The 57,671-nt window shown below is 35.1% G+C and carries 58 protein-coding genes, 1 pseudogene, 1 riboswitch and 2 other annotated features (2 of these 62 only partly in view); of the genes and pseudogenes, 24 read left to right on the forward strand and 35 right to left on the reverse strand.

Translation table 11 applies throughout. From position 1 onward, the window contains the following. On the forward strand, positions 1 to 514 hold the 3' portion of the coding sequence (locus ACYVEC_RS00670) for a YitT family protein (protein WP_000530035.1). Its footprint begins 380 nt before the window's first position; 514 of the gene's 894 nt are visible here — the last part of the coding sequence; its start codon lies off the left edge, out of view; its stop codon occupies positions 512 to 514. 110 nt (positions 515 to 624) lie between these two features. Here ACYVEC_RS00670 and ACYVEC_RS00675 read toward each other — a convergent pair whose 3' ends face one another. Next, positions 625 to 1,146 carry a GNAT family N-acetyltransferase gene (locus tag ACYVEC_RS00675; RefSeq protein WP_000406910.1) on the reverse strand — a complete coding sequence of 174 codons (522 nt, stop codon included), beginning with the start codon at positions 1,144 to 1,146 and terminating at the stop codon, positions 625 to 627. 457 nt (positions 1,147 to 1,603) lie between these two features. Between ACYVEC_RS00675 and ACYVEC_RS00680 the strand changes: the two genes are divergently transcribed. Continuing rightward, positions 1,604 to 1,990, forward strand: coding sequence for a DUF3938 domain-containing protein (locus ACYVEC_RS00680; protein ID WP_063222165.1), 387 nt, complete (start codon positions 1,604 to 1,606; stop codon positions 1,988 to 1,990). A 412-nt stretch (positions 1,991 to 2,402) separates the two neighbouring features. Here the strand turns inward: ACYVEC_RS00680 and ACYVEC_RS00685 are convergent, their stop codons facing one another. The 4 genes from ACYVEC_RS00685 to ACYVEC_RS00700 all read right to left on the reverse strand — a co-directional run bounded on the left by ACYVEC_RS00685 (position 2,403) and on the right by ACYVEC_RS00700 (position 4,653). Further along, entirely contained in the window at positions 2,403 to 2,543 is a 141-nt protein-coding gene (locus ACYVEC_RS00685) for a DUF3985 family protein (RefSeq protein WP_000404784.1), read from the reverse strand. A 96-nt stretch (positions 2,544 to 2,639) separates the two neighbouring features. After that, on the reverse strand, positions 2,640 to 3,692 hold the full coding sequence (locus tag ACYVEC_RS00690; protein ID WP_063222192.1) for a site-2 protease family protein: 1,053 nt from the start codon (positions 3,690 to 3,692) through the stop codon (positions 2,640 to 2,642). Positions 3,693 to 3,734: 42 nt separating this feature from the next. Further along, complete coding sequence (locus ACYVEC_RS00695) at positions 3,735 to 4,442, reverse strand: DUF3169 family protein (RefSeq protein ID WP_063222166.1); 708 nt, start codon at positions 4,440 to 4,442, stop codon at positions 3,735 to 3,737. Beyond that, the gene (locus ACYVEC_RS00700; protein ID WP_063222167.1) at positions 4,432 to 4,653 is read right to left on the reverse strand and encodes a helix-turn-helix transcriptional regulator; all 222 of its coding nucleotides are present in this window, start codon (positions 4,651 to 4,653) and stop codon (positions 4,432 to 4,434) included. Before ACYVEC_RS00700 ends, ACYVEC_RS00695 begins: the two co-directional genes overlap by 11 nt. Positions 4,654 to 4,817: 164 nt before the next feature. Here ACYVEC_RS00700 and ACYVEC_RS00705 point away from each other — a divergent pair, with 164 nt between their 5' ends. Continuing rightward, the gene (locus tag ACYVEC_RS00705; RefSeq protein WP_063222168.1) at positions 4,818 to 5,609 is read left to right on the forward strand and encodes a hypothetical protein; all 792 of its coding nucleotides are present in this window, start codon (positions 4,818 to 4,820) and stop codon (positions 5,607 to 5,609) included. Positions 5,610 to 5,665: 56 nt separating this feature from the next. On the opposite strand, the gene ACYVEC_RS00710 is transcribed toward ACYVEC_RS00705, so the two are convergent. Next, complete coding sequence (locus ACYVEC_RS00710; RefSeq protein WP_063222169.1) at positions 5,666 to 6,280, reverse strand: DedA family protein; 615 nt, start codon at positions 6,278 to 6,280, stop codon at positions 5,666 to 5,668. 414 nt (positions 6,281 to 6,694) lie between these two features. On the opposite strand from ACYVEC_RS00710, the gene ACYVEC_RS00715 reads away from it, so the two are divergent. The 5 genes from ACYVEC_RS00715 (at position 6,695) to ACYVEC_RS00735 (ending at position 11,122) form a co-directional block, all read left to right on the forward strand. Continuing rightward, positions 6,695 to 7,138, forward strand: coding sequence for a DUF3978 domain-containing protein (locus ACYVEC_RS00715; protein WP_063222170.1), 444 nt, complete (start codon positions 6,695 to 6,697; stop codon positions 7,136 to 7,138). A 30-nt stretch (positions 7,139 to 7,168) separates the two neighbouring features. Then, the gene (locus ACYVEC_RS00720; RefSeq protein WP_000735052.1) at positions 7,169 to 7,630 is read left to right on the forward strand and encodes a L,D-transpeptidase; all 462 of its coding nucleotides are present in this window, start codon (positions 7,169 to 7,171) and stop codon (positions 7,628 to 7,630) included. 364 nt (positions 7,631 to 7,994) lie between these two features. Then, complete coding sequence (locus ACYVEC_RS00725; protein ID WP_000148833.1) at positions 7,995 to 8,660, forward strand: response regulator transcription factor; 666 nt, start codon at positions 7,995 to 7,997, stop codon at positions 8,658 to 8,660. Continuing rightward, on the forward strand, positions 8,638 to 10,080 hold the full coding sequence (locus tag ACYVEC_RS00730) for a sensor histidine kinase (protein ID WP_063222171.1): 1,443 nt from the start codon (positions 8,638 to 8,640) through the stop codon (positions 10,078 to 10,080). Before ACYVEC_RS00725 ends, ACYVEC_RS00730 begins: the two co-directional genes overlap by 23 nt. Positions 10,081 to 10,219: 139 nt before the next feature. Further along, positions 10,220 to 11,122 carry an EamA family transporter gene (locus tag ACYVEC_RS00735; RefSeq protein WP_063222172.1) on the forward strand — a complete coding sequence of 301 codons (903 nt, stop codon included), beginning with the start codon at positions 10,220 to 10,222 and terminating at the stop codon, positions 11,120 to 11,122. Positions 11,123 to 11,163: 41 nt separating this feature from the next. On the opposite strand, the gene metG is transcribed toward ACYVEC_RS00735, so the two are convergent. Then, positions 11,164 to 12,798 (reverse strand): methionine--tRNA ligase, encoded by a 1,635-nt coding sequence (gene metG / locus ACYVEC_RS00740; RefSeq protein WP_063222173.1) that lies wholly within the window; start codon positions 12,796 to 12,798, stop codon positions 11,164 to 11,166. 50 nt (positions 12,799 to 12,848) lie between these two features. Further along, positions 12,849 to 13,119, reverse strand: a binding site (T-box leader). Positions 13,120 to 13,233: 114 nt separating this feature from the next. On the opposite strand from metG, the gene ACYVEC_RS00745 reads away from it, so the two are divergent. From ACYVEC_RS00745 to ACYVEC_RS00760, 4 genes are all read left to right on the forward strand, one after another. Then, positions 13,234 to 14,052, forward strand: coding sequence for a class I SAM-dependent methyltransferase (locus tag ACYVEC_RS00745; protein WP_063222174.1), 819 nt, complete (start codon positions 13,234 to 13,236; stop codon positions 14,050 to 14,052). Between the two features lie 413 nt (positions 14,053 to 14,465). Further along, on the forward strand, positions 14,466 to 16,160 hold the full coding sequence (locus ACYVEC_RS00750; RefSeq protein WP_063222175.1) for a methyl-accepting chemotaxis protein: 1,695 nt from the start codon (positions 14,466 to 14,468) through the stop codon (positions 16,158 to 16,160). Between the two features lie 223 nt (positions 16,161 to 16,383). Further along, positions 16,384 to 18,075 carry a methyl-accepting chemotaxis protein gene (locus ACYVEC_RS00755; RefSeq protein WP_063222176.1) on the forward strand — a complete coding sequence of 564 codons (1,692 nt, stop codon included), beginning with the start codon at positions 16,384 to 16,386 and terminating at the stop codon, positions 18,073 to 18,075. Between the two features lie 116 nt (positions 18,076 to 18,191). Then, a complete protein-coding gene (locus tag ACYVEC_RS00760; protein ID WP_000076427.1) occupies positions 18,192 to 18,509 on the forward strand; it encodes a metal-sulfur cluster assembly factor in 318 nt (105 codons plus the stop codon). Between the two features lie 77 nt (positions 18,510 to 18,586). Here ACYVEC_RS00760 and nprB read toward each other — a convergent pair whose 3' ends face one another. The 7 genes from nprB to ACYVEC_RS00795 form a co-directional block, all read right to left on the reverse strand. Next, positions 18,587 to 20,236 carry a neutral protease NprB gene (gene nprB, locus ACYVEC_RS00765; protein ID WP_063222177.1) on the reverse strand — a complete coding sequence of 550 codons (1,650 nt, stop codon included), beginning with the start codon at positions 20,234 to 20,236 and terminating at the stop codon, positions 18,587 to 18,589. A gap of 159 nt (positions 20,237 to 20,395) precedes the next feature. Next, a complete protein-coding gene (locus ACYVEC_RS00770; protein WP_063222178.1) occupies positions 20,396 to 21,091 on the reverse strand; it encodes a pirin family protein in 696 nt (231 codons plus the stop codon). 50 nt (positions 21,092 to 21,141) lie between these two features. Further along, entirely contained in the window at positions 21,142 to 21,552 is a 411-nt protein-coding gene (locus tag ACYVEC_RS00775; protein WP_048528236.1) for a MarR family winged helix-turn-helix transcriptional regulator, read from the reverse strand. A gap of 111 nt (positions 21,553 to 21,663) precedes the next feature. Then, positions 21,664 to 22,098, reverse strand: a complete 435-nt coding sequence (locus ACYVEC_RS00780) for a DUF3920 family protein (protein ID WP_063222179.1) — start codon at positions 22,096 to 22,098, stop codon at positions 21,664 to 21,666. A 137-nt stretch (positions 22,099 to 22,235) separates the two neighbouring features. Next, complete coding sequence (uptA, locus tag ACYVEC_RS00785) at positions 22,236 to 22,829, reverse strand: undecaprenyl phosphate transporter UptA (protein WP_063222180.1); 594 nt, start codon at positions 22,827 to 22,829, stop codon at positions 22,236 to 22,238. 81 nt (positions 22,830 to 22,910) lie between these two features. Beyond that, complete coding sequence (locus tag ACYVEC_RS00790) at positions 22,911 to 24,110, reverse strand: cation:proton antiporter (RefSeq protein WP_063222181.1); 1,200 nt, start codon at positions 24,108 to 24,110, stop codon at positions 22,911 to 22,913. Next, entirely contained in the window at positions 24,111 to 24,608 is a 498-nt protein-coding gene (locus tag ACYVEC_RS00795; protein ID WP_460505347.1) for a cation:proton antiporter regulatory subunit, read from the reverse strand. A gap of 410 nt (positions 24,609 to 25,018) precedes the next feature. On the opposite strand from ACYVEC_RS00795, the gene ACYVEC_RS00800 reads away from it, so the two are divergent. From ACYVEC_RS00800 to ACYVEC_RS00810, 3 genes are all read left to right on the forward strand, one after another. Next, a complete protein-coding gene (locus tag ACYVEC_RS00800) occupies positions 25,019 to 26,452 on the forward strand; it encodes an alanine/glycine:cation symporter family protein (RefSeq protein ID WP_063222182.1) in 1,434 nt (477 codons plus the stop codon). Positions 26,453 to 26,645: 193 nt separating this feature from the next. Further along, a complete protein-coding gene (locus tag ACYVEC_RS00805) occupies positions 26,646 to 27,086 on the forward strand; it encodes a Dps family protein (protein WP_001041891.1) in 441 nt (146 codons plus the stop codon). A gap of 337 nt (positions 27,087 to 27,423) precedes the next feature. Beyond that, the gene (locus tag ACYVEC_RS00810) at positions 27,424 to 27,621 is read left to right on the forward strand and encodes a hypothetical protein (protein WP_063222183.1); all 198 of its coding nucleotides are present in this window, start codon (positions 27,424 to 27,426) and stop codon (positions 27,619 to 27,621) included. A 17-nt stretch (positions 27,622 to 27,638) separates the two neighbouring features. On the opposite strand, the pseudogene ACYVEC_RS00815 reads toward ACYVEC_RS00810, so the two are convergent. After that, a pseudogene (locus tag ACYVEC_RS00815) lies at positions 27,639 to 27,920 on the reverse strand (hypothetical protein). 117 nt (positions 27,921 to 28,037) lie between these two features. Continuing rightward, positions 28,038 to 28,616 carry an LOG family protein gene (locus tag ACYVEC_RS00820; RefSeq protein ID WP_063222184.1) on the reverse strand — a complete coding sequence of 193 codons (579 nt, stop codon included), beginning with the start codon at positions 28,614 to 28,616 and terminating at the stop codon, positions 28,038 to 28,040. Between the two features lie 73 nt (positions 28,617 to 28,689). On the opposite strand from ACYVEC_RS00820, the gene ACYVEC_RS00825 reads away from it, so the two are divergent. Together ACYVEC_RS00825 and ACYVEC_RS00830 are read left to right on the forward strand one after the other, a co-directional pair. Next, complete coding sequence (locus ACYVEC_RS00825; RefSeq protein ID WP_063222185.1) at positions 28,690 to 29,013, forward strand: MazG nucleotide pyrophosphohydrolase domain-containing protein; 324 nt, start codon at positions 28,690 to 28,692, stop codon at positions 29,011 to 29,013. A gap of 53 nt (positions 29,014 to 29,066) precedes the next feature. After that, complete coding sequence (locus ACYVEC_RS00830; protein ID WP_063222186.1) at positions 29,067 to 29,573, forward strand: ferritin; 507 nt, start codon at positions 29,067 to 29,069, stop codon at positions 29,571 to 29,573. A 25-nt stretch (positions 29,574 to 29,598) separates the two neighbouring features. Here the strand turns inward: ACYVEC_RS00830 and ACYVEC_RS00835 are convergent, their stop codons facing one another. The 5 genes from ACYVEC_RS00835 to ACYVEC_RS00855 all read right to left on the reverse strand — a co-directional run bounded on the left by ACYVEC_RS00835 (position 29,599) and on the right by ACYVEC_RS00855 (position 36,096). After that, the gene (locus ACYVEC_RS00835; RefSeq protein ID WP_063222187.1) at positions 29,599 to 29,832 is read right to left on the reverse strand and encodes a hypothetical protein; all 234 of its coding nucleotides are present in this window, start codon (positions 29,830 to 29,832) and stop codon (positions 29,599 to 29,601) included. A 94-nt stretch (positions 29,833 to 29,926) separates the two neighbouring features. Further along, on the reverse strand, positions 29,927 to 31,108 hold the full coding sequence (locus tag ACYVEC_RS00840; protein ID WP_063222188.1) for a NupC/NupG family nucleoside CNT transporter: 1,182 nt from the start codon (positions 31,106 to 31,108) through the stop codon (positions 29,927 to 29,929). Positions 31,109 to 31,458: 350 nt separating this feature from the next. After that, entirely contained in the window at positions 31,459 to 32,640 is a 1,182-nt protein-coding gene (locus ACYVEC_RS00845) for a NupC/NupG family nucleoside CNT transporter (protein WP_000673852.1), read from the reverse strand. Positions 32,641 to 32,971: 331 nt separating this feature from the next. Then, entirely contained in the window at positions 32,972 to 34,411 is a 1,440-nt protein-coding gene (locus tag ACYVEC_RS00850) for an alanine/glycine:cation symporter family protein (protein ID WP_063222189.1), read from the reverse strand. A gap of 254 nt (positions 34,412 to 34,665) precedes the next feature. Next, entirely contained in the window at positions 34,666 to 36,096 is a 1,431-nt protein-coding gene (locus ACYVEC_RS00855) for an alanine/glycine:cation symporter family protein (RefSeq protein ID WP_001022921.1), read from the reverse strand. A 300-nt stretch (positions 36,097 to 36,396) separates the two neighbouring features. Here ACYVEC_RS00855 and ACYVEC_RS00860 point away from each other — a divergent pair, with 300 nt between their 5' ends. Then, complete coding sequence (locus ACYVEC_RS00860) at positions 36,397 to 37,035, forward strand: NAD(P)-dependent oxidoreductase (protein WP_063222190.1); 639 nt, start codon at positions 36,397 to 36,399, stop codon at positions 37,033 to 37,035. Between the two features lie 44 nt (positions 37,036 to 37,079). On the opposite strand, the gene ACYVEC_RS00865 is transcribed toward ACYVEC_RS00860, so the two are convergent. The 4 genes from ACYVEC_RS00865 to ACYVEC_RS00880 form a co-directional block, all read right to left on the reverse strand. After that, positions 37,080 to 40,268 (reverse strand): putative mucin/carbohydrate-binding domain-containing protein, encoded by a 3,189-nt coding sequence (locus tag ACYVEC_RS00865; protein ID WP_460505355.1) that lies wholly within the window; start codon positions 40,266 to 40,268, stop codon positions 37,080 to 37,082. A 570-nt stretch (positions 40,269 to 40,838) separates the two neighbouring features. Then, complete coding sequence (locus ACYVEC_RS00870; RefSeq protein WP_063221745.1) at positions 40,839 to 41,759, reverse strand: thioester domain-containing protein; 921 nt, start codon at positions 41,757 to 41,759, stop codon at positions 40,839 to 40,841. A 113-nt stretch (positions 41,760 to 41,872) separates the two neighbouring features. After that, complete coding sequence (locus ACYVEC_RS00875) at positions 41,873 to 42,712, reverse strand: aldo/keto reductase (protein ID WP_063221746.1); 840 nt, start codon at positions 42,710 to 42,712, stop codon at positions 41,873 to 41,875. Between the two features lie 16 nt (positions 42,713 to 42,728). After that, positions 42,729 to 43,892, reverse strand: coding sequence for an MFS transporter (locus ACYVEC_RS00880; protein WP_162840200.1), 1,164 nt, complete (start codon positions 43,890 to 43,892; stop codon positions 42,729 to 42,731). Positions 43,893 to 44,258: 366 nt separating this feature from the next. Here ACYVEC_RS00880 and ACYVEC_RS00885 point away from each other — a divergent pair, with 366 nt between their 5' ends. The 3 genes from ACYVEC_RS00885 to ACYVEC_RS00895 all read left to right on the forward strand — a co-directional run bounded on the left by ACYVEC_RS00885 (position 44,259) and on the right by ACYVEC_RS00895 (position 46,702). Further along, entirely contained in the window at positions 44,259 to 44,603 is a 345-nt protein-coding gene (locus ACYVEC_RS00885) for a winged helix-turn-helix transcriptional regulator (RefSeq protein ID WP_063221748.1), read from the forward strand. Positions 44,604 to 45,038: 435 nt separating this feature from the next. Beyond that, positions 45,039 to 45,479 carry a DUF1641 domain-containing protein gene (locus ACYVEC_RS00890; RefSeq protein WP_001115309.1) on the forward strand — a complete coding sequence of 147 codons (441 nt, stop codon included), beginning with the start codon at positions 45,039 to 45,041 and terminating at the stop codon, positions 45,477 to 45,479. Between the two features lie 44 nt (positions 45,480 to 45,523). Further along, positions 45,524 to 46,702: an NAD(P)/FAD-dependent oxidoreductase gene (locus ACYVEC_RS00895; protein WP_000043194.1), complete on the forward strand. Its 1,179-nt coding sequence runs from the start codon at positions 45,524 to 45,526 to the stop codon at positions 46,700 to 46,702. 190 nt (positions 46,703 to 46,892) lie between these two features. Here ACYVEC_RS00895 and tyrS read toward each other — a convergent pair whose 3' ends face one another. The 5 genes from tyrS to ACYVEC_RS00920 all read right to left on the reverse strand — a co-directional run bounded on the left by tyrS (position 46,893) and on the right by ACYVEC_RS00920 (position 53,005). Then, the gene (gene tyrS, locus ACYVEC_RS00900) at positions 46,893 to 48,155 is read right to left on the reverse strand and encodes a tyrosine--tRNA ligase (protein ID WP_063221749.1); all 1,263 of its coding nucleotides are present in this window, start codon (positions 48,153 to 48,155) and stop codon (positions 46,893 to 46,895) included. Positions 48,156 to 48,206: 51 nt separating this feature from the next. Beyond that, positions 48,207 to 48,422, reverse strand: a binding site (T-box leader). Between the two features lie 100 nt (positions 48,423 to 48,522). Further along, positions 48,523 to 49,437 carry a UDP-N-acetylmuramate dehydrogenase gene (gene murB, locus ACYVEC_RS00905; RefSeq protein ID WP_063221750.1) on the reverse strand — a complete coding sequence of 305 codons (915 nt, stop codon included), beginning with the start codon at positions 49,435 to 49,437 and terminating at the stop codon, positions 48,523 to 48,525. Between the two features lie 388 nt (positions 49,438 to 49,825). After that, positions 49,826 to 50,221, reverse strand: coding sequence for an SET domain-containing protein (locus tag ACYVEC_RS00910; RefSeq protein WP_000573650.1), 396 nt, complete (start codon positions 50,219 to 50,221; stop codon positions 49,826 to 49,828). A gap of 196 nt (positions 50,222 to 50,417) precedes the next feature. Then, positions 50,418 to 51,920: a DUF4077 domain-containing protein gene (locus ACYVEC_RS00915; protein WP_063221751.1), complete on the reverse strand. Its 1,503-nt coding sequence runs from the start codon at positions 51,918 to 51,920 to the stop codon at positions 50,418 to 50,420. Positions 51,921 to 51,943: 23 nt separating this feature from the next. Beyond that, entirely contained in the window at positions 51,944 to 53,005 is a 1,062-nt protein-coding gene (locus ACYVEC_RS00920) for an endonuclease/exonuclease/phosphatase family protein (protein WP_098555408.1), read from the reverse strand. Positions 53,006 to 53,223: 218 nt separating this feature from the next. Then, positions 53,224 to 53,283: riboswitch (Fluoride riboswitch) on the forward strand. A 55-nt stretch (positions 53,284 to 53,338) separates the two neighbouring features. Between ACYVEC_RS00920 and crcB (ACYVEC_RS00925) the strand changes: the two genes are divergently transcribed. Together crcB (ACYVEC_RS00925) and crcB (ACYVEC_RS00930) are read left to right on the forward strand one after the other, a co-directional pair. Continuing rightward, positions 53,339 to 53,743 (forward strand): fluoride efflux transporter CrcB, encoded by a 405-nt coding sequence (crcB, locus tag ACYVEC_RS00925; RefSeq protein WP_063221753.1) that lies wholly within the window; start codon positions 53,339 to 53,341, stop codon positions 53,741 to 53,743. Continuing rightward, positions 53,740 to 54,096 (forward strand): fluoride efflux transporter CrcB, encoded by a 357-nt coding sequence (gene crcB / locus ACYVEC_RS00930; protein ID WP_063221754.1) that lies wholly within the window; start codon positions 53,740 to 53,742, stop codon positions 54,094 to 54,096. The genes crcB (ACYVEC_RS00925) and crcB (ACYVEC_RS00930) overlap by 4 nt, the downstream gene beginning before the upstream one ends. 33 nt (positions 54,097 to 54,129) lie before the next feature. Here the strand turns inward: crcB (ACYVEC_RS00930) and ACYVEC_RS00935 are convergent, their stop codons facing one another. From ACYVEC_RS00935 to ACYVEC_RS00955, 5 genes are all read right to left on the reverse strand, one after another. Next, positions 54,130 to 54,369, reverse strand: a complete 240-nt coding sequence (locus ACYVEC_RS00935) for a DUF3947 family protein (protein ID WP_063221755.1) — start codon at positions 54,367 to 54,369, stop codon at positions 54,130 to 54,132. Positions 54,370 to 54,450: 81 nt separating this feature from the next. Further along, the gene (locus ACYVEC_RS00940) at positions 54,451 to 54,687 is read right to left on the reverse strand and encodes a DUF3955 domain-containing protein (protein WP_003295667.1); all 237 of its coding nucleotides are present in this window, start codon (positions 54,685 to 54,687) and stop codon (positions 54,451 to 54,453) included. Between the two features lie 136 nt (positions 54,688 to 54,823). Next, entirely contained in the window at positions 54,824 to 55,339 is a 516-nt protein-coding gene (gene speG / locus ACYVEC_RS00945) for a spermidine N1-acetyltransferase (RefSeq protein WP_063221756.1), read from the reverse strand. A 142-nt stretch (positions 55,340 to 55,481) separates the two neighbouring features. Then, positions 55,482 to 55,886, reverse strand: coding sequence for a phosphate-starvation-inducible protein PsiE (gene psiE / locus ACYVEC_RS00950; protein ID WP_000834704.1), 405 nt, complete (start codon positions 55,884 to 55,886; stop codon positions 55,482 to 55,484). A gap of 49 nt (positions 55,887 to 55,935) precedes the next feature. Then, positions 55,936 to 56,898 (reverse strand): nuclease-related domain-containing protein, encoded by a 963-nt coding sequence (locus ACYVEC_RS00955; protein ID WP_063221757.1) that lies wholly within the window; start codon positions 56,896 to 56,898, stop codon positions 55,936 to 55,938. A 441-nt stretch (positions 56,899 to 57,339) separates the two neighbouring features. Here ACYVEC_RS00955 and ACYVEC_RS00960 point away from each other — a divergent pair, with 441 nt between their 5' ends. Further along, positions 57,340 to 57,671, forward strand: the 5' portion of a protein-coding gene (locus ACYVEC_RS00960) for a DUF4822 domain-containing protein (RefSeq protein ID WP_063221758.1). 634 nt of this gene lie beyond the right edge of the window; the window shows 332 of its 966 coding nt (coding positions 1-332); it begins with the start codon at positions 57,340 to 57,342; its stop codon lies off the right edge, out of view.

Here is a 57,671-nt window from a genome sequence, read left to right on the forward strand (position 1 = left end):
TTCTTCTGTATTCGGTGGTGTCATCTGCGGAGCAGCTTCAGGAATTATATTCCGATTTGCTTCGTCAACAGGTGGTTTTGATGTCGTTGGATTGATTGTAGCAAAACATCGAGATATTTCGATTGGAGCAATCATCTTTGGATTCAACTTAATCTTACTTGTTGCAGCAGGATTTATTTTCGGATGGGATATTACGCTTTATACGTTAATTAGCCGGTTTGTAGTCAGCAAAGTAATTGATGCCGTGCATACAAAACATATTAAATTAACGATAATGACAGTTACAGAAAAAGGTGAGGAAATAAAAAGCGCACTATTACATCACGGCATACGCGGGGTGACAATGGTAGACGCTGTCGGCGGCTATACAAACCATAAGAAAAAAATGATTTACACTGTCGTGACTCGATATGAGTTAGGCGAAATGAAACGTATTATCCGTCAAGTGGATAACAAAGCATTTATGAACATTACTGAAACAGTTGAAATTGTCGGCCGTTTCAAACGCATATAAAAAAGGTTAATACATTAAAGGGCATAACATATTAGTCATATATAATATGTTATGCCCTTTGTTATTCAACTAACGCACCCTTTAGCATAATAAAATCACGAAGTTTATTACTACAAATCGGAGGATAGCATTCCATATACAAAACTATCTGTCCATTCATTTTTATTCCAAAAATCTTGTATGAAATGGGCTTCCTTTCTCATGCCTATTCGTTCACACAATTTTTTTGAAGCTGTATTACGTGCATCAAGATTAGCTTGTATACGATGTACATTACATTCATTAAATAATTTAAATACCAAACTACTTACTGCTTCTGTTGCCAAACCTCTCCCAGCTACTTCATTTGAAAAACTATAACCAATCTCAACAGTATCTTTCATATTTGTGTACCATACGGATAAATCACCAACTACTTTAGTCTTGTATATAACTGCCAAACTTAATATTGATTCTTCAGTAAGTACATTGTTTGCTAGCTTCTTATTAAATCTTTTCTGCATGTCTTCATGAGTCCACTTATTATGTAATAGGAACTTACATGTATCATCATTATTATAAATAGCAAATACATCCTGTAAATCAGTACTCTTAAAAGGTCTAATTATTAATCTTTCTGTTGTGATCTCCAAGTTAGCTCTCCTCCCTTACATTCATGCTACAAAACATTTTTTATAGTATTTAAGCCTCCTTCTTAGATCTCACCTTGATTACATATTTCATCATAATAAATTAAAATCCTTCTTCCACTAAACTGCATTGTTAGTGGTATTTCCTTGCGATTTTTATTTTTTACACTTATTACAAAATCAGATAATTCTATTATTGTGGCCCTAAATGTGTTATAATGAAAGCAGACTCACAAAAAAAGTATATAGACTTGGAAGTTTCTCATATTTTCCAAACAAAAAGAAACGAGAAGTCGGGTATATTTCAATCACCATACACGTAACGGTTTAAAAGCCGATCATCTTAGTTATTCTTCACTGATCTTTTTATAAAAAGATCCTTACAACTAAAATTCACTTCAATATACTATACCTACCTTTTTGACTTCCAAATCATCTTATTACATAAGGAGATGAACATATGAATCAATATATAAGATACACAATAGCTGTCCTGTTTGCTATTATCGGCGGAACAATCTGCTTCTGGACAAACACTCAGCTTGGAGAGAATATCATTTTTAATGGAATGGAAACCCTTGTAAGCGCTTCGATTTTAGGCGGATATATTTACTTCCTCTTCAATCCAGAAGAGAATGCGCAAAAAACAATGTTATTAACAATGATCGGAATCGTTGGTGGATGTATTTCCTACTCAATGACAAACTATACATTACCACTTCAATTAAGCTCAGCTTTCTTCCACGGTCTATGGACTTGGTTCATTGCCTTCTGCCTAGCAGACGTATTCAACCTATTACAAGACAATGAAGAAGAAAACGGTCGCCAAATTGAAAGTAACTCGTAAGCTGGAAGATATTCTTCCAGCTTTTTTTATTTTGTTTTGCAGATCCGGTCACCACAATAAAAAGAAGCTACCCCCGTGGCAACCCCTTCCCCATATACCCCACTTAGTATCCACCGAAATATATCAGCGATTTTTTCATTATATCGACGGTTCGACACAACATATCGACTTACCGACATTCTTCGACAACCTATTCATCCTCTATACCCCGGCACCACAATAAAAAGAAGCTACCCTCAGGGCAACTCCTTTTCCATATCCCCCATCCAGTATCCACTTAAATATATCAGCGATTTTTCAAATTTATCGATGATTTCTCCACTTATATCGGCGATTTTTTCATTATATCGACGGTTCGACATAGGATATCGACTTACCGACATTCTTCGACACTCAAAACGCACAACATACCCTATCCCCCAAGCAATTTACTGCCGAACTCTACGATTAAAAAGATAATTAATAAGATCGCGAGTATTTTTAATGCTACATATGCCACTTTAAAAACAACATAAATGAGCAAGACTATTAAAATAATCGTTAAAATTTCCATGTAGAATTCCTCCAAGCTTTGCTCTTCATATCTTATTTTACTCGCCCCAGACTTTTTATGGAACGGCATAAGACGACATAGAAAAAAGAGGATACCTCACCCATCGTAAGATACCCTCTCTTTTAGCTGCTCAAACCATTCTCTCTCTAATTGTAAATATCCCATTTCACTCTTCTCGGCGCTCTTTAATTCTTTATCGGCTTTCCTCATATAAGTACGGGACGCTTCCATATCGCCCTCTAAATATTTAATAATTCCTTGTGTGCGATAATATCCATGTAAGTCTATTTTTGTAATGGCCTTCCCATGTTTCTTCGCTTCTTGCAAAGAAAGACTATCCATCTGATAAAGAGCTTTATATAAAAGATACCAACTATGAAAACTACTAACGAAAAATTTATTTTCCTTCGTTACAGGTATTCGAACAATTTGTTCTATATACGGTATCGCTCTTTCCATTCCCTTTTGATCAGCTCTGGCACAAAAGACGAGCATAAGTCCGCTCATTATCTCTCTTATTTCTTTATCCTCTTTTATTTTTTCCTCACTAAGTTCTATTAATCTCTCATCCCAGTCTTTCGGTCTTTTATAACTAAATAACTCACTCGATACTTGAATATTATATAAATGCTGCTTCGCCTTTTCATCATCTTTAATTAAAATAAGAAATTGCATACCATCACTCAAAAACGTTCCTTTTATCGGTACGATTGTAGCTGCAAAAATCACAAAGTGTAAAACAGAAAAATATAAAAGATATTGATAATAACTCACCATGTATATGTAACCGAAAGTAATACCAAATAGTAAACTCGTAATCGGTCCACCTAAAGTGAGCCACGCCCATTTTTTCGAAAGATTCGGTGTCTCTATAGAAGGTGGTACTAGTGTTGCAACGCCTCCAAAGTACGCCCATAATTTATTTTCTCGAATGCGTAATTTTCCTTTTTCTTTTTGAATAGTAATGGGTCCTACTGTCATAAATTTAAATGTCAAACCACCTATTACACCAAATACTACATGTCCTAGCTCATGAATGGCTAACACTAACAATGAAATTCCAACTATTGCCCATAGGTTCAAAATTACTTCTAATTTCTCAGTTCGGATTACTCCATATAAAATGGACAAAACTAACGCCGCCGTCATAGAACCAGCTGGCCTTCTTAAAATATCCACTTTTTTCTCCCCTTAATAAATCATTTTTCTATGCATTTCGTACATGAACTTTCCGAGATGCAATATCCAAATAAATGAGATTAAGCCGATTAATACAAAATCAATATCGCTAACCGCTGTATAAATAACGGCAGCCCACCATACATATGCCAATACTTTATTCGTAAATTCATACGCTTTATATCCAGCTTCATGCACAATGTGCTTTAATCCTTCATCTGCGTTTTTCGTCCACATTTTCATCGATTCTATATACGTTACACCTTGTTCAGGATATAGCTTGTTATAATGATTTTTTGTTATAATCCCGATAACCACTACAATCGTTAAACAAACAATAGAAGCTACTAAATTCCACACTGCAAATGAAACATTTGTATCCTGCAACAGTGCACGTCTACATGTAATAACTGCATATACAAACCACGCCTGCGTAACTATATCACCTACACGTAAATATATACTTATAATGCCTAATTTCCTGCCTTGTACGCTCTCTTCTTCATCGCGTACCTCCGCTAACATACGTGTATTCTTCCAAGTGTAATACATCATTATCATTCCAAAAATAGTACATACACCTATTAATATATTGGGTGATAATTTTCTCGGTTCATCCGAGAGTAAATCTAAAGCTATATAAGAGGCAAAAAATCCACCTACCATACTTAATATGAGTTTGCAAAAACTAAAAAATTGTTCCCCTCGTTTACTCTTCATCGTCCTCTTCCCCCTCGATTAGTGTGAATATTTCCTCCACCGGTACATTGAATATGTGTGCGATTTTTAACGACAATACAATAGATGGTGCATAATCCCCGCGCTCAATTAAACTGATTGTTTGCCTTGATGAGCCAATCGCTTTCCCTAAATCCCCTTGTGATAAACGATGCTTTGCTCGCAATTCCCTCACTCGATTTTGCAGCTTCATGTCTTCCCTCTTTTTCATTTATTTAATTAAAATTGTAAATAATATCCTTATTTTTGTCAATTATAATTGTCATTTTGACGTTAATAATTGACAAAAATAAGGATGTATTATGATGGAAATAACCTATATAATGAATGTGAAATATTAAACAAAGGAAGTGACATATGAATAAAACGTCTACTTTATCCTATATTCTTACTAAGCTTACAGCGACTTTCTTTTTATTATTACTTATTAGCACGCTTCTCTTAACAACTAGTCAACCAACATTATATAGTTTCTTAGCTGGATTACGAGAACTACTATATGTTCCCTTCGTTCCTATCCTTGCGGTATATGCAATTTTTTGTTCTATTTGCATCGATAAATTGAAATTAAAAACACATACAAAACTGAAAACATTATTACTTTATATTTTTTGCGGCTATTTATTTTTTCTTCCCTTCTTAATATTTAAAGAAGCTAGTCTAATACAGTTCTTTTTCCTTGGATCAATTGGAGCAGTATGTTCTCTTTCTTTCTATTTATGTACAGTCATAGCAACAAAATTTAAGTGGGTACAATATTTCGTACCAAGCATTATGTTTATTATATTTATCACAATTAACTTAGTAGATCTAGAAAAGTTTGGAACATCAAAAGAACAATGGGTCGAAACAAAAACAGATAACTCTTTCGAAGCATCTTTTCAACATTTTAGTGGTGAACATAAAGTCCCAATTGAACTAAAACGAGGGGACATATTAGAATTCACTATTGAATCACGAACTGATAATTCGAATGGCTATATAGGGGACATAAAAATGGCTAGTGAATTTCAAGAGGAAGAAAATTATTTAGCTCCAGCTGGCCCTAATACGTACCATTTCGCAGCAATTAAGACCGGCACTTATTACATTATAGTTAGCGGAAATCAATTAAAAGGAAAGTTGAAAATCGATTGGAACGTAAAATAAAAAAGGCAGTGCGTCTGCACTGCCTCCCTAAATTCTGACATAGAATGGATTCCATATTAACTTGCGTTTTGTAAGAATACTTGTTTTAACTGTTTGCGGAAACGAACGCCTAACGTAACTGCTACGATAACGATAACTCCAAAAATGATCTTACCAATGTGACCTTCTAGCGCTCCAAAAATATCATGTAAGTTGCCACCTAACCAGTAACCCCCGATTAGGAAGAATGATACCCAAAATAGAGCACCTGAGTAAATTGTAATTGCAAAGCGACGGAATGGTAAGTTAATAATTCCTGCAAAGTACCCTGTAAAATGACGTACACCAGGAATAAAGAAACCGATAAAGATTAGGAAATATCCATACTTATCAAACCACATTCTTGTTAAGTCGATTTTTCTTTGTGTTAAAAATACGTATTTCCCATACTTTTGAATAAAGGGCATACCTAATTTATTTCCTAAAAAGTATTGAATCGTCATTCCTACACTTGTCCCAATAAAGGATAGAATGATTAAAATCGGTAAGCTTAAATCACCCTTATGTGCTAAAAATCCCGCATATGCTAATGTTGGCTCTCCCGGAAACGGAAGTGCAATATATTCTAACAGCAAACCAACAAGTACAACATAGTACCCGTATTGCTGAAATAATTCATGAATCCATTCCATGTCATCTCTCCTTTCAATCACGTACAACTTCTTACTATTATTGTATAAAAAAATTGTCGAAATAACTATCACAATAGCTTACATTTTTATTACATTTTTGTAAGGCTCACACTAAAACTTTCTGTTCTTTATTTCCTTCTATTTACTTTCATTCAAAAACAATTCAACAAATATATACCGTACGAAACTGAGGGCTTAACATGCAGTTTTTATCCATTTTTTAACACTTAAAAATCGTTATATTTTGTTCTTAATAAAAAACCACTACAAACTCATACTAACTTCATATTAGCTTCATATACGTATTGTAAGATTATATCGGAATTTGTTGAAAAATTTAACCAATAAATGACTAAGCATTAATTTGAATAAATATGAATAGCTTTTCGAAATTGAAAAAAGGGTGAATAAGAAATGGAAGCTTATAAAATGCACGATTTTATTAATACAAATGTTGAATCTCATCAAAATGAAACCGTTTTTAATTTACACATATGTGAAACAAATGAATTTGACGTAAGTTTAACAAAATCTACTACACTATCTTTTATCGTTTCAAAAAAGAACATTAAAATTGTCACGAAAAAATGGATTAATTCAAATCAAGAAAGCATGATTGGCAAAAGCTATATCATTCCAACGAAAGCTTTTCACTACTTCTTACCAATTATTTCTGAAACTGAAGATGAATTAAATATTCAAGTTCAAAGCTTTGGACTACATGGGGAACTTTTATTAAATGAAAGATTACTTATTGATAAAAACAACAAATACAATGCCAAAATTACTACTTTCTTTGAAACATTAGATGAAAATGTAAATAAAGTATTACGAGGATTGCAAATTCATTGTATGTAATACTACTACAATAGTAAAAAGGAGAATATAATGAAAAAACTATTATTAAGCGCACTATTATCATTAGGATTTTTAACTATTCCATTCACAAATGCTGAGGCAGCTACAACAAATGATCAGCTTATCGTGAATACACAGTTAAATAAAATGGATTATTATCAAAACGGAAAATTCATAAAGAGTTTTACTGTCGCTACTGGAAAAGCAGCTACTCCTACACCTAAAGGTACTTTTCAAATCGTAAATAAAATTAAAAATCGTCCTTATTATACAGGCAAAATTAAAGGCGGCGATCCACGTAATCCACTTGGTGACCGTTGGCTCGGACTAAACATGGCAGGAACTTACGGAACAACTTATGCGATTCATGGTACGAACAATAATCAGGCAATTGGTAAGTGGACAACACTAGGTTGTATTCGTATGTATAACAATGATATACACTGGTTATTTGAGCGTATTCCCCAGCAAGCTACTGTCACTGTAAAATAACCTCAAAGCGCGATTTACATGTAGCCAAGAATTTTATGTCTTGGCTTATTTTATTTCTTCATTTACAGTAGCAAAACAACTGTATTTACATATATAATAGGAATAGATTGTGTTAAATAACATCCAAACATTGATAAACATGGATATTAAAATTATACAGTTATAATATTTTATAAATTTTACAATACATACTATAATAGAATTACTGTAATTCTTAAATATTCAGTTTCACTAAACAACTCCCCTTGCTACTTTCATGATTATTTTATGGCGGGGGCTTATTATATGTATAAACAATCTGAGTCATCGGAAAAATGATGAATTCGAATATTGCAGTTAAAAGCGTTATTTAGGAGGTGTTACTATGACGCATATACTGGTGATTGAAGACAACCCAGATATACAAGAACTGATTCGTGAATTTCTAATGGCACAAAACTTTACCGTTGATGTTGTTGGCGCTGGAACAGAAGGTATACTTCTTTTCCAAAAAAATTCATACGATCTTGTCCTCCTTGATGTGATGTTACCAGATATAGATGGCTATAGTATTTGTAAAATTATGCGAGGACAATCTGATGTACCAATCATTATGTTAACAGGCTTACATAATGAAGAAAGTGAAATTAAAGGATTTGAGTTAGGTATTGATGACTATATTACGAAACCGTTCCATTACACCGTATTTATTAAACGTGTAGAAGCCGTATTAAGAAGGGCAGCAACGAAGGAAGCCGAAGCTGCAACTATACTACAATTCCATGAATTGATGTTAAATTCTACAGCATATGCCGCTTATGTTCATGGTAATCAAATTGAATTGACAACAAAAGAATTTGAAATTATTTATACTTTACTGCAAAATCGAGGAAAAGTATTATCAAGAAGTGATTTGTTGAATAAGGTATGGGGCTATGAACATTATGGTGATGTAAGAGTTATAGATACACATATTAAAAACTTACGAAAAAAATTAGGAATTCCTTATATTAAAACGGTGAAAGGCATTGGCTACAAAATCGAATCGTAGCAAAGACAACATCACCAAAAATATTTTCATCAAAACCTTATTATTTTGTATTCTTTTATCACTTTGTCTTTATCAAATTATTTACTTCTTAGCTTCAGACTACGATAAAGAACGTTTTGCGAAAGAAACTGGAATGCTGACTACAGAACAAGCGGATTCAGATAAACAAAACGACCAAAGTAAAACGAATCAAAATAAAGCTGTATCACAGGGAGACATTTTTAATTTCCAATCTTCTATTATAGATTATAAATCACTCTCTACAGCTATCAATCACCTTTTGCAGCCTAGCCAAACTGCAAAAGCAAAAGAACATACTCAAAATATTTCGGGGAAAAATAGCGCTTCTGCTCCACTTACAGAAATGGAAAAGCAAGTCGCTACTAATGATGCCTTACATAAACAAAATGCAGCAAGTAAAGCAAATGATGCACAAGATAATCCAAAATTAACAGATGTACTGCAGCAATTAGCTCCACATATTGGGGCAACAATGCTTGCACTCTCTCTGCTCGGATCTTTAATTTATGCAAAACTAATTGCTAGACCTTTTCAATATATGAGTGATGCTCTAAAAGATATTATGAATCTTGATTTTTCAGATAAAAAGCTACTTAACAAAAATACTGATCAAACAGACTTTAATTTGCAAGTAGCTGCTTCACAAGTACCAAATATTGTGAAGAATTTACATGCAAGCAATCAAGATTTAAGAAATGAACTCAAAAAGGAACAACAATTAGAACAATCTCGTAAAGAATTTATGTCTATGGTTTCCCATGAATTAAAAACACCAATCGCAGCCGTTATGGGACAACTAGATGGCATGATTCACGGAATTGGAGCTTATAAAGATAGAGATAAATATTTAAAACGTTCCTATGAAATGATGCAAGACATTAACATATTAACGGAAAAAATGTCGGAATTATCCAAAATACAAAACCCTCAATTTAAACCTAATTTAAAAGTTATCTCATTAACTAATATTATTGAGGATGTTATGAAGAAAGTAGATTATTTCGTATCTGTAAAGCAGTTAAATGTGCAATCTAACATTAAACAAGATGTACAAGTTTTAGCTGATCCTAAATTTATTCAAACTGCTATTTTTAACATTATTTCAAATGCAATTCATTATACAATTGACCATCAGCATGTATATATAAAGCTTTATGAAAAACCAAACGGTTACGCATTAGAAGTATTAAATACAGGTTCACAAATAGATGAAGATAAACTTGCCCATTTATTTGAACCATTCTATCGCGCAAACCCTGACAAACATGGCTTAGTACAAGGTAGTGGTCTTGGGTTATACATTGTAAAACAAATACTAGATAAGCATCAGTTTCCTTATGGGATACAAAACACACCTCAAGGTGTAAAATGTTCTATTGTATTCCCAAAAGCAATGTAAAAACCTACTACAATTTCATACCCCAAATTCATACTTCGTATGAGTGGCGGAATTTTGTAGAGTATCTTACTCTGTTTCGTTCGCCCGTTATCCTTATTTGGATAGCGGGCGTTTTTTATTATTTAAAAGGAGGATTTTCATGGAGAAATTTAAGTATTCATTACTCGTTTTATTCGGAGCTTGTAGCTACGGTGTACTTTCAACTATTTTCAAACTCGGATTTATTGATGGGTTTTCAGCACATCAACTATTAGGAGGACAATATGTCTTCGGATGGATTGGGCTTCTTCTGCTCGTTCTTTTCGTTTCACGTCATAAAGTAACAAAAAAACAATTCTTCTCCTTACTAACAGTTGGCACAACAATGAGTATGACTGGTATTTTCTACGCTATTTCTGTAGAAGAACTACCAGCATCTACCGCTGTCGTCCTACTTTTCCAGTTCACATGGATTGGTGTAGTTATTGAAGCAATTGCCAATCGAACATTTCCAAGCCGTGAAAAAGTTATATCTATCATTATTTTATTTACTGGTACATTGTTTGCAGGCGGTGTCTTTGAAGGTCTTGGACAAAACTTTTCCATGAAAGGTATTATCTTTGGTCTATTAGCCGCTGCCTCTTTTTCATTCTATGTTTTTGCAAGTGGGCGCGTTGCTACAGAAGTTCCGCCTTATACAAAAAGCTTTCTTATGACAACAAGCGCTACTCTTATCGTATGCCTATTCTTCCCGCCAACCTTTTTAACAGACGGTGCCCTGCAAGCCGGTCTTTGGAAATACGCTTTCTTCCTCGGATTATTCGGTGTTGTCGTACCTGTCATTTGTTTTTCAATTGGCGTACCGAAAGTAGGAACAGGACTTAGTACAATACTAGGAGCAGCTGAATTACCAACGGCCATTATCGCTTCTATTACACTTGTACATGAAGTCGTAACATTCATGCAGTGGATTGGGATAATCTTTATACTACTTGGGATTTTCACTCCTCAGCTACTTACGGCTAGGAAAGGGAAGGAACGGAATAGTATACATACTGCATAACAAAAGACCTTTCATTCACTTGAAAGGTCTTTTTCTCTATCTCACTTTACCGCTCCATATAGTTTCTCTATCTCACACTCAATTTGTTTTACATCGATTCTTTCAAATAATGGCTGCACACTATTAATTTGATTCGGTAACGTATTTTGAGGTTCCCAATTCTTTTTAACAATCGATAATGTGTTTCTAACTCTTTCACTTGAAAATGGTAAAAACGGTTCAAGGAGATTTGCAAAATTAGCGATGAGATACACACAGTTATAAATCGTCTCTTCGCATGAAACTGGATCATCTTCTCGTTGTTTCCACGGTTGTCTCTCATCAAAATATTTATTTGCAAAACGTACTGCATCAAATATTGATTCTAGCGCTACCTTAAATTTAGTTTGCTCAATCGCCTCTCCTACATTTTTATATAATCCTTCTACTTTATCTTTCAGCTCTACATCAATACTTCCCTTTGGTACAATGCCATCATAATATTTTTCAATAAACTTTAATGTCCGGTTTACAAAGTTCCCGTATGCACCTAACAATTCACTATTATGACTGTAAATAAATTCTCGCCATGAAAAATCAGTATCGCGATTTTCTGGTGCATTGACTGTTAAAAAGTAACGAATAGAATCTGGATTATAGCGTTCTAATATGTCAGGTACCCATACTGCCCAGTTTTTACTTGTCGATAATTTTCTTTTTTCAACTGTTAAATATTCATTCGAAACGATATGACGAGGAATTGCCCCTTCTCCTATTCCAAGCAATACCGCTGGCCAAATGATAGAATGAAACGGAATATTATCCTTTCCGTGCACATAATATGTTTTCGCTTCTCTATCCCAAAACTCTTGATCATCTTTCCCTGTTCCTTCAGCCCAATGTTTACTCGCTGAATAATAGCCTGTCACCGCTTCAATCCATACGTAAATTTTTTTATCTTCGTATCCCGATACCGGAATTGGAACTCCGATTGGTAAATCACGTGACACTGCCCTATCTTGTAACCCTTCTTTTACATATCTTTCTGTTAGCTGAATTGCATTGTCACGCCATGTTCCTTTTTGTTTTGCAATTTCTACAGACTCTTTAATTTGGTGCTGAAATGTATGCAATGCGAAATAGAAATGTTCTGTTTCCTGTACTGATGGCGTACTACCACATAACTTACATTTCTTGTCTAACAAATCAAGTGGATCTAAAATAGCAGAACATGCATCACATTGATCTCCTCTCGCTGCTTCATGACAATGTGGACAAATGCCTTCTACATAACGATCAGGTAAAAACTGCGTACACGTTTCGCAATATGCTTGTTCCACTGTTTTTTTATAAATGTAGCCTTCTTCTAATAAACGTAAAAAAACTTTTTGAACCGTTTCATGATGGTGCTCACTATCTGTACGTGTATAGCAATCATACGTAAAACCTAAATCCTGAAAACATCGCTCAAATTCTTCATGATACTTATCAGCAATTTTCTTCGCCGTCACTCCTTCTTGTTTTGCCCTAATTGCAATCGGTGTTCCATTACAATCACTTCCCGAAACATACAACACATTCTCACCTTTTGCCCGGTAATAACGTGCTAAAATATCTCCAGGTAACAAGCTCGCAATATGTCCAAGATGTAACGAACCATTTGCATACGGCCAAGCGCCTCCAATAAAAATACTCATCTTATATTCCTCCTTTAAAATACAAAAAGCCCCGCCCTTATCTTAAAAAAGATAAGGGCGGGGCTGTATAAACAGTCGCGGTACCACCTTATTTCGCCAATTACTCACATAATTAGCCTTAACAAGTACGGAGCTATATGCTCTTATACTGTGGTTTTGATAACGAGTACCAACTCTCGTCGCCGCCTACTATTATCATTTGATAAGTTCAGGACGAAGCTCAAAGGCCATTGTTCAAATGAATATTCTTGCTTCTTCTCAGCTACCGAAGCTCTCTGGAAAGAATGTGTTCATCCTACTTTTCCTTTTCAACGCTTTTACGTATAACATGTATTGTACGACTTAATCACAGAAAAATCAAACTTTTATCCAGAAAGAAAAGGAAATCCCATCCCCCTGCCGAATACCTATACGTTCACAAAAGGAGTGATACGATTGAATCAAAAACAACTAAGCACACGTAATGAAAAAAGCTGGAATGCAGCTGCTTATGAAGCTTGGACGAATCGCCACGGGGCGCCAGCTGATTATGCGAAAAAGCTCATAGAAAATCCTATGCGCGAGGTAGATCACTATTTACCTTACATACAATCTCCAAAAGGAAAACGTATTATTAATTTACTCGGGTCAAAAGGAAATAAAGCCGTCTCTCTTGCTCTTTTAGGGGCTGACGTAACGGTTGTTGATATTTCAGCAAGTAATGCAAAATATGCAAATGAACTTGCTGAAGCAGCCGGTGTCTCTATCCAGTATATCGTTTCTGATGTATTAAATGTCCAACTCTCCGAATCATTTGATATCGTATTGCTGGAACTTGGTGTACTCCATTACTTTCTAGATTTAAAACCGCTCTTCCAAAAAATTGCTACCTTACTTAAGCGAGATGGAATGCTTATTCTTCGTGACTATCATCCTGTTTACACTAAATTATTAGGAGTAGACCATCCCTCATTTCAGGCCAATGGGAATTATTTCGATGAAGAATTAATTGAAGATGATGTTGCTTATAGCATCCTTCTTACAGAAGCGCAGAAAGAATCGTTACCTAAAACAACCATCCGTCGTTGGACGCTAGGAGAAATTATTACAACACTTGCAGAAGAACATTTTAAAATTGAAAAACTAGTTGAAGAACACGGTTCGCATCAAAGATGGGTCTTTCCTTCTACTGCACCGGAAGGAATTGAAGAACGAATACCCGGTCTATATACATTAATTGCGACAGCATGCAAAAAAGGATCCCTTCACGGATAGGATCCTTTTTGCATGCTCACGCATATAAGTTGAGGTTGGAGATTACCATAATTCTGTAGAATAGGACACAAGATATTTCAACATTTCGTCTCTGACTTACGTCGTCAAAAAGGGGTATGACCAACATAACGAAGAGTAATGTTCATAGTTGATACTGATAATCGTTATCAACTAATTAGAAGTATACATGATGTTATTTCAAATTACAATAGTATTTCTAATTTTTATTTATGAACTTTTTGATATACAAATGTATACATTTTAAGAACATTTACTCATATCAATCTGCCATCTTCCATTATCTGCTATAATTTTCATTGAACAGATTAATAACTTCATAATGATGTTTTTATTAATTCTGCTCTTAATATTTATAAATTATAATAAATAGTTTTTAAAAGGCAGGGGTAACGATGAAATATGTTAGTATTCGAAAAAAACTACTCTTCACACTCTTAAGTATTTCTTCTTTATTTAGCATCGCTCTTATTGTTATTCTTTCATTCGCCATGAGCCAAGCAAGTGAAATTGAAACGTTAAAAAATGATGTATCCAAAAGAGCAACAATTTTAAAAGAACGTGGTGATTGGTTCCAAGCACAAGTTGCTGGTTTACAAGAATATTTACTGTCACATGATCAAAAAGGATTAGATAAATTCAACCGAGAAGGAAAAAAACTAGCTGATACTAGAGAAAAAGTAACAAGTGATAAAAAACTTCCAGAAGGAATGAAAGAAGCCATTTTAATGGGAGGAAAATGGCGCAGCGTCATAGATAATGAAGTCCTCCCTCTCGCTCGCGAAGGAAAATGGGAAGAAGCATCCAAAATCGCTTTAGCTCAAACCGATTATGTAAATGACCTTTTAGGTCGTTTTACGAAATATGCAAATGAAGAAAATGATAAACGTGACGCATTAATTACTGACGTAGAGTCTTCTTCATCTCTTATTCAATATATTATTTTCTTCTCACTCATTACATGTACAATAACTTCTATCTTATTAGCATGGTGGTTCTCTGGTAAACTCGTTAAACCGATACGACAAATTGATGAGAAATTAAAAGAATTAGCTTCTCAAGATGGCGATTTAACTGCTAGATTGCACGTAACGAGTAAAGATGAAATTGGTGATATCGCCAATTCCTTTAATCAAATGCTTGCTAACTTACAACGTATAATAAAACAAGTGCAACAAACATCAACAAGTGTAAAAGAAGCGTCTGAAAATGTGTTTATCGAAACAACTTCTTCTATGGAAAACACAGCAAAAACGCAAGAAACTATGAATGCCCTTGAACATAATATTCGTTCACAAGTCTCCAGCATCGAGGAAAGTTCAACTGCAATGGATGATATGACAACGAGTGTTCAGCGTATTGCAGAATCTGCCTCTTCTGTTGCTAGCCTAGCTGTTACAACTTCAGAAAAAGCAGATAGTGGTAATAAAGTCATTGAGAAATCTATTACACAAATGCATACCATTAACGAAGCTGTTAACGCTACATCACAAGTAGTAGCGCGACTCATTACACATACGAATCATATTGATACTGCACTTCAATCCATTTCTAATATCGCGGAACAAACGAATTTGCTCGCTTTAAATGCTTCCATTGAAGCGGCCCGTGCTGGTGAACATGGAAAAGGATTCGCTGTTGTTGCTGATGAAGTTCGAAAACTTGCTGAACAATCCCAGCTAGCAGCAACCGATATTAACCATTTACTTCATCAAATTCAAGCAGATACAAAAATAGCAAATGAAATGATGGCGCAAGGTCAGTCAGAGGCTTCTGAAGGCATTACAGTCATTCGTACCGCTGGATCTTCATTCTCAGAAATTGTTAACCACATTAATAAAGTCTCTACACAAATGCAAGAAATGTCTGCAACTGCTGAAGAGATGGCCGCAAGTTCTGAAGAAATGAACGCTTCACTTAATAACATCGCTTCTATTTCAAATGAAGTTGCCGCCGAAACATCACAAACAGCAACTTCAGCTGGTAACCAAGTAAACAAAATGAGTGTCGTTGCTAAAAAAGCTTCTGAAATGAAAACGACCGTACAAGAACTTGAAGTTCTCGTTTCCCATTTCAAAACAAACATTTAAAGCGAAATTTTCATTTATACTTCTATGATTTCCAAATTATTAAAAAGAGAGATTTACAGTCTCTCTTTTTTCACCTTAAAATATCTCTTTCTATCTCCCATTCCGTCTGCTATAATTCCTAAAGGAAAGAAGGAAGCTTTATTCCAAACGGAGTAAAGCTTTATTTCAATTTTTACATTAATTAATTCTAATACTATGATTTCACAAAGGAGGCTTTTATCATATGAGTTTTATTAGCATTCGAAAAAAACTAATGTTTATGATGGGAACGATTTGCGCTTTATTTGGCATCGCCTTAGCTTTTATTCTATTTTCTGCTATTGATCAATCTCGTCAAGCTGAAGCATTACAAAAAGAAATTTCCCCTCTGGCAACACAATTAAAAGAGCGCGGGGATGCTTATCAAGTACAGCTCTCTGCTTTAAGAGGTTATTTATTACAACATGATCAGGTCGAATTAGACAAATTTAATTCGATGAGTAAACTTCTTGAAGATAAGAAAGAGCAACTTCTTTCAAATCCTAACCTTTCTCAATCTGTGAAGGATACAATGGAATCAGGATCAACTTGGAGAAAATTTATTGAAGAGAAAGTTTTCACTCTTGCAAAAGAACAAAAGTGGGAAGAGGCTTTACAAGTAGCTTATGCAGAAAATGGTACTGTCTATAAAGTAATTGGTGACTTCACAAATTACAGTAATGAACAAGCCAAGTTACGTGACGAATCTATCAAAAAAATTGATCAATCTTCACTACAAATTGAATATGTTATCTTCTTATCACTTGTTATTTGTATTATCGTAGCTATCATTCTTGCATGGTGGTTCTCTGGTAAACTTGTACAACCAATTCAACAAATTGATAGTAAGCTAAAAGAATTATCATCTCAAGAAGGTGACTTAACAGCTCGCCTACAAGTAAATAGTAATGATGAAATTGGTACGATCGCAACATCATTTAATAAAATGTTAGAAAACCTACAACATATCATTAATCGTGTTCAAAAAACATCGGTGGAAGTACAAAACGCTTCTGAAAATATGCTAGAAAAGACGAATATATCACGCGAGGCAACAATAAAAGTTCAAAGCTCGATGTCCAACTTAAATGCGAGTATTCAATCTCAAGCCTCTAGCATGGAAGAAAGCTCAACGGCAATGGACGATATGGCAGTAAGTGTTCAGCGCATTGCTGAATCTGCTTCATCTGTAACTGAGCTTGCTGTAGTTACATCTGAACAAGCTAACGACGGAAGTACTGTTATTCAAAAATCCGTTTCACAAATGACAACGATACACGACGCGGTAAATGCTACGTCAGAGGTGGTCGAACGTCTAATCACTCACACGAAATATATTGATACAGCTGTACAATCTATTTCTAATATCGCAGAGCAAACAAACTTACTTGCTTTAAATGCATCTATCGAAGCAGCTCGTGCTGGCGAACAAGGAAAAGGCTTCGCTGTCGTAGCTGACGAAGTTCGAAAACTTGCTGAACAATCTAAAACAGCGGCAACAGATATTAACCAATTACTACATCAAATTCAACAAGACACTGAAACTGCAAGCTCTATGATGTCACAAGGTCGTTCTGAGGCATTTGAAGGCATTCACGTCATTCGTGAAGCTGGCAATTCTTTCACAACGATTGTGGAACAAGTAAATAAAGTATCTACTCAAATGCAAGACATCTCAGCAACTGCTGAAGAAATGGCTGCAAGCGCTGAAGAAATGAACGCTTCACTGAATAACATCGCTTCTATTTCAACTGAAGTATCTAGTGAAACAGCAGCAACAGCACAATCTGCTGAGCAAAAGGTCATTACTATGAATGAGATGACTGTAACTGCTAGACAAATGAAACAAACAGTTGAAGAATTAGATCAACTCGTATCTCATTTCAAAACTGAATAGCTCAAAAAAATATCCCTCTTCCAAAAGGGATATTTTTTTGAGCTCATTTCCTGCACATTATACACATTTCCGTTATAATGAGAATCGATATCATAAATGTGTAGGAGGTGCTATTTATGTCTCAAGAAGCATTTGAAAATAAATTATATGCCAATTTAGAAGCTGTTATTGATCCTGAACTAGGCGTTGACATTGTGAACCTTGGATTAGTTTATGACGTTACAGCAGATGAAAATAATAATGCTGTCATTACGATGACGATGACTTCTATCGGTTGTCCAATGGCTGGGCAAATTGTATCAGACGTAAAAAAAGTATTATCAACGAACGTACCTGAAGTCAATGAAATAGAAGTAAATGTCGTTTGGAATCCACCATGGTCTAAAGAGCGCATGTCTCGTATGGCGAAAATTGCATTAGGCATTCGCGACTAAATCAGTGGAACTTTAATCATTCGCAAATAGCTGGATAAAGAAAAGACCTGACATTCTAGTCAGGTCTTTTTCTCTTATTATTTTACGCCTACTGCATCATAAGCTTTCGCTACAGCTTGTACAGCTTTAGAATCTTTACCATATAAATCTTCAGCTGATTGAAGAGCAGCTTGACGCATCATCTTAAAGTCAGAGTTTGCAGTTAAATATTTCGTAAGAGCACGGTAATAAATTTTTTCTGTCGCTTCACGGCCTACTCCAGTTACTTTCACGCCGTAATGCTCTCCGCCATCAGATACTAAATAGGCAGCTTTATTGTTAATACTACTGTTAATATGAACGCCACCATTATCAGCTGTTCCAGTGTAGCGTTTATTGTAATGATCTGGGTAACCTTCACCTGGTTTTAATGGATTTGGAATAGATGCTGGATCTTTCAGAGAACGAAGTGCATCACCAGGTTTTCCAGGTGTATAAATGTCAGCACCTAAATCCCAGCTCTTCTTCTCAACCATGACACCCATAATATCAGATAACGATTCATTTAACGCACCTGACTCATTTTTATAAACAAGATTTGCTGTATGTTCCGTTACAGCATGCGTTAATTCATGACCGATAACATCTAGTCCAGCAGATAATGGAATGAATGTTTTTCCATCGCCATCACCATACATCATTTGTACACCATTCCAAGCTGCGTTATTCCAGCTTTCTCCAACGTGAACAGTCGAAATAAGCTTCGCGCCTTTATCATCGAAAGAATTACGATTAAATGTCTTTTTGTAGTAATCATACACTTTTCCTGCATTTACATGTGCATCAACTGCCGCTTTATCTTCGAAGAACTTAGATTTACTTTCAACTTCTTCTCCTGTATATCCAAGAATTTGTGAGAATAAATTAAACAAGTTTTCATCCATATTTTCTGCATCAAATGTATGAACACCTTGTCCTCGTTTCCCATCAAATAAGTTGAATGCTCCTGTTTTCTCATCTTGAGCAATTTCAAATGATTGTCTAGCGCCTAATACTCCATAACCGAACCCTGTAATATGATCTACAGCATTATATTTCTCAATTACATTTCCATTTGTTGCATCAACAAAATAATGCCAATATCCTGGAGCTGGCTTTGAAATCGATGCTTTCACTAAATATGCAAGATAGTAATTCCCATCTTTTTCATACACATATAAATCTTTTTTCACACCGTCATAATTCTTTACTTTACCAATTTCTTTCTCAATGCCTGCCTTTGCAATCGTTTCTGCTTGTTCCGCACTAATGCTTGCAAACGCAGGAATATTTTTATCCTCTAAATTCGGAATAACTTGTCCGAAGAATGCTTTTACATTATTTTCTTTATCAAGTGTAACAGTTTGATCTGAACCATACACAGGAATGTTATTATGTTTCTCAACTAACTTCACGTGTGTTGTGCCCGATTCAGCATCTTTTTCTTCCCCAACGACATTGAAATGTTTATCAATATTTCCTGCTAATTTAAACATATCTTTCTTACTCTCTAAATACTGAAAGACTGTCTCTTTTTTATCTAGTCCTTCCGGTGCTTTCCATTCTTCACCTATGTATGCAGGCGTTTTAAATTCTTGATGATATTGAATTTTTTGTTCTTCCGCTTTCGTTGTCGTTGCTCCAAATGTTCCAAATCCCCCGGCGATAACAGTTAAGGCTAATGCTGATGAAATGACTTGCTTTTTCACTATAACATTCCCCATTCCCTAAAGATTTTTGACACTTTTATACAATTCTTATTTTTTAAGCTAATACCTTTTTCCAAAATTTGAGAAAGATTTTTCTGACAATTCCACTCAAAAAAAGAGGACATCCTATTAGGTGTCCTCTTTTCTATAAACGTTTTATTATTTTTTCAATTCAATTGCTAAATAGTGTGATTGTTCTTTCGCTGCAATATGAATATCTTCTTCTACCGCTTCTGCCGCATCACGCATAACAAGTGTCTCACCATTGATTGCACTACTTCCTTCAATTTGAACAAGGTACAACTGACGACCTTCTTTCACTGGAAAATGAATTTCTTTTCCAGCTTCTAACGATAAAGAATATAAATTCGCATCTTGGTGAATTTGAATTGGTGCCTCTCCTTCTAATGGAGATACCATATGGAACCACTCGTTTTCACGCTTACTCCAATCAAATTTAAACTCACCATAGTTTGGCTTATGATCTGCACGGTCTGGTAAAATCCAAATTTGTAATAAACGCAATGTCTCATTTCCTAAATTATGCTCACTATGAAATACACCTGTGCCAGCACTCATATATTGAACATGTCCACGCTCAATTGTTCCGCGGTTCCCCATGCTATCTTCATGTGTTAAAGCACCATCTACAACGTACGAAATGATTTCCATATCGCGGTGTGGATGCATATCAAAACCAGTTTGTGCCGCTACTAAATCATCATTAATAACACGTAATGCTCCAAAGCTCATGTTATTTGGATTATAGTAATTAGCAAAGGAAAAATGAAAATGTGTATTTAACCAACCGTGATTCGCTCTTCCCATATTTTTATGATCAACTTTTCTAAACATATCCTTCACCTCATATTATCTCGAATTCAAGATTTATTTTAAAAATTTTTTCACTGTAATTTTTTTAGTAATTGTAATAATTGATTTTGTTCTTCTATATTTAAATTATGAAACTGCTCCGCTTGGAACGTTTCTTGAGGCGGGACAATTTCCTCATATAAAGCTCTTCCCTTTTCTGTTAATGAAATATATTTCGTAGTACCTTCTTGTTCACGACGAATCCACTCCATTTGCTCCATTTTATTTAAAAGCTGAGTGATATTTCCTTTCGTAACAAATAGCTTATTTCCAAGCTCTTGCTGTGTTAAACGATCATGCCCTCCAACTTGAGCTAGTACATCAAACTGAGCAGCAGATACATTCCATTTTTTCAAATGCTGATTCGTCTCACGAATACTTTTGTTATAAAAACGTGATAAACGAAACCATAATAATAATCCGAGCCTATCTTCAGTTTTCATTCTATCACCTCGCTCGTTTCATACCATTAGTTTAGAACTAAACTTTATGAAAGTCAATTACTTATTTTTAGTAAGAAACAAAGAAAGCACAGCGCTATTTCTCACTATGCTTTACATTAACTTTCTATTTTTATATTCATCGAATTTCCTCTCCGCGAACTTCCTCGCATCTTTTTCAATCCATCTCTCTTCGTACACTTCACTTCCGACATACAACACTTCCCTCTTATGCTGCATCGCATGGCGAAATTCATGCAGTAGTGTTTTGAGCACTTGCTCATACTCTTCCCACATACAAACAAAAATTAATTGTTTTTCTTTATGATAAAAACCGCCTATTGGGAATAGAAACTCTTCCTCTTCTTCTCCTAATGATAGAAGTACATGATTTGCATCACACGTATCACAAAAAATAACTGGCGTTTTACATACTTCAATAAGTGAAAACAAATCATCTCTCAGCCTTTTGACATCCCAAGGAAGCTCCGAATCCAACACATACCAATTCTCCACCTGTTGATATACATTTTGAAACTGGAGTTCCATTTTTCTATAATCCCCTTTCCAAACTCCCTTTTCCTATATGTATGCCACAATATGTAAAATATTAAACCTGCTCTTTCTCCTTTTGAAAAATGACAATAAAAAAAGAATCTATGTCAGCATAGATTCTTTTTACGTAATTACTTTTTTTTCATCACTTTTTTTAATACAAAGTAACCAACTGCACAAACAATAGCAGCAAGTGCAAAATATTTCACATAAGGCCCAGCTACTTTATTAATACTTTCCCACTCTGTTCCTAATTTAAAACCTAGATATACAAATACAATTGACCATGGAATAACAGCTAATGTAGTTAGCGTAATAAACTTAGCATGTGACATTTTTGCAATACCCGCTGGTATAGAAATAGCATGCCGTACAACAGGAATAAAGCGAGCTGTAAAAATAACACCAGTTCCGTAACGATTAAACCAATCTTCAGCATAATCAATATGCTTCTTCTGAATTAAAATATATTTTCCATATCGCTCAAGAACAGGTCTTCCCCCGTATCGACCAATCCAATAAATAAATAGTTGTGCGATTACACCGCCAATTGTCCCGAACGCGACAGCACCCCAAAACGTAATGCTTCCTGTTGATACTAAATAACCTGCATAAGACAATACGATTTCACTCGGAATAACCTCTAACATCAATCCAAGCATAATTCCCCAATAACCAAGTCCTTCTAGAAACACTAAAACTGAATGAATCAACTCTCCTAACATCATGTACCTCTCTTTACTGTTTTCATTGCAAAAAATAAAAGTACAAGTAGGAACTATCTTGTACTTTTATTTTTTAAAAATTTAGCTAGTTTTCGTATCCCACTTAAAGATTTTATTTAAAAATTTATATACATTCTTTGACTCTTTCGTCAGAAGTGGACCTAAGATGGATAGTATAAGCACGTATAGCGCTGAGAATGGTTTCAGTACTGACATTAAACCACCGGCGATACCGATATTGGCCATAATGATGGAGAATTCTCCCCTTGAAACGATTGTTAATCCAATATTTGTTGATGCTTTATGAGATAATCCAGCTTGTCGCCCTGCAATCATCCCAGCTACAAAGTTTCCGATGATTGTAAGAAGGACAGCACCTAACGTTAACCATATCGCTCCGCCTAATGAAAACGGATCAATACTTAATCCGAAACTGAAGAAGAAAATAGCTCCGAAAAAGTCTCTAAATGGAACGACGAGATGTTCAATTCTGTCACTATGCTCTGTCTCAGAGAAAACTAATCCTAAAAGAAGTGCTCCAATTGCTTCGGCAACGTGAATTGTTTCTGAAAAACCAGCAATGAAGAACAGTGAAGCAAATACTACAATAATAAAGATTTCATCTGAGCTAATATTGAGCAATTTATTTAATAACGGCGTCGCCTTTCTAGCTACAATAAAGAATAGAAGCATGTATCCTAAAGCAATTCCAATTGAAGTAAGGGCGCCTAAGAAGGAAGCATGATCCCCTAAAACTAAACCAGAAACAACTGATAAATATACAGCAAGGAATATATCTTCAAACATAATGATTCCTAAAATTAATTCGGTCTCATTATTACCAGTTCTTCTTAAATCCACTAACACTTTAGCAACGATAGCACTAGAAGAAATCGTAATAATACCCGCAATAATTAAGATTTCTAGTAAAGGGAATCCCATTATAAATCCGTATAATAATCCAAGTGAAAAGTTAATTAAAATATAGATCGTTCCGCCGATCGCAATAGAACGTCCAGATTTAATTAGTTTTTTCATCGAGAATTCTAACCCTAGATAGAACAGAAGAAACAGAACGCCGATCCGTCCAAGGAAGGAAATTACATTTGCACTTTCAATAAACTTGAAATCGATCACACCTATTGTCGGCGCATGCGGCCCCACTAACATCCCAAGAACAATTAGAAACGGAATTACTGAGAATTTAAACTTTCCAGCAATTACTGCCGCAATTGCAACTAATACTAACGCTGTACCAACTTCAAAAATTAAAGTATCCATCTAGTCAGTCCCCCTATTCGAAAGTAACTCATTAATAATTTTTTTAATTTCTTCTCTCTCACCAGAAACTACAAGCATATCGCCTTCTTCAATTACCGTTTCTGGCCCTGGATTAAATAGCTTTTTCATATTCTTCTTCATAACTGCAATGATCGTTACGCTATAGTTTTTTCTTATTTCAAGATCACCAATTGTTTTTCCGATTGCTGGAGCTGCATTCTCTACTTTAAACCACTCAATTGCTAAACCTTCAAAGACCATTTCAACATTTTCTAATGCTCCAGGCTTATACACCATTCCACCTAATATTGCTGCAATTTGTCTTGCCTCTGAGTCGCGTAATGAAATACTTGAGATACTTTCTTCATGGTCTGAATCAAAATGATACATTTCTCTACGCCCATCATCATGAATGACAATTACCATCTTTTCGTTACCTTTCGTAACGATTTGAAATTTGTAACCAATACCCGGAAGTTCACTTTCTCTAATATTCATATTTAGCTCCTCCACAACTTTTTTTATTTGAATTTTCTGTTTTTCTGTCTTTTGTTCATCCAAGCAACTTTAGAAATTCTAACCATTCAGGATACCTGTGATTTGGAAATCTTTTATTGTAATAATAAGTGGCTCCTAAAAAGATACTTAAAGATGTAATGATAAAAAATATATTACTTCTCATTTTCAAACTCTTAAGGCTTACTTTCAATAAAGTTTCTTCTTTCAAATTATCCCCTCTTTCTCGCTTTACATTTAGTTTTTTAAAATGTAAATAATTCTAAAAATATTACTATGTAACATAATCATAACACAAAATGAGTTTGAGTAACATAATTTTTTAGAAAAATTGATTCTCGTATATTTTTTGCATATAATTTTCTTATTACGGAAAAAAGGAAGTGTATTATATGGTTGATATCTTTAGCAGATTCCTTGAGGTAACGAATAATATTTTATGGTCATATATTCTTATTGCAATGCTAATCGGCTTCGGTCTTTATTTCTCTTTTAAATTGAAGTTTGTCCAAATTACTCATTTTGGTGAGATGGTCGGTTTAATTAGTAAAGGGTTTAATCGAAAAGAAAAAAAGAAAGATAGCATCTCTCCATTCCAAGCATTTTGCCTAAGTGCAGCAGCACGTATCGGTATCGGGAACTTAGCTGGTGTAGCACTAGCCATTTCAATGGGTGGACCTGGCGCAATATTTTGGATGTGGTTTATCGCTATCCTTGGAGCAGCTACTAGTTTCGTAGAATGTACGCTCGCGCAAATTTATAAAGTAAAAGATGGAAGCAGATTCCGTGGTGGTCCAGCATATTACATGGAAAAAGGATTAAATAAACGCTGGATGGGTGTTTGGTTTTCACTTCTTATTACAGTTGCGTACGGATTAATTTTCAATTCTGTACAAGCAAACACAGTAACAATAGCATTTGAAAATGCTTTTGGACTAGAGCGAACGATCGTAGGGGCTCTATTGGCTTTATTAGTTGCAGTTATTATTTTCGGTGGCATCAAGAGCATTTCACGTATTACAGAAATGATTGTTCCTCCAATGGCAATTATTTATATTGGTGTGGCAATTTTTGTTGTTATTAATAACTTCACTATGTTACCAAGCATTTTCACGGAAATATTTAACAGCGCATTTGGTTTAGACCAAGCCGTCGCTGGTGGTATTGGAGCAGCAATCAAGTTCGGAATTCAGCGCGGTTTATTCGCGACAGAAGCAGGTATGGGTAGCTCTCCTAACGCAGCAGCAACATCAGATGTATCTCACCCTGTAAAACAAGGACTTGTTCAAGCATTAGGTGTTTTCGTAGATACATTCTTAGTATGTACATCAACAGCATTTATCGTATTATGTTCTGGACTTTACAAAGGATCGAATTTAGAAGGTATTGAACTAACTCAACAAGCATTAAGTTCACAAATTGGACCGTGGGCAAGCACTTTCTTAGCGATTATTATTTTCCTATTCGCGTTCAGCTCTTTACTAGGAAACTACTATTATGGTGAAACGAATATCGCATTCATTAAAGAAAGCAAAACATGGTTAATGATTTATCGCGTTGCAGTTGTCGGAATGGTATTCTTCGGATCAATCGCTGCCCTTAAAACAGTTTGGAGTTTAGCTGATTTATTCATGGGACTAATGGTATTCACAAACTTAATTGCCATCTCATTCCTAAGCAAGTTCGCCTACGCAGCATTAGTAGACTATATTAAGCAAAAGAAACAAGGAAAAGACCCTGTTTTCATTGCAAGTTCTATCCCTGGCTTACAGAATACAGAGTGCTGGGATGGACAGGATGTAGAAGAAAAACAGAAGGCTGTATAATAATTAATAGCAGTAACTATATATCAAACAAAATCCCTATTACTTCACAGTAATAGGGATTTTTATTTACAGCAGTTCATAATTTGTTCAAATTAATTCCAGCAAAAGGGTTGATTTATACGAATTACTAGATTATAATAATTATAAATTAGTAATTGATATCATATAACAACTCAAAAGGAGATTGATCATAATGAACAAACAAGTAATCGAAGTATTAAACAAACAAGTAGCAGACTGGAGCGTTTTATTCACAAAACTACATAACTTCCATTGGTACGTAAAAGGACCTCAATTCTTCACATTACACGAGAAATTCGAAGAACTTTACACAGAATCAGCTACTCACATCGACGAAATTGCAGAACGTATTTTAGCAATTGGTGGTAAACCAGTAGCAACAATGAAAGAATACCTAGAAATATCTTCTATTCAAGAAGCAGCTTACGGAGAAACTGCAGAAGGGATGGTCGAAGCAATCATGAAAGACTACCAAATGATGCTAGTCGAACTGAAAAAAGGCATGGAAATCGCTCAAGACTCTGACGACGAAATGACATCTGACCTACTATTAGGCATCTACACAGAACTAGAAAAACACGCTTGGATGCTACGTGCGTTCTTGAATCAATAATAGATTTTAAAGCAGAAGCGGCTCGTTCAGAGTCGCTTTTTTCTATGGATTGGTCATGCATGCTGTGCTGGTACATGAAATTTATATCAGCGATTTTCTAATTATATCGGCGATTTCATCAAATTTATCAGCGATTTCGGCAAATTTATCAGCGATTTTTCCAATATATCGACTTACCGACAAATCACGACAATATCAACACTCTCCTATCCCCACTTTTATCAATATATTACAATCTCTTTTATGTTAAAATATAGGAAACACCCTTTAGCAAAATAGATCCAAAAAAGCTTTTCCATATTCATCATTTACTACTTAAATGGCGGGAGTGGTTCAGTTGAAAGACTACTTAATTAGAGCATTTTTTGCGTTAATAACAGTTGGGATTGTCTTACTTATAGCTAATATTTTCAATATACGTATCGAGGTTAAAGACTACGCTTTCCTCGTTGTCTTAGCAATTGGTGGCGGCTGGGGTGGCTGGTACCTGTATAAAAAACAAAGTAATCAAAATGATAAAGGCATTCCAAAGTAATACGGAATGCCTTCTTTTTATTGCCGTCTATAATAAATAATAAAATTCAAACCGCTAATACAACCAATCGCAATACACATATTAAAACTCTGTACATCTCCGCCTAGATTATACTCATCAACGATAAACCCAGACATAAACAACGTGATCGCTGAAACACCGATACATAATATCGAAATAAACTAAAGCGAAAACTCATTAATTAGCTCTTTCTTCTGTGTTGAAACAATTAGCATAACAAGAATAGATGCTGCTAAAATACTTTTAAAAACAGGGCGTAAATACACAAACTCCTCCATCAATTTCTCCTTTTCCAAAAAATTATATCTCAACATTAACATATTTAACCAAATTAAAAACACATGCCTTTTCAAGATAAAATAACATGTGTTTCCAAAAATCTCTATACAATTGTATTATGATAGTTGCTTCCACTTCGTTCCTAAAACAGGACGCTCGTAATTTTGTATCTTATGAATGAGTGCATCTGCCGTCTCAGCTGAAACGATTAACTCTCTATTCGATGGATTCATAAATCCTTCTTCTGCTGCACGTTCAACCATTTGCAGAATTGGTCCGTAGAAATCTTTTATGTTCAATAAACCAACTGGCTTACTATGTATACCAATTTGTGACCAACATACAACTTCAAATAGCTCTTCAAAGGTTCCATATCCGCCTGGCATTGCAATAAAAGCATCCGCAAGCTCTGCCATTTTCGCTTTACGTTCATGCATCGTTTCTACTTCAATTAATTCTGTTAACCCTGTATGAACAATTTCTCCTCGGAATAGACCGCGCGGCATAACACCTGTCACACGACCACCTAAGCGAAGTACTTCGTTTGCTACTTCTCCCATTAATCCGACGCATGAACCTCCATATACAAGCTCATAGTCGTTCTCAACAAACATTTTACCTAATTCAATTGCCTGCTCTTTGAACTCTGGTCTCTCCCCTAAATTTGAACCTGCAAACACACAAATCTTTCTCATTCCTACACCCCAAAACTATATATTGTCATGATACAATTGTCATTGTACAACATATTGAAGGGATGAGGAAGAAATGGATATCGTCGCATTTGAAAGATGGGTTGAGGAATTTTATGAAAAACGAAGCTGGTCACAGTATAATTCCTTTATTCGCTTAAATTTCTTAACAGAGGAAGTTGGGGAAGTTTCACGCGTTGTTCGCGCTATTGAAATCGGTCGTGATCGTCCTGATGAAGACGCAAAAACAGAAGAAGAACTAAAACAAGAACTAAAAGAAGAACTTGGTGATGTACTATCTAATCTTATTATTCTTTCACAAAAATATGATTTGGATTTACAAGACATTATGGATGCACACGTCACAAAGCTTTCGAAAAGGTTTGAAACATCTAAATGAGAACATTATCAATTATGATATAATATTCTTGTCACAATACTAAGGGGGATTTTATGTTATCTAAAAAATTGCACGACGCACTAAACGATCAAATGAATTTTGAGTTTTACTCTGCCCACGCTTATATGGCAATGGCTGCTTACTGTACGGCAGAGAGCTATGATGGATTCGCTAACTTTTTCCTTGTACAAGCTGAAGAAGAACGTTTCCACGCAATGAAGCTTTATAACTACATTAATGACCGCGGTGAGCGCGCTATTGTTACTGGATTTGATAATCCTAACAACGAATACGAATCTGTATTAAATGCTTTTGAAGTTGCACTTGAGCACGAGCGTGAAGTAACGAAACGCATTTATCACTTATCTGATATCGCTTGGGATGAGCGTGAACATGCAACAATTACATTCTTAAAATGGTTCGTTGACGAGCAAGTTGAAGAAGAAGCTTCATTCGATAGCATCATCCAAAAATTAAAACGTATTACAAGCGATTCAAACGCACTATTTATGCTAGATGCTGAATTAGAGAAACGTACATTTACGCCTCCAGCTGAGTAGTATTTCAATCACCTTAATGAATATATTAAGGTGATTTTTTTATTTCTTCTCTAAGCTGAATAACCCTCGCCACATCCTTCTTATAAAGCACTGAAACCTTTTCAACAAAGTCACTATGAGTAAAAGTTCCATCGCCTTCTTCTACTATGCTCAAATATCCATGTATCAATTTAAAAAATGCTCTAGCATCTTCTCCAGTTAATTGATCAATGTTCTCTATAATCTCATCAAACTCCCTTACACTATCCGCTTCTTTCACCCTAATTCCCCCTCTCTATATTATTTATCATACTAAAATAAAAAAAGTCGTTCATCCCTCTAGGCGAGAGATAAACGACTTCTTTACTATTTTATTAAAGCATAACCCCAACGATAATCGCTGATAATATACTTACTAACGTTGCACCGTATACAAGTTTTAGTCCGAATGATGATACAACGTTTGCTTGTTTACCATCGATACTCTTCGTTGCACCTGCGATAATTCCGATAGATGAAAAGTTCGCAAATGATACAAGGAAAATTGATAAAATACCTACTGTACGAGTTGATAAGTCGCCAGCTACTTTTCCTAAATCAAGCATCGCAACAAATTCGTTTGTTACTAATTTCGTTGCCATAATTTGTCCTGCTGCTAGCATCTCTGATGTTGGAATACCCATTACGAATGCTAATGGTGAGAAGACATATCCTAAAATACTTTGGAAGGTGATTCCGAAAATTGAATCGAATACACCGTTAATTGCTGTAATTAATGCTACGAAACCGATTAGCATCGCCGCTACTGTTACAGCGATAGAGAAACCAAGCATAATATATTCGCCTAACATTTCAAAGAATGTTTGCTTCTTATCTTCTTGCAATTCTAAAATATCATCTTCTTCTTTTACTTCATATGGATTAATGATATGAACGATAATGAATCCACTGAATAAGTTTAAGACAAGTGCTGTTACTACATATTTTGGATCAATCATTTTCATATAAGAACCAACGATTGACATCGATACTGTTGACATTGAAGATGCACAAAGTGTGTATAAACGATTTTTCGGTAATTTGCTTAGTTGATCTTTTACTGTAATAAATACTTCCCCTTGACCAACAATTGCAGCTGCTACCGCATTATATGATTCTAGTTTTCCTAAACCGTTAATTTTACTTAATAGGAAACCGACTGCACGAATGATAATCGGTAAAACTTTAATATGTTGTAAGATCCCAATTAGTACTGCTAAGAAAATAATTGGTAATAATACTGTTAAGAAGAATGGCGCTTGTCCATCATTTGCTAGGCCACCAAATACGAAATTAACCCCTGCTTCCGCAAATTTTAAAATAGCGCCAAACCCATCTGCAATCCCTTTTACTAATACAAATCCGACCTTTGTATTTAGTAAGAAATACGCAAGCACCAATTGAATGACAAGCATAAGTGCAATTGGTTTATATTTAATTTTCTTACGATCTGAACTGATAAGGAACCCTAGTACAAATACTACAAGTAAACCGACTAGAAACATTACTATTTTCATATGTGAATCCTCCACTTCTCCCACGAGTTATTGGTCGTATAACGTATAACGAATGACGTCTGACCATTGATGTTAAAAAATTTAAAACCCCTAAATACTATTCAACTGTTATCTAAAATCAGTAAGCGTTTACATAAATTGCAATTTATAAAAGGTAGCCTCTTCTCTCCTACCATATTTGAAAGTCTGAAATTGATACCACCTACAAATCAAATTGTAAGCGTTATCTAGACGAAATGCAATATAAATTTTAAAAGATTTTCATATGTTAATATATTCCTAATTAATTGGTTTTTTCATGCAAATTTACCATAAAAAAAATAGCCCTAGCTATGAGCTAGGCCACCTTTTTATAGCATAACACCAACGATAATCGCTGATAGAATACTTACTAATGTCGCACCGTACACAAGGCGTAGACCGAATGATGATACAACATTTGATTGATTTTCATCGATACCTTTCGTTGCACCTGCGATAATTCCAATTGATGAGAAGTTCGCAAATGATACAAGGAATACAGAAAGGATACCAACTGTACGAGCTGATAAATCGCCAGCTACTTTTCCAAGATCAAGCATTGCAACAAACTCGTTTGATACTAATTTTGTTGCCATAATTTGTCCCGCTGTTACCATCTCTGCTTGTGGGATACCCATTACGAATGCTAATGGTGAGAAAATATATCCTAAAATAGCTTGGAATGTAATACCGAACATTGAATCAAACAAGCTATTGATTGCTGTAATTAATGCCACGAAACCAAGTAACATCGCTGCTACTGTAATCGCGATTGTGAAACCAAGCATAATATATTCACTTAACATTTCAAAGAATGACTGTTTTTTCTTATTTTCTAATTTCAGTGTATCTTCTTCTTCTGTAATATCGTACGGGTTAATAATATGAATAATAATGAAACCACTAAATAAATTTAATACAAGTGCTGTTACTACATATTTTGGTTCGATCATTTTCATGTAAGAACCGACGATTGACATTGATACTGTCGACATGGAAGATGCACATAATGTATATAAACGATGTTTTGGGATTTTACTTAATTGATCTTTTACTGTAATAAATACTTCTGCTTGCCCAACAATGGCAGCTGCTACTGCATTATATGATTCTAATTTTCCTAGACCATTTACTTTACTTAACAAAGTACCAATAGCGCGAATAAATATCGGTAAAATTTTAAAGTGTTGCAGAATTCCAATTAAAACGGCAAAGAATACGATTGGTAATAATGCTGTTAAGAAGAATGAAACCTCTCCTTTATTAACAAGGCCACCAAATACGAAAACGATTCCAGCTTCCGCATATCCAAGAAGCGCGCCAAATCCATCTGAAATTCCTTTTACTAAAATATAACCAACTTGTGTATTTAATAAGAAATAAGATAACGCTAGCTGAATAACAAGCATAATTGCGATTGGTTTGTACTTAATCTTCTTTCGATCGGCACTTATAAGAAAACCGAGTACAAATACAACGAGTAATCCTACAAGAAACATAACAAACTTCATTAATAAAATCCTCCATTTAACTCTTCATTAACGTTGAACGTCTGACCACTCAAAATAAGAAATAATCCGAACTTTCCATTTCTCCTCCAAAAGCTACAATCGGATAGGAAAGATCATAAAACCTCTTGTTTCAAAGGCATTTCCCATTCTAACATAAATCACAACTCATATCCGCACTTTTCTTAAAAAAATTACATTTTATTATAAAACATTCAAGAATGTTCGTCTTTTGCATTATAAAGTGAAGCTTTAATGAGCGGGGATTTTACTTCTCACAAATAGCTGGATAAAACAAAAAATGAGCATCAAGTTTCACTTGATGCTCGCCTCATTATACCGCTTTTTCTTTATCTGCTACTTGCTCTTCCCAGCACTCTGTATTTTTCAGGCCTGGAATAGAATTTGCGTAGAAGACCGGATCTTTTCCTTGTTTCTTCTGCTTAATATAATCTGATAACGCTGCAAAAGCGTACTTAGAAAGGAATACGATCGCCACTAAGTTAATAACAGCCATAATCCCCATAAATAGATCTGCTAAATCCCAAACGATTTGAATTGTTGCTACAGACCCTAACATAACCATACCAAGTACAGCAATGCGGTATGCATTTAATAGCACTTTACTTCCATTTAAGAACTCAATATTTGTTTCACCATAGTAGTAGTTACCTACTAATGAACTGAATGCAAATAAGAAGATTGCCACCGCTACAAATACAGAAGCCCATGGGCCGATATGCTGACTTAACGCTTGTTGCGTTAATTGAATACCATTTAGATCAGCTGCATTATGCACATCTGATAAAAGAATAATAAATGCTGTACAACTACAAATTAATAATGTATCTGTAAATACCCCTAAAGTTTGAATGAAACCTTGTTTAACTGGGTGCGTTACGTTTGCAGTCGCAGCTGCGTTCGGCGCACTACCCATACCTGCTTCATTTGAGAATAATCCACGTTTTACCCCTAATAAAATCGCAGCTCCTAATCCTCCGCCTACTACTTCTTTAATTCCGAAAGCATGTAAGAAAATTTCTTTAAATACATACGGAATTGCCGTAATGTTTGTTACAACAACGAATAATGCCACTGCTACATAAATAATCGCCATTACTGGAACAATCATTTCAACCGCGCGAGCAATTCGTTTTACTCCGCCGAAAATAATAACTGCAAGTAAACCAGCCATTACAAGACCTACTAATCTACTATCTGTTTTGAATGCCCCATCAAAAGCAGCTGCTACAGTATTAGATTGTACAGCGTTAAAAATTAATCCGAAACTTACTGTTATTAATACAGAGAAAATAGCTCCAAGCCAGCGTTTATTTAATCCCTTTTCCATATAATACGCTGGACCACCACGGAACGCATTCCCATCTTTCACTTTATAAATTTGCGCTAATGTGCTCTCTACAAATGCAGAAGCACCCCCAATTACCGCAATTAACCACATCCAAAATACCGCTCCTGGTCCACCTGCTGAAATTGCGATAGCTACACCAGCTAAGTTACCAGTACCTACACGAGAAGCTGTACTCATACAAAATGCTTGGAATGATGATACGCCGCTCTTCTCTTTTTGCGCTTTCCTCGTTTTCGAGCTTGCCCCATCCCCAAGCAAACGAATCATTTCACCGAAGTAACGAACTTGGACAAATTTCACACGAAATGAAAAGTAGAGCCCTAACCCAATTAACATCGCAATAATGACATATGACCAAAGGACATTATTTATATCCCCAATTACCTTAGCTAAAAAATCCATAATTGTATTGCCCCCTCTTCCTAACAATAAGAAAATTATATTCTAAAAACTTTTAGTAATCAAGAATTTTCGACAAATTCATGTTAGATTTTATGACATGACGTCGTTACATCATATGACACGAGGCTTTTTTCATAAAATAAAACTATACTCAGCTAGTGCATTTCCCTAATACCCAACCACATATTTTCGACAAATCACAGAAAAAAGACCAAACAAAAAGAGCATCGATTTCATCTCGATGCTCTTTTTTATTACACTGCTTTTTCTTTATCTGTTACCGCTGACTTATCCCAACACTCTGTATTCGTTAAACCAGGAATAGAATCTGCACTGAAGACTGGATCTTTTCCTTGTTTCTTTTGCCTTACATAGTCTGCCAAAGCAGCATATGCAAATCGCCCAAGAAGTGTAATCGCAATTAAGTTTGTAATTACCATTAGACCCATAAATAAATCTGCCATATTCCATACGACTTGAAGCGTCGCAATAGAACCGAATAACACCATTCCAACTACCGCAATACGGTAAATCGTTAACCAAGTTTTACTTTGTTTAATGAATTCAATATTCGTTTCACCATAATAGTAATTTCCTAAAAGTGAGCTGAATGCAAATAAGAAAATAATAATCGCTAAGAAACTGCTCGCCCATGGGCCAATTTGTGAACTTAATGCATTTTGCGTTAATTCAATACCTTCTAAATTCGTTGCTTTATATGCACCAGAACATAGTACGATAAATGCTGTTGATGTACATACTAAGAATGTATCTACTAAAACACCAATCGTTTGAATAAAACCTTGTTTCGCTGGATGCGTTACATCAGCTGTTGCTGCCGCGTTCGGCGCACTACCCATACCTGCTTCGTTCGCGAATAATCCACGCTGAATACCATATTTCATTGCAGCACCGATCCCGCCACCTACAGCTGAATCTAAACCGAATGCACCTTTAAAGATTTCTGTAAACACATCTGGTATTAAATAGAAGTTCTTAATGACAACAAAAATAGCTACCGCAATATAAATAAGTGCCATTGGCGGAACAATCATTTCCGACATACGTGCGATACTTTTTACACCACCAAAAATAATAACCGCAACTAATGCAGCTAATGCAATCCCAACAATATAACGCTCAATACCAAAAGCATTTTTAAATGCTAATGTAACTGTATTTGCTTGTACTGAGTTAAAAATTAAACCATAACTAATTGTAATAAGGATAGAGAACCAAATTCCCATCCAACGTTTATTTAACCCTTTTTCCATATAATAAGCAGGACCACCACGGAAGCCACTGCCATCTTTTATTTTATAAATTTGTGCAAGCGTACTTTCTACGAAACTTGAAGAAGCTCCGATAATCGCAATAACCCACATCCAAAATACTGCGCCAGGTCCTCCCATAGAAATAGCTAACGCTACACCAGCTAAATTACCGATACCAATACGAGCTGCTGAACTCATACAGAACGCTTGGAAAGAAGATACACTACCTTTTTTACGCGTCTTTCCAGTTAATCCATCACTCATTAGTCGGACCATTTCCCCTAAATGAGTAATTTGTACGAATTTCAATTTAATAGAAAAATAAAGACCTAAACCAATTAACATTGCAATAAGAATATATGACCAAAGAATTGTATTCGTTGATGAAATAAATTGCTCTAAAATATTCATACAATTAACCCCTCCTTTTCTCCATAAAACGAATTATATTTAAAAAACATTTAAAAATCAACATTTTTCGACAATTTGCAATTTCCAAATATTAACCAGGCGCGAAGTAACAATATCTTTATGACTCTCCTCCCTCTAACTGTGCATACTAAAACAAAAAATAAATCTACAAACTACCCCATTGACAAAAATACCAACCTGTAACTATAATGATTACAACAGATTGTAACAAACCTAATTACAATACATTCATTCACTTTCAGATATACACTTTAACAAAACACTTTGGAGGGATTTATTATGAAAATCGGAATTATCGGAGCAACTGGTAAAGCAGGAAGTCGCATTTTAAAAGAAGCATTAGATCGCGGACATGAAGTAACTGCAATCGTAAGAAATGCTGCAAAAATTACAGAAGAAAATGTAAAAGTTTTAGAGAAAGATGTATTCGCTCTTACATCTAACGATCTACAAGCATTCGATGTAGTTGTAAATGCATTCGGTGCTCCAGCAGGACAAGAACACCTTCACGTAGATGCAGGAAACGTACTAATTGAAGCTATGAAGGGTGCACCAAATACAAAATTACTTGTAGTTGGCGGCGCTGGAAGCTTATTTGTAGACGAAGAGAAAACAACACGTGTATTTGAGACACCAGGTTTCCCAGGCGAATACCTTGCAACAGCTCAAAACCAAGGTAAAAACTTAGAAATCTTGCAACAAACAAACGATATTACTTGGACATTCATCAGCCCTTCTGCACTATTTGCATTAGGAAAACGCACAGGCTCTTATACAGCTGGCAAAGACAACCTGCTTGTTAATGCAAAAGGTGATAGCTACGTAAGTTACGAAGACTTCGCAGTAGCAGCACTTGATGAAATTGAAAATCCAAAACACGTAAACGAACGCTTCACAGTTGTTTCTGAAGCTGAATAATAAAAAAGCTCGTAAAACGTTATGTTTTACGAGCTTTTTTATTATTATATTTGCTCTAAACCATTCGGAGTAATCTTGAAGGAAATTTCTTCAAACTTTTTCTTATCTCCTTTTCCAACGAACTCACTATTTTTGTACCAGCTTAAACGATCTGATTCGGCATGATACACTTTTACTACATCTCCATACTCGAACATCATACCATTTACTTGTTCTGCAAAATTCTTTGAAGTCTCTTGCCCTTCTGCTGTTACATGCTTTTTCTCATTATTATTTTGATCATATAACGTAATTCCCATATATAATTCATTGTTAAAGTAACTATGAATTTGTTCATTTGTAGACGTTACATGTAGTTTCTTATCATCATGATTTAACGTTACAATAGAACGAACAACATTACTAAGCCCTTGGTATACAATGCTATCTCCATACGTTACTTCTACTGGCACTTCCGTCACTTTCTTATTTCCAAAGCGATCTTTCGTTTCTACTTTTACTGTTTGCTTTCCGATTTTTGTTGTATTCGGTTTTTCTACAAAGCCAATTACTTCTCCATCTTTCACTTGAACAAAGTCTTTTGCATTTAATTTTTCAGCGTTTGTTCCGATTACTACTTTTTGCGGATTTGCTTGTACTGTTTGCTCAGCTTCCGATCTTTCAAATCCGTTTTCAGTAATTTTGAAGACTAGTTCCTTTATCTCTTTATTTTTCCCTTCTCCCACATATACACCTTTTTGATACCAGTGTAAGCGTGAAGATTCAGCATGATATACTTTCACCACATCTCCATATTCAAACGCTAGTCCGTTTACTTCCTTAGCAAAAGCTTCTGTACTCTCCAGGCCTTTTACCTCTATATTTTTCTTCTCTTTTCCCTCTCTGTTGTACAGAGTGAATGCAAAATACTTCTCATCTCCAAAATAATCATGAATCAAATTACTCGTATCCGTCGCACTCATTTTTTTCGTATCATGATGTAACGTTATAATTGATTTCATATCGTCAGCGCCATAGCTTAATCCGTATACAAGTAGGCTATCTCCATACGTTACTGTTAGAGGTACTTCTGTCACTTTCTTATTCCCAAAACGATCCTTCGTTTCTACTTTTACCTTTTGTTCACCGATTTTTGTTGTATTCAGTTTTTCTACAAAACCTACTACTTCTCCATCTTTCACTTGAACAAAGTCTTTTGCATTTAATTTTTCAACATCTGTTCCAATTACTACTTTTTGCGGTACTGCCGTTACTTCTTGCTGGGCTTCCATTCTCTCAAAGCCCTTTTCTGTTACTTTAAATAATAATTCTTTCTCTACCTTCGCCTTACCTTGGCCGATAAAGTCATTATTTTGATACCAATTAAAGCGATCTGATTCTGCGTGATACACTTTCACTACATCACCATACTCGAACTCTAATCCATTAATTAATTTCGCAAATTCTTCCGCATTTTCAACACCTTTTACTGTTGCTTTCTTTTTCTCATTTCCATTTTGGTCTAGTAATGAGAATTCAAAATACGTGTCTTCTTTAAAGTAATGGTGCACTTGATTTACATCAGCTGTCGCACTAAATTTTTTCTGATCGTGTTGCATTGTTACGATTGATTTAATATTAGTATCATAATTAAGCCCTTTAAATACTAAGCTATCACCATAACTGACATTTACCACAACCGGAATTAAATTCTTATTACCTTTTTCATCTATAATTTCTACTTTTACAGTTTTTTCTCCAACTTCAGGCTTACCTTGTATAATCACACCTGTTGTTTTTACACCTTTGCCTAAATTCTGTACAAGTTCTTTTGCTTTTTTCTCATCATATGTAGTACCGATTACTACATTTTGTATTTTTTCATTATTTGGCTCGCCATATGGAACTTCATATAACTCAGTTTGTTTTTCACGAATTGGATTGCTATCTGTAGATAACCATATTTCTTTTTCTAATTTTGGTAAATTTAATTTTTCAATCTTTTCTCTCGTAGCATCATTTGCAAATAATCCCCATTTATCAAAGAAAGGAATTAAATTTTGTCCTGCCACTTTTGACGTCATATAAATAAACATTTGCTTTTTTTCTTCATCAGATTTAGGCAGTTCTGTATCATGTAACAAACGATACATTTGATGTAAATTCGGATAGAATTGATCCCCATAAGCTAAATGTAACTGCCAAAACATAACTAATTTCTCAAATACATCCATCTTTTCTTGTGCATCCGGTTTACCTAAATAAGCAAATGCAGCTTCATAGCGCCCTTCTTGCTCTAACCTTGTTTTATGCCCGAATGTAGTTTGAACTGCCAAAGAATAAATATTAACGGTTACTTCTCCAAGTCCATCCCATAACCAAGTATTCTGTTGATGTTGATGTCCCACTTCATGCCAAGGCCCCCATCCATCATTAGTTAACTCTTCTAGATTTAGTACTGGACCTAAATTCCCTTTACTATAAGCTGTTCGATAATAAGTCGCATACATATAATTGTCCGTATACCAGTCTTCAACAAAATGAATGGAATGTTTACCTTGATTCGCAACACCCACACCATCTTTTGATAAACCTGATATCTTATGTTCTATATTAATTATTTCATCGTGTTTCTTTAATACCGCAGCTGGATCTTCTTGTTTTAAATGCTCCGCTACAGTCTCAGGATGCATAGTTAATAAACTATTTTCTCCCTTCATTTCTATTGCATATGGATCAGGATTCTCTGCCAACATACGTTTCCAATCTTTTGTCGTATGCTTTCCTAAAATAAATAAAGGGTTTGTTGTACCACCTTTTTTCACTTTAGCGACTACTTCTCCTGTGTTGTGATAATTATAAAAGTATAATAGTCCCCCATTTGAAGAAGAAATTTTATTCTCACCAGGATTTAAATTGAATTGTTTAGGTTCTTCTTTTTCATAAGAATATGTACCAATATAAGCTTTAATCTGTTGAGTCCCTTCTACTTGAATAACCACTTCTTCACCTGGCTTTACATAAATGCCCGTTGGTTCATAAGGAGAAAAACTCATTCGACGCTGATGCAACTCACGCATCTCTTCTACATTACCTTTTGGCAGCAATTGATACACTCGCTCTTCTTGCTGCTTCTCCTTATCTTCAATTGTCATCTCTGCATACACCTTAGGTACTTCAAGTCCATATGGCGTTAATAACGTAGCTAAACAAACACCAGCCACTAATACCCTACTCGTCTTTTTCTTCGACATAATCTGTGTCCCCTGTTCCTTCATTTAGAAAAACCAACATATATTCATTTAATAAGAAATCCTATTATTTTTATAAAAAAATTTAATGAACAGACTAACACCTCGCGCACCTGTATCTATTACTACTGCATCTCCCTCCATGTATTCGCTTTCTTACATTGTAAAATTTTTATGTAATATGCCCTCCTCACTTCTCTCTATTTGTGATGAGTTCTCTTCGTACATAAAAAGAGAATAGTAAAAGATATAATTCAGTATTGTCATCTATACATCTGAAAATAAAAATAGTAATAGAAACTTACATTTTCTTCATATATGACCATCTATAGGTAGTTTTTCCAACTGAATTGTACACGCTTTACACTTTGTTTGATAGACTTTTCAATTAGAATAATGTTACAATTTTGTGAATTTAATCTATTAATCGTAACGTTTAGATTTTATTATATTTTGTTATTCCCAAATAATTTTCACAACATAAAAACAGTGTTTTATCTAGTTAATAATTATCTTGATATAATTTTAAATTTCATATATAAAAAGCATTGGTTAACACCAATGCTTTCATCCTTACCTTTTATATTGATTCGGTTTATGCGGTTCATTTGGAGTATGTGGTTTATTATTATCATGACCATTTCCTTTTTTCCAACTCACTGATAACTCCGGACTTGTTTCTTCTTCACTACGCTCAAGTAATACAACTGCATTTTGAATTGTCGGTGTACCTTTATGTGCAATCCCTTGTAGCTTCGTTAATTTCCCGATTACTTTAAAGCTAAATCCACCAGCTGGTGTTTGTTTCGGAATTAAAATGCGGAACTTTTCTCCTACATTAAATTCTGTTTTTGCTTCGCCTTTTTCATTTACAAATTTCGCTCCTGCTGGTGCACCTGTTGCTTGCACTTTATACGTCCCGCTTTTTGCATTTGTTTCTACTGTATATAAACCTGTTTCAAAGAAATCATTTTTCAATACTGCTTGTTGTTCTTCCAATGGTACGACACTCATCGTAATTTCTTGTAATTCTTCACTAGCGCTTGCTTTTGCAACGATATCTTTCGTTACCTTTTCTACATTTTTATTACGGAAATCTAAATCATTAATATCGATTTGTTTTAACGCATCCCATACCGCAAGCTGCGTTGCGTAATGCGCTTCTCTCCAATCAGAAACACCTAATTCTTGTGGACTCTTTTGTGGATATCCATTCAATAGTACACGGTACACATTAATATCCACTTTACCCATTTCCGGTAAATCTTGACCGCTCGGAGATTTCAAATCTACATTTAAGCAAAATGCAATTTTTCCATCTGCCGTTTTAATAAGTTCTGTTCGAATTGGCTTCTTCTTTGACTTACTATAACTCCAATCCATTTGATACTTTGTATGGTCCATAACTTCGGCAAATGCTTTTTGAAGTGGGAATAACACAAATAACACACTTAAAAACATAGCTAGAAGTTTGAACGATTGCTTTATATTCATGTTTACAGCCCCTTATAACAAACTTAATACTAAGTAGTATTTAATTAGAAAATATTTTTATGCACAAAAAAAAGAGTGCATAAAAGCACTCTTTTTTCTTTCTTACTTTAATCTTAGAAATCGAAGTTATCAGGATCTGGACCAACGCGGTGATTTTGATTTAACGCATCGATTTTTTCCATATCTTCTTTCGTTAACTCAAAGTTAAACACATCAGCGTTTGCAATAATACGGTGTTCTTTCGTTGATTTTGGAATTGTAATTACTCCATTTTGAAGATCCCAACGTAAAATAACTTGCGCTGTTGTTTTACCGTGTTTCTCAGCAATTGCTTGTAATGTTTCGTTATCTAATAATTGACCTTGCATTAATGGTGACCATGCTTCCATTTGAATACCTTGTTCTTTACAGAAAGCTTGTAATTCTTTTTGTGTCAAACGAGGATGGTATTCTACTTGGTTAATCATTGGCTTGACTTCTGCATCTTTCATTACATCTTGTAAGTGATGGATTTGGAAGTTACTTACACCAATCGCACGTACGCGCTCTTCTTTATAAAGTGTTTCTAGTGCTCTCCATGTATCTTTATATTTTCCTTCTACAGGCCAGTGAACAAGGAATAAATCTAAATAATCTAGTTCTAATTTCTTTAAGCTCTCTTCGTATGCAGCAATTGTTTCTTCATATCCTTGATCTGCATTCCACACTTTTGAAGTGATGAATAAATCTTCTCTTGAAATACCAGTTGCTTCGATACCTGCACGGATTCCTTCACCTACAGCTTTTTCATTTCCGTAAATTGCAGCTGTATCGATACTGCGGTATCCTGCTTTAATCGCTGATTTTACAGCTTCTACAAGTTCTGGTCCTTCTTCTACTTTAAATACACCTAAACCGAACCAAGGCATTTCTACACCATTATTTAATACTGCTTTACTTTGTAAGTTTTTCATTTTATTTTCTCTCCTTTTATTTTGCTTGATCTCTTTTTTCTAATGTCATGCTCCACGCTGTTAAAATAACAGCAGCTACTACCATAATGCCGCCTACCCAAGCAGTATGGATTAACCCTAATGAATTCGTTACAAGGCCACCTATATAAGAACCTAAAGCGATTCCTCCGTTAAATGCGGCAATATTAATTGCTGAAGCAACATCGACCGCACTCGGAACAAAGCGCTCTGCCAATATAACTACATATACTTGCAGCCCCGGAACATTCATAAATGCGAATAGTCCCATGAAAATAATTGTGATTAATCCAGCTACTTTAAATGGCGCTGTAAATGTTAAAACAAATAATATAATCGCTTGAATCAAGAACATGTAAAATAGCGCTCGAATCGGATTATGATTCGATAACTTTCCGCCGACCATATTCCCTATCGCAATGGCAATTCCATACACTAATAAAATGATAGTAACAGTACTTGCTTCAAACCCTGTTACTTCTTGTAATAGCGGTGATAAATACGTAAATGTTACGAATGTACCGCCGTATCCAAGTGCAGTAATAATGAAAACAAGTAATAGTCTTCCATTTTTAATTAGTTTGAATTGATCACGAAACGATACAGGTACACCATTTTTCAAATTAGATGGGACTAGTATGCTGTTTGCGATAAAAGCAATAATTCCAATTACAACAATCGCCATAAATGACGCTCTCCAGCCAAATTGTTGCCCAATAAAGGTACCAATTGGCACACCTGTAATAGTCGCAACTGTTAATCCAGTAAACATAATCGCAATTGCGCTAGCACGTTTATTCTCTGGTACGATTGCGGCCGCGATTGTAGATCCTATCGACATAAACACACCATGTGCAAACGCAGCTACAATCCTTGCGATAATTAATATAGTGAAGCTTGTGGCTACTGCCGCAATACCATTACCAATAATGAAAATAACCATAATCCACATTAATAATGTCTTTCTCGACATACTAGCCGTTAACGCTGTTAAAACAGGAGCTCCTACTGCCGCCCCTAACGCATATAGGGAAACAGTTAAACCAGCTGTTGTAACCGAAACATTTAAATCTTTTGAAATGGATGGTAATAAACCGACACTAATAAACTCGGTCGTACCAATCCCAAACGCACTAATTGCTAGTGCTAATAAAGCAAACATACTTCTTCGATTCGTCTGAACTTCGGAAGATGGTACTGTATATGAACTCAATTGAATTCCTCCTTATTACAAGAAATCCAATCATAATAGTGCGATAAAAAGGCCCTTTTATCTTCTAAAAAATATATTTAATCTCTACAAATGCTATTATGAATGGTTTCATTCTTTTTTTGAAGAACGCACTTTAAAGTACTATAGGCACCAAAAGGTAACATAGTCACTTTTCAGTACCGTACTACTCATTTGCCTCTTACATGTGCTATTATGAAACATATTTAACATGATAAAAAGTACGTACTTTAAAGTGCTATAGGTACTAAAAAGTGACATTTGTATTATTTAACACTCACACAAGGAGGGTTTCATATGAAGAAATATAATATTCCTGTAGAGGCGACCTTAGAAGTTATCGGCGGCAAATGGAAGGTTGTTATTCTTTGTCACTTAACGAAAGGTACAAAGAGAACGAGTGAACTAAAACGTTCAATGCCTGGTATTACACAAAAAATGTTAACGCAGCAATTACGTGAATTAGAAGACGACGGCGTTATTCAAAGAAAGGTATACAATCAAGTTCCACCAAAAGTAGAATATTCTCTTACTGATTACGGTTGGTCTTTAGAATCCATTCTTGATTCTCTTTGTTCTTGGGGCGAATGCCATCTTGAAAAGGAAGGTAACACATCGATGCTAATTGTGGAAGGTGAATAATAGGAAAAAGGAAAAAACGAACATGAATTTGTTCATTTTTTCCTTTTTTTCTTATTATATATGTACATTTCTAACTGAAACAAAATATTTTATACGCTTTCATACCTTGTCAGTACTACATTATACACTCAATATCAAATAATTAGGAATCATTTTTATGTTAACATAGGTGTATATAGTATATAATATAGGATATATATTATATACACTTTCCGGTAACGGAGCTTTTCCATTATGCGGACAAGCCATATATCGGACAGTTCATAAATAATAGGTAAGACGTTATGGTTTTAGATTTATGCTTGCAGCTTACTTGCTGTCATAAATTTAAAGGCATTTTATTGTGTTTTGTGAAACTTTGTATAATGTTTCGTAAACGTTTACTATCTTACTTATAAAAAATAAGAGTATTGCTATCGTAAAGGAGAATTGGAGATGCCAGAAACTATGACTCAAACAAAGCCAGAACAAGAAACTGTACAAATTTCTGCTAGCCAAGGACAACTTGATGTACTTGATCAGTTGTTAAAACCTGAGGTACAAGAATCATTAACAACACTAGTGGAACAGCTTCCAAAATTAACTGAGCTTGTTAACATTTTAACTAAGTCTTATGACTTCGCTCAAACTGTTGCTACTGATGAAGTATTAAAAAGCGACACTGTTGGTGCAATCACAGAGCTTGTAGAACCTGTAAAAGATACAGTGAAAAGCATGGCTGCAACTGCAATCGAAGCGAAAGATCGTGCTGACGAAAGCAACGAAGTTATTGGCCTATTCGGTCTATTAAAATTACTAAAAGATCCACAAGCACAAAAAATGTTCCGCTTTGTGAACGCATATCTTCAAATTAGTGCAGAACGTAACAATAAATAAGTTAACTTATAACAACAATTAGTAAAGACGGGGGATATCATACTATGTCAAAACAAATTGTCATCTTAGGCGCTGGTTATGGCGGTCTTCTTGCCGCTTTAAACGTACGTAAATATTACAGCAAATCAGAAGCACAAGTTACAGTGATTAACCAATACCCAACACACCAAATCATCACTGAACTACACCGCCTTGCAGCTGGTAACGTTGCTGAGCAAGCAATTGCAATGCCACTTACAAAGCTTTTCAAAGGTAAAGACATCGATCTTAAAATTGCAACAGTTGAGTCATTCTCAGTTGATAGCAAAGAAATTAAACTAGCTGGCGGCACTACTTTATCTTACGATGCACTTGTAGTTGCTTTAGGAAGTAAAACTGCTTACTTCGGTATTCCAGGACTAGAAGAAAACAGCATGGTATTAAAATCTGCTGCTGATGCAAACAAAATCTACAAACACGTTGAAGACCGTATTCGTGAATACGCGAAAACAAAAAACGAAGCTGATGCTACAATCGTAATCGGTGGTGGCGGATTAACTGGCGTTGAGCTAGTTGGTGAGCTTGCTGACATTATGCCTAAACTTGCAAAAAGCCACGGCGTAAATCCAAAAGAAGTGAAACTTCTTCTTGTTGAAGCAGGTCCAAAAATCCTTCCAGTATTACCAGACCACTTAATCGAACGTGCAACTACTAGCCTAGAAGCACGCGGCGTTACATTCTTAACTGGTCTTCCTGTAACAAACGTTGCTGGCAATGAAATCGACTTAAAAGACGGTCAAAAACTTGTTGCTAACACATTCGTTTGGACAGGCGGCGTACAAGGTAACCCACTAATCGGTGAATCAGGTCTTGAAGTAAACCGTGGCCGTGCAACAGTTGATGCATACCTACAATCTACTTCTCACAAAGACGTATTCGTTGCTGGAGACAGCGCTGTTGTCTTCGCTCCAGACGGACGTCCATACCCACCAACTGCACAAATTGCTTGGCAAATGGGTGAGTTAATTGGATACAACTTATACGCAGCACTAGAAGGCAAAGCATTCGAAGAGTTCGCACCTGTAAACTCTGGAACACTTGCTAGTCTAGGACGTAAAGATGCTGTTGCTACAATCGGAGCAAGCAATACTCCACTTAAAGGTTTACCAGCATCATTAATGAAAGAAGCAAGTAACGTTCGTTACTTATCACACATTAAAGGTCTATTCAGCTTAGCTTACTAATCTGAATATAAGCCCGAATCATGCCCTGCATGGTTCGGGCTATTTTTATCCGTAATTTTCTCTAACTTATTTATTCGGCAGAAGAATAATATAACCCTTCTAATTATCTAAATTTACTGATTATTTTATGTCTAAATTGTGTATATGAAAGAATGGAAGTATTCTTCCTACTCCCATCCTTTCACACAAATTATTCTCCTAACTTCACAAGGCTATAGTTCTTCTTCCCTTTACGGATAATAATAAATCGCCCATCAAATGAATTCTCTATAGTAACATCCGTGCCCACATCTGTTACTTTTTCACCATTCATAGAAATCGCACCATTATTAATGTCTTCGCGTGCTTGTCTTCTAGATGGTTCAATTCCTAAATCAACTAGCCATTCTACGATGTTTTTCGTCTCTTTTGAAGACTGGAATGTTGGCATTTCTTTAAAGCCTTGTTCAATTTCATCAGCTGTTAACGATTTAATATCTCCGCTAAATAACGCTGCTGTAATTTTCACAGCTTGCAGGAATGCTTCTTCTCCGTGAACGAATTTCGTCATTTCTTCCGCTAATACTTTTTGCGCTTCACGTTTATGAGGCTCTGTTTCTACCTTCACCGCTAATTCATCAATGCGCTCTTTCGTTAAGAATGTAAAGTATTTCAAGTATTTGACTACGTCACGGTCATCTGTATTTACCCAGAATTGGTAAAATTCAAACGGTGTCGTTTTTTCAGGATCAAGCCAAACAGCGCCACCTGCCGATTTACCGAACTTCGTACCATCTGATTTCAATAATAACGGAATCGTTAATCCGAATACTTTCGCTTCGTGCCCTTCTAGCTTACGAATTAAATCTAATCCACTCGTAATATTTCCCCATTGGTCACTACCACCAATTTGCAGTTGCACATCTTCTTTCGTGTATAAGTGATGGAAATCCATCGCTTGCAAGATTTGGTACGTAAATTCCGTGAAAGAAATTCCTGTATCTAAACGGCTTGCTACAATATCCTTTGCTAACATACTATTAATGCTAAAGTTTTTTCCGTAATCACGTAAAAACTCAATAATGTTTATTTCATGTGTCCAGTCGTAGTTATTTACCATCTTCACTTCGCTATTTCCGCCAAAATCAAATAGCTTTTTCATTTGTGCTGTTAACGCATCTACATTATGCTGAACTACTTCTAACGTTTGAAGTTGGCGTTCTGATTGACGTCCACTCGGATCACCAATTGTTCCTGTTGCCCCACCAATTAAAATAACTGGATGATGGCCAGCTAACTGGAATCTCTTCATCATCATAAACGGAATCAAATGTCCGATATGCATACTATCACCAGTCGGATCCACTCCGCAGTATAGTGAAATCTTTTTCTCTTCTACTAGCTTACGTAAACCTTCTTCATCAGTCTGTTGATTAACGGCGCCGCGCCATTCTAATTCATCAATGATATTCATCTTTTGTCATCCCCTTTATTTTTTAAAAACAAAAAATCCCTATGTCTATGACATAGGGACGATTATTCACCGTGTTACCACCCAGTTTGTATAAATAGCATAGCTACTCATACCACTCTTAGCAATAATATCGATTGCCAATCCGCTTAGCATTACCTAAGATACTCCAGAGTGTAATTCGCAAGTTTGTTTGTGCTAGGTTCCAGCAACCCCTAGCTCTCTCGTTAACAGTGACAAACTGCTACTGGGCTCTTTCAACGTATGTTATTTGTTAAATTATTAGCCATTATATTGAATTAAAAACAAATTGTCAATAATCGCCAAATATTATTTTAAAATAATTCCCATCTTCATACGTATTCCTTTATTACTTATCTTCTCCAATAATCCTTACTTCTCGCTCTAACTTCACACCGAATTTCTCTTCAACTGTTTTTTGCACGAAATGAATTAAATCGATGTAATCTTGTGCTGTTCCGTTATCAACATTCACCATAAATCCAGCATGCTTTAGAGAAACTTCCACTCCACCAATTCGCTTACCTTGTAGTCCTGATTCTTGAATCAATTTACCAGCAAAGTTATTTGGTGGGCGTTTAAATACGCTACCACATGAAGGATATTCTAGAGGCTGTTTTGACTCACGTTTAAACGTTAAATCATCCATTTTTTCTTTAATTTCTTCACGTACACCTTCTTCAAGTTCAAATCTCGCTTCAAGAATAATGTAGTGATTGTTAGCAAATACACTCTTACGATATCCAAATTCAAATGCTTCTTTCGTTAAAGTACGTAGCTCTCCATCACCTGTCATTACGACAGCTTCTGTTAATACAAACGAAATTTCACCGCCGTAAGCACCAGCATTCATATATAATGCTCCGCCCACTGAACCTGGAATACCACAAGCGAACTCAAGGCCCGTTAAGTTATGATCTAACGCAATACGTGATACATCAATAATTGCTGCACCGCACTGTGCTACAATCGTTGTTCCATTTACAGTAACACCTGTAATATGAATTAAACTTACCGTAATCCCTCGAATACCACCGTCTTTAATAATGACATTCGAACCATTCCCTAAAAACGTAACTGGAATATTATATTGGTTCGCATATTTAATAACTTCTTGAATTTCATCATAATTCGTAGGCGCAACGAACACATCTGCTTTTCCGCCAACTTTAATATGCGTATGATTCTTTAACATTTCATCTTGTTTCACATGACCTTCAGGCAATACCGTACTTAAATATTCATAAACCTCTTGCATATTCATTTTACGATTCCTCTATTTCTATATTCTTTTTATCCCGTTATACGGGCCCATAATATCCCCACGTACATGAAAGAACCTAAAGTGGTGGATACAGTGTACCCAAAATCAATTCGAGACACCTATAAACCTCTTAATTATAAGAGGTGCCACTCATATTAAAATATATATTGCATAATAAAGCAACCCAAATGGGCTACTAAACTTGACATGTAACCAGAAAGACAACAATTTGTAAAATATATCACTTTTACAAAACAATATCCTTCAGTATCTTACTATACCATACGAAAAGAAAGTGGTATTTTTTTGTAATCTTTACTTTATTTTCATCAATAAAAAAGGATGCTTTTACCTATGTAAAAGCATCCTTTTCATTACTTATTTTAAATTACTTTTCGTTCTCTTCTTTTTCCTTATCAAACCATAACAGCTCATCGTCATCAACTTCACCATTATAATTGATTAGAATCTCTTCTCCCGCTTTTATATCCTTATAAGCAAAGAAGTTAAACGTATGATTCTCAAAGACAATATCATACGTTGCATTCGGATTATATGCATGATTAAATAACATGCCGTATCCTAAAAGGAATGCCGTATGATTTACCCCATACTCAAATGCGTAGTCAGCAAGTAACGTTTTCTCAATGTGTTCATGCTGTTCATTCGGATAAGAGATAACTGGTGCTGAGTGAATCAACTCGCCCTTTTTAATATCACGAGTTGCAAATACACCTCTATTAAATTCTCCATCACTAAGTTCAGAAGTCTTAACTTCGATCATATGCGTCACCTATATAATTCTTTCTTTGAAGTATTTTATCTCGCTACCTGCGAGGTTCAACTAATAATTAGTAGCTATTAGTTGAATTTTATCTCCTTAAGCTTGGCAGAAAACGCGCAGAAAAGCAATTAAATTCCTATTAAGTCTTCGTTTAAATGAAAAAAGAGCACAAATGGTGTGCTCTCTTCAAGCGATATTACTTTTCTAAAATATCTTCTAATAATTTCACTTGCTCGCTAACAGTATGTAATGTCTTCACTGATGTATCATTTCGATGTTTTTCTTCTTCCACACTTGCTAACACTTCTTCTGTAGCCGCAGAAGTTTGCTGAATTACATTAGAAGCATGTGTAACATCCTTTACGATATTCGTCGTTTTAGCTTGGAAATTTTCTTGATGACCAACAATCTCTCTCATTACATCATTAATTGTATCAATAAACTTCCCTAAATCCGTTACATTTGTTAAAACGCTTGCTAGCATTTCGTTACATTCCTCTTGTACTCTTTCTGATTTCTCTACCTGCACTTCTACCTTGCTTGCTTGATTACTAAACTCCTTCAAAATCCCTTGAATTCTTCCAGCAGAACGATTCGATTCTTCAGCAAGCTTTAATACTTCATTCGCTACAATAGCAAACCCTTTTCCATGTTCTCCTGCCCTTGCAGCTTCAATATTTGCATTTAAAGCTAGCAAACTCGTCTGACTTGAAATATTTGTTATTACATCTACAATTTCATTAATTTGCTTCGATTGCATCATTAAATCTCTAAATATAATTCCTGACTGTGAAACAACATCATTTAAACTTCTCATGTTAGCTTCAAAACTTCTTAAAGTATGTACACTACCCTTTGAAATCTCTAAACTTTCATCAACACGAATTGATGCATTTCTTACTTGAGAGATGATTTGTTCAATATTTCCTTCCATATCGTTCAATACTTCTACCGAACGTGACATCATCTCTGATTGTGATTGCGTACCAACTGCCACCTCTTCAAAAGCAAAATTAATGTCACTCATCGACTCCATCGATGTATTCATATTTTGTCTTAAATGATTGAAATTACTATCTAGTTTCACAACTGTTTCTTCAATAAGCCTTTGCGTCTCTTCTAGCTCCTGAGCTTTTCTCATTACTTCTTGCTTCTCATCACTTAAGCGAGACAGCAAGTTAGAACCAATTTTCGTGACGCCCCACATAGCGATTGTAACAATCGCTAACAAACTCGCAAAATTAGCAGCTTCAGATGCCGCTGTATAAGCAAAAAATTGATCCGGCCAATAACTACAAAGGATAAATGTACTAACAACAGCTACCCCGCCAAGAATTAAAATAAGACGCTCACTTAAATAAATAAGTGAAACTGCTAGTGTAAAGTAGACCATTTGAAATACAGCTGGACTTTCATTAAATGCTTGTACCATAATGAAAGACATCATAAGCAACATAAATGTCATGATGTATTTATACATTGATTCCATACTTTTTATAAAAGTAAAAAGCGTTCCAAATACAACGACAGAAATGCCACAAGCCCAAAACGCTAGTGCTCTCTCTGTAAAAATATATCCGTAATAACCAATCGCGATGATTCCAAGGAAGAAACTACAAATCGTAATAAACAGCAATAAATGATTTTTCTGTGATTCTTTCTCAAGGTTAGAAAAACAAGTTTTCTTTAACCATTCCATATATAAAGTCCCACCTTCTGCACTTAATTCTTCAACTTAAATACCGCACTCACTGGGTTATGATCACTATTTTCAAACTTTAAATCTTTCCCTTGTACATTTACAATCTCCACATTCGGCGAAACGATAAAGCCATCAATAATCGTGACGAAGTTTTCACCCTCCACATATTTCTTCACATCATCTCTCACCGTCATAACAGACGGATCTACAGCCCACTTAAAGCCACCATCAGTAAAGTCCTTCGGTAACTCTACTAACCACTCAGGACGCTCTTTCACAAACTTCGGATCACTTAATTGAACGTCAGAAAGCAATTGATTCCAATCTCCGCCCATTATTACGTAATCACCATTTTTATAATGCTTGTTCATATATTCTTTTAAATACTCTACTTGCTGTTTTCTAATTTTCCCGCCTTCATCATAGGCAGACAAATGTAAATTTACGAGTCTCACAAACTTCCCATTATTAACAGGAATTTTATGTTCAACAATCGCTCGATCTAAATCAAACAAACGCTTCGGCCAAGGCTCCATTCCAGGAAGCTGGAACCTATTCGCTGTTTGAACTGTATATTTGGAAAATGTGCTTAATCCAGCCTCCGCATATCCCATTGGACTTGTAATTGGAACAGGAACCCATTTTGTATCATAGTTCTTCCCGAATGACGAAGCATAATCAGGTAATCCCTTTTTTAAAAATTCATGCCCATTTACATCAAATGATCGAAGTGATTTTATATCAACTTCTTGTAATAATGCAAAATCACTATTCTCATTTTGTAAAAACGAAAGCATATTCTTTAAGTTCGTTTCCGTTTGATCTTTACTACTTGAACCAGATCTCTTTCCCCCATCCATAAAGAAGTCTTGGTCCTTATCTAATCCAGCATAACCAATATTAAATGTTGTAACTTTAAAGTCATTTCCTGTCGCTAATACGCGCTCTTTATTATTTTCCACCTTCAAACTTATAACATCAGCAGGCTGTTCTTTAGTAAGCGTCATATACGCTAAAAAACCACCTACAACTCCCACTCCTACTAAAATACATATAAGTACTATTTTTAATAATTTCTTCAAATAAACGCCCCTTTTCTAAAACACGCAACTTAATTATCTTTATTTTCAGTTAACTAAAACTGAATGACAGACCTACGAAATATTTTATCACATTGAAAACCTTATATCATTATATTTAGTTTATAAGTAATTATTCTTGCTCTTAAATCATCAAAAAATACAAAATGCCCCTACTTCTTCACTGGAAATCAAACACAATGTTTAGTACACTATATGTAATAATCATAGGCGATGGAGTTCGCCATAACTGCTGCTTAGCTAATGACTCCTACCAGTATAACTTACTGGTAGGAGTCTATTTTTTTGAGCAAGCTATTTAAAGAGGTGAGAAAATTGATTTATATTATCGTTGGCATTTCCGGTATATTAGGAGCCCTTTCTCGTTATTATTTAGGTCTTACTATTCATGAGTTTTGGCATCATTCATTTCCATTAGCTACATTACTGATTAACTTAATCGGCTGCTTCTTATTAGCATGGTTAACTACATATATTGCTCGGCTAAACATTTTACCTTCGGAGGTTATCACAGGCGTTGGAACTGGATTTATCGGTTCTTTTACGACGTTTTCAACATTTAGTGTAGAGACTATTCAATTGATCAATCATTCTGAGTGGAGCATAGCCTTCTTATATGTATCATGCAGCATACTTGGTGGCCTCATTATGTCTGGCATCGGCTATACACTTGGTGATTTCTTAATTAAGAAATCACTGACGGAAGGTGATCACATATGATGGAAGCTTTATTAGTCGCGACAGGGGGATTTTTCGGTGCGATTACACGATTCGCAATTAGCAATTGGTTTAAAAAAAGAAATAAAACCTCATTTCCAATTGCTACATTTCTCATTAATATAACAGGAGCGTTTTTACTCGGATATATAATTGGCAGCGAAGCCACTACAGGTTGGCAATTATTATTAGGTACTGGATTTATGGGGGCATTCACGACATTTTCGACGTTTAAACTAGAATCTGTTCAACTTCTCAATCGTAAAAACATTAACACTTTCCTTTTATACTTAATTGCTACTTACATAATTGGTCTCCTCTTTGCATTCCTTGGAATGAAGCTAGGGGGAATATAAAAAAAGAAAGCGACTCTTATCAGTCGCTTTCTTTCATAAGAAGTAAGTCCCGCCATATGGAATGGAAAAAAAACTAGCTGGATACACATCATAATGTACAATTTGCATCGGAACCTGTGAATACGGCATATACTGACCTTGCATCATTTTTGCAAATTGTGCTTGTTGTTGCATTTTAATAACTTGATTCACAGCATGAATGGTTCCCTGTGCCCCAGCCAGCGTAATAGCTGCTCCTATTTGTCTTCCATTGTAAAAATAACGATTCATCATTATCCAACTCACTTATCATTTGTCTTCCATATGGTATGTTTCTATTTCATAGTGAGTGTTTTGTCCCGCTTTATGGCCCCCTTATCTATTACTTTTTTTCAGCTTTGAAGTAATAAATCCAAATAATAATACACCAATACCACTAAGGAACAATACATAACTTATCGGTACTAGGAAAAAGAAAGGTTCTTCAAGGAATCCATTCGCTCCTACTTTACTGTTTGAAGCATGTATAGTTAAAGAAATAATCGCTAAAATCATGAAAGAAATAGCTACTACGTATTTATTTTTCATCATGTACTCTCCTTTAATTCCCACTAATCTTATTACCAACATAATAAGCCCATAAATATTATAAGTCAACAATATTTTATTGTTTATCGATAAAATATTGTTGTTCAACTCATAAAAAAGGGCTAGAGACAAAACATTGTCTTTAGCCCTTTTTACGCATTTATTTCACTCTAAAATATTCCTTTTGGAACATACACATTCTTATCGCATTATGGTAGTTGCCATCAACGAAGAACTCGTCTAAAAGCTCACCTTCTACCATAAATCCAACCTTCTTATAAACATGTACTGCTTTTTCATTTTCCTTATCCACAACTAAATATATCTTATGCATATTTAATACGGAAAAAGCGTAATTCATCGCTAAACGCGTCGCATCCGCTGCATAACCATACCCTTGATAATTAGGGTCAATAATAATTTGAAATTCTGTTCTTCTGTGAATATAATCGATTTCTACTAACTCAACTAATCCAACCATCTCATTATCTTTTTCAACGATAAATCGGCGTTCACTTTGATCATGTATATGTTTATCGTATAGGTCCTGCAGCTCCACAAATGCCTCATATGGCTCTTCAAACCAATACGACATAATATGTGCATTATTATTAAGTTCATGTACAAACTTTAAATCTTCTCGCTCTAATGGACGTAACTTCAATTCTTGACTCATTTCTATAACCTCCAAGTAAAAGAAACCTCTTCACTTAATTTCTCAATTTTTTTCAATTTCAAACGCCCTATTTACATTGTAAACTTTCAAGTAACTTGAAGGTCAAGACATAAAAAAGCAGTGCAAGCTTATGCCTGCACTACTACTCTTTTCTCAAATCTCTCATATTTGATATGTATAAAGCAATAACTAAAACAAGAATTGCTCCTGCGTATAATAACGTCTCCATCGGTTCCTCATGAGATACAATAATTAATCGAATTAAAGCCGTAATTCCGATATAAATAAAATAACGTAACGGGAAATGATAGTTCGATTTAAAATACTTAATAATTAATGCAATGAACTCGAAATATAAAAAATAGACGATAATACTTTCAACTAATTTATACGACGTATACTTCTTCGCTGAAAATATGTATTGAATAAAAGTAATCGTCTCATTAATTAAAAAGATAGATAAAACAATGGATAATATAATTAGAGCTATATTTAATATCCACTGTAAAACACTCGCGATAAAATGATCAATATTGAATGATTTCATTTTCTCTTTAAACTCCCCTTCGTATAAGTACGTATTTATTATAGCAAAATTATGATTGGAAAGAAGTTAAATCATAGGTTCGTCCTTTGTTGTTGCCGGTGTATGGGATTTTCATTGTTTGGAGGAGTCGTTTAACCGCAGAACTAGATTGCATATTAAAGAATCCTCTCAATTTGCTATTAGTAGTTATCATTCCAAACAGAAGTGTGTAATCTTGCAAAGCACGTAAATGAGCTTGTTTAGACGTACTATTACAGTTTTGGCAACGCCATCCCTGCTTTTCTTTTAACATCGCCATGGTAAAACATTCCTCACACTGTACGCCCTTTAGCAACTCCTCTTCTTTAACTTTATATTGTACAAGAATATTTTGTCTCTGCGGGATGTGCCCATTCATAATTTGATTTATAAGTCCATTTATATTACTAATTGCTTCTTCTTTATATTGATTTTCAATCTGTTTGATTCTATTAGGTAAATTTGCACCGTGGATAATTTTATTAGGAAGTATTTCATCTGAAGTTTTAATAATTGTACGAGGAGAACTAATTACAACGAGAGATTCAATCGGAATATTATATAAATCATGCAAACTCAACCATTTTCTCAGCTGCATCTCTTGCCGTTTCAGTTGTAAAAGCGGATCTGGGAACCCTTCTTCCGAAGTACCATCTGCTATTCGAATGAGTTGATTAAACTTCGCATCAAAAATTAATGTGCCAATGATATTTTTTATTTCAAGAAAAAGAAGAAAACACGAGGAAACTATAAGGGTATCGATTTGGAAATAATGTTTCTGATCAAACAACCTGATATCATGTAAAATACTATATCTTGTTTCGGACAGAAAACTAAGTGGATATTCAATCGCCTGCTCTCCTTTATAGCCAGCCATAAATTTCGCTAGATTTTCAGCCACCATATTCCTTTTTGGATGATGGGCAGGCAATCTTCTAAGTAAAGCTTCTAATTGAAGTAAATGTACGGGTATTTTTCGTTCTTTCACAATCATCTTTATCCACCTCCAAAATATATCAGCGATTTTTCAAATATATCAGCGCTACTCAAATTATATCGGCGATTTTCTAAATATATCGGCGCAACTCCAAATATATCAGCGATTTTCTAAATATATCGACTTACCGACAAAAACCGACACAACAAACACTCATAGAACCCTATATACAGTATAGCATCACATCAAAAAGCGTACTGTAATCATAATATTAATCCGCCCATTTGATTCCGGCAGTTTCAAAATGAGAGATTAGCATTCATCGTATGTAAAAGACCATTTTTTAATTATGAACAAATTTTAGGAATTAGTTTATCTTTTTTTAATGTTTTATTTAGAGGCAGTTTATACTCGAGGATTAACATAATAAACGTAGTAACTATTACTACAATCAACAACCGTACTACTTACATTTATAAAATGAGGAGACGATAAAAAATGAACAAAAAAACGAAAGCACTATCAGCTATATTGCTCGGATTCACACTAGCACTAACCGGATGTGTTGGTACTAAAGCTGAAGAAAATCATAGTAAACCGAAACAAGAACAAGCTGCTAAAGAAACAAAAAAGGAAAATAAGTTAACGAAAGGCCAAAAAATGGCTAACATTCTTAGCGATACAAATTGGCAAGGTACCCGCGTGTATGACAAAGATAAAAATGATTTAACAAAAGAAAATGCAAACTTCATCGGTCTTGCTAAATATGATGCAAAGTCAGGAAGATATGAATTCTTTGATGCTAAAACAGGTGCAAGTCGAGGCGATAA

It is taken from the genome of Bacillus sp. MN7755, assembly GCF_054771475.1.

Bases quoted from the DNA above. Each gene is read 5' to 3' on its own strand.
- ACYVEC_RS00680 (WP_063222165.1), top strand. From the start codon at position 1,604: ATGAATCAATATATAAGATACACAATAGCTGTCCTGTTTGCTATTATC.
- ACYVEC_RS00685 (WP_000404784.1), bottom strand. From the start codon at position 2,543: ATGGAAATTTTAACGATTATTTTAATAGTCTTGCTCATTTATGTTGTT.
- ACYVEC_RS00690 (WP_063222192.1), bottom strand. From the start codon at position 3,692: ATGACGGCGGCGTTAGTTTTGTCCATTTTATATGGAGTAATCCGAACT.
- ACYVEC_RS00695 (WP_063222166.1), bottom strand. From the start codon at position 4,442: ATGAAGAGTAAACGAGGGGAACAATTTTTTAGTTTTTGCAAACTCATA.
- ACYVEC_RS00700 (WP_063222167.1), bottom strand. From the start codon at position 4,653: ATGAAGCTGCAAAATCGAGTGAGGGAATTGCGAGCAAAGCATCGTTTA.
- ACYVEC_RS00705 (WP_063222168.1), top strand. From the start codon at position 4,818: ATGAATAAAACGTCTACTTTATCCTATATTCTTACTAAGCTTACAGCG.
- ACYVEC_RS00710 (WP_063222169.1), bottom strand. From the start codon at position 6,280: ATGGAATGGATTCATGAATTATTTCAGCAATACGGGTACTATGTTGTA.
- ACYVEC_RS00715 (WP_063222170.1), top strand. From the start codon at position 6,695: ATGGAAGCTTATAAAATGCACGATTTTATTAATACAAATGTTGAATCT.
- ACYVEC_RS00720 (WP_000735052.1), top strand. From the start codon at position 7,169: ATGAAAAAACTATTATTAAGCGCACTATTATCATTAGGATTTTTAACT.
- ACYVEC_RS00725 (WP_000148833.1), top strand. From the start codon at position 7,995: ATGACGCATATACTGGTGATTGAAGACAACCCAGATATACAAGAACTG.
- ACYVEC_RS00735 (WP_063222172.1), top strand. From the start codon at position 10,220: ATGGAGAAATTTAAGTATTCATTACTCGTTTTATTCGGAGCTTGTAGC.
- metG (WP_063222173.1), bottom strand. From the start codon at position 12,798: ATGAGTATTTTTATTGGAGGCGCTTGGCCGTATGCAAATGGTTCGTTA.
- ACYVEC_RS00750 (WP_063222175.1), top strand. From the start codon at position 14,466: ATGAAATATGTTAGTATTCGAAAAAAACTACTCTTCACACTCTTAAGT.
- ACYVEC_RS00755 (WP_063222176.1), top strand. From the start codon at position 16,384: ATGAGTTTTATTAGCATTCGAAAAAAACTAATGTTTATGATGGGAACG.
- ACYVEC_RS00760 (WP_000076427.1), top strand. From the start codon at position 18,192: ATGTCTCAAGAAGCATTTGAAAATAAATTATATGCCAATTTAGAAGCT.
- ACYVEC_RS00770 (WP_063222178.1), bottom strand. From the start codon at position 21,091: ATGTTTAGAAAAGTTGATCATAAAAATATGGGAAGAGCGAATCACGGT.
- ACYVEC_RS00775 (WP_048528236.1), bottom strand. From the start codon at position 21,552: ATGAAAACTGAAGATAGGCTCGGATTATTATTATGGTTTCGTTTATCA.
- ACYVEC_RS00780 (WP_063222179.1), bottom strand. From the start codon at position 22,098: ATGGAACTCCAGTTTCAAAATGTATATCAACAGGTGGAGAATTGGTAT.
- uptA (WP_063222180.1), bottom strand. From the start codon at position 22,829: ATGTTAGGAGAGTTGATTCATTCAGTTTTAGTGTTTCTAGAAGGACTT.
- ACYVEC_RS00790 (WP_063222181.1), bottom strand. From the start codon at position 24,110: ATGGATACTTTAATTTTTGAAGTTGGTACAGCGTTAGTATTAGTTGCA.
- ACYVEC_RS00795 (WP_460505347.1), bottom strand. From the start codon at position 24,608: ATGAATATTAGAGAAAGTGAACTTCCGGGTATTGGTTACAAATTTCAA.
- ACYVEC_RS00800 (WP_063222182.1), top strand. From the start codon at position 25,019: ATGGTTGATATCTTTAGCAGATTCCTTGAGGTAACGAATAATATTTTA.
- ACYVEC_RS00805 (WP_001041891.1), top strand. From the start codon at position 26,646: ATGAACAAACAAGTAATCGAAGTATTAAACAAACAAGTAGCAGACTGG.
- ACYVEC_RS00820 (WP_063222184.1), bottom strand. From the start codon at position 28,616: ATGAGAAAGATTTGTGTGTTTGCAGGTTCAAATTTAGGGGAGAGACCA.
- ACYVEC_RS00825 (WP_063222185.1), top strand. From the start codon at position 28,690: ATGGATATCGTCGCATTTGAAAGATGGGTTGAGGAATTTTATGAAAAA.
- ACYVEC_RS00830 (WP_063222186.1), top strand. From the start codon at position 29,067: ATGTTATCTAAAAAATTGCACGACGCACTAAACGATCAAATGAATTTT.
- ACYVEC_RS00840 (WP_063222188.1), bottom strand. From the start codon at position 31,108: ATGAAAATAGTAATGTTTCTAGTCGGTTTACTTGTAGTATTTGTACTA.
- ACYVEC_RS00845 (WP_000673852.1), bottom strand. From the start codon at position 32,640: ATGAAGTTTGTTATGTTTCTTGTAGGATTACTCGTTGTATTTGTACTC.
- ACYVEC_RS00850 (WP_063222189.1), bottom strand. From the start codon at position 34,411: ATGGATTTTTTAGCTAAGGTAATTGGGGATATAAATAATGTCCTTTGG.
- ACYVEC_RS00855 (WP_001022921.1), bottom strand. From the start codon at position 36,096: ATGAATATTTTAGAGCAATTTATTTCATCAACGAATACAATTCTTTGG.
- ACYVEC_RS00860 (WP_063222190.1), top strand. From the start codon at position 36,397: ATGAAAATCGGAATTATCGGAGCAACTGGTAAAGCAGGAAGTCGCATT.
- ACYVEC_RS00865 (WP_460505355.1), bottom strand. From the start codon at position 40,268: ATGTCGAAGAAAAAGACGAGTAGGGTATTAGTGGCTGGTGTTTGTTTA.
- ACYVEC_RS00870 (WP_063221745.1), bottom strand. From the start codon at position 41,759: ATGAATATAAAGCAATCGTTCAAACTTCTAGCTATGTTTTTAAGTGTG.
- ACYVEC_RS00875 (WP_063221746.1), bottom strand. From the start codon at position 42,712: ATGAAAAACTTACAAAGTAAAGCAGTATTAAATAATGGTGTAGAAATG.
- ACYVEC_RS00880 (WP_162840200.1), bottom strand. From the start codon at position 43,892: ATGTTTGCTTTATTAGCACTAGCAATTAGTGCGTTTGGGATTGGTACG.
- ACYVEC_RS00885 (WP_063221748.1), top strand. From the start codon at position 44,259: ATGAAGAAATATAATATTCCTGTAGAGGCGACCTTAGAAGTTATCGGC.
- ACYVEC_RS00890 (WP_001115309.1), top strand. From the start codon at position 45,039: ATGCCAGAAACTATGACTCAAACAAAGCCAGAACAAGAAACTGTACAA.
- ACYVEC_RS00895 (WP_000043194.1), top strand. From the start codon at position 45,524: ATGTCAAAACAAATTGTCATCTTAGGCGCTGGTTATGGCGGTCTTCTT.
- tyrS (WP_063221749.1), bottom strand. From the start codon at position 48,155: ATGAATATCATTGATGAATTAGAATGGCGCGGCGCCGTTAATCAACAG.
- murB (WP_063221750.1), bottom strand. From the start codon at position 49,437: ATGAATATGCAAGAGGTTTATGAATATTTAAGTACGGTATTGCCTGAA.
- ACYVEC_RS00910 (WP_000573650.1), bottom strand. From the start codon at position 50,221: ATGATCGAAGTTAAGACTTCTGAACTTAGTGATGGAGAATTTAATAGA.
- ACYVEC_RS00915 (WP_063221751.1), bottom strand. From the start codon at position 51,920: ATGGAATGGTTAAAGAAAACTTGTTTTTCTAACCTTGAGAAAGAATCA.
- crcB (WP_063221754.1), top strand. From the start codon at position 53,740: ATGATGGAAGCTTTATTAGTCGCGACAGGGGGATTTTTCGGTGCGATT.
- ACYVEC_RS00935 (WP_063221755.1), bottom strand. From the start codon at position 54,369: ATGATGAATCGTTATTTTTACAATGGAAGACAAATAGGAGCAGCTATT.
- speG (WP_063221756.1), bottom strand. From the start codon at position 55,339: ATGAGTCAAGAATTGAAGTTACGTCCATTAGAGCGAGAAGATTTAAAG.
- psiE (WP_000834704.1), bottom strand. From the start codon at position 55,886: ATGAAATCATTCAATATTGATCATTTTATCGCGAGTGTTTTACAGTGG.
- ACYVEC_RS00955 (WP_063221757.1), bottom strand. From the start codon at position 56,898: ATGATTGTGAAAGAACGAAAAATACCCGTACATTTACTTCAATTAGAA.